The organism is Collimonas rhizosphaerae (assembly GCF_038896935.1).
GTDB classification, from domain to species: Bacteria; Pseudomonadota; Gammaproteobacteria; order Burkholderiales; family Burkholderiaceae_D; genus Collimonas; species Collimonas rhizosphaerae.
This window is the reverse complement of sequence record NZ_JBANDC010000006.1, coordinates 1-56,361: the sequence shown is the minus strand read 5'-3', so window position 1 is coordinate 56,361 and position 56,361 is coordinate 1. Positions and strand designations below refer to the sequence as shown.

General features: G+C 60.1%; 53 protein-coding genes and 1 riboswitch. Of the genes, 30 read left to right on the top strand and 23 right to left on the bottom strand.

Annotated elements, in window-relative coordinates; genetic code table 11:
- Positions 1-111 precede the first annotated feature (111 nt).
- Genes gspG through V8G57_RS10065 form a run of 12 tightly spaced genes read left to right on the top strand, consistent with a single transcriptional unit; the run spans position 112 to position 11,307 of the window.
- Entirely contained in the window at positions 112-564 is a 453-nt protein-coding gene (gspG, locus tag V8G57_RS10120) for a type II secretion system major pseudopilin GspG (RefSeq protein ID WP_092395254.1), read from the top strand.
- Positions 564-1,049 (top strand): GspH/FimT family pseudopilin, encoded by a 486-nt coding sequence (locus V8G57_RS10115; RefSeq protein ID WP_342829281.1) that lies wholly within the window; start codon positions 564-566, stop codon positions 1,047-1,049. Before gspG ends, V8G57_RS10115 begins: the two co-directional genes overlap by 1 nt.
- Positions 1,050-1,442 carry a type II secretion system minor pseudopilin GspI gene (gene gspI / locus V8G57_RS10110; RefSeq protein WP_342829280.1) on the top strand — a complete coding sequence of 131 codons (393 nt, stop codon included), beginning with the start codon at positions 1,050-1,052 and terminating at the stop codon, positions 1,440-1,442.
- Positions 1,432-2,082, top strand: coding sequence for a PulJ/GspJ family protein (locus tag V8G57_RS10105; RefSeq protein WP_342829279.1), 651 nt, complete (start codon positions 1,432-1,434; stop codon positions 2,080-2,082). The genes gspI and V8G57_RS10105 overlap by 11 nt, the downstream gene beginning before the upstream one ends.
- Positions 2,079-3,062: a type II secretion system minor pseudopilin GspK gene (gspK, locus tag V8G57_RS10100; protein ID WP_342829278.1), complete on the top strand. Its 984-nt coding sequence runs from the start codon at positions 2,079-2,081 to the stop codon at positions 3,060-3,062. The genes V8G57_RS10105 and gspK overlap by 4 nt, the downstream gene beginning before the upstream one ends.
- A 14-nt stretch (positions 3,063-3,076) precedes the next feature.
- Complete coding sequence (gspL, locus tag V8G57_RS10095) at positions 3,077-4,363, top strand: type II secretion system protein GspL (protein ID WP_342829277.1); 1,287 nt, start codon at positions 3,077-3,079, stop codon at positions 4,361-4,363.
- On the top strand, positions 4,363-4,902 hold the full coding sequence (gspM, locus tag V8G57_RS10090; protein ID WP_342829276.1) for a type II secretion system protein GspM: 540 nt from the start codon (positions 4,363-4,365) through the stop codon (positions 4,900-4,902). The genes gspL and gspM overlap by 1 nt, the downstream gene beginning before the upstream one ends.
- Before the next feature lie 54 nt (positions 4,903-4,956).
- Positions 4,957-5,736 carry a type II secretion system protein N gene (locus tag V8G57_RS10085; RefSeq protein WP_371326565.1) on the top strand — a complete coding sequence of 260 codons (780 nt, stop codon included), beginning with the start codon at positions 4,957-4,959 and terminating at the stop codon, positions 5,734-5,736.
- A complete protein-coding gene (gene gspD, locus V8G57_RS10080) occupies positions 5,733-8,024 on the top strand; it encodes a type II secretion system secretin GspD (protein WP_342829275.1) in 2,292 nt (763 codons plus the stop codon). Before V8G57_RS10085 ends, gspD begins: the two co-directional genes overlap by 4 nt.
- On the top strand, positions 8,021-9,472 hold the full coding sequence (gene gspE, locus V8G57_RS10075; RefSeq protein ID WP_342829274.1) for a type II secretion system ATPase GspE: 1,452 nt from the start codon (positions 8,021-8,023) through the stop codon (positions 9,470-9,472). The genes gspD and gspE overlap by 4 nt, the downstream gene beginning before the upstream one ends.
- Positions 9,473-9,516: 44 nt before the next feature.
- Entirely contained in the window at positions 9,517-10,737 is a 1,221-nt protein-coding gene (gspF, locus tag V8G57_RS10070) for a type II secretion system inner membrane protein GspF (protein WP_092395229.1), read from the top strand.
- Positions 10,738-10,755: 18 nt separating this feature from the next.
- Complete coding sequence (locus V8G57_RS10065) at positions 10,756-11,307, top strand: type II secretion system protein N (RefSeq protein ID WP_342829273.1); 552 nt, start codon at positions 10,756-10,758, stop codon at positions 11,305-11,307.
- A gap of 131 nt (positions 11,308-11,438) precedes the next feature.
- On the opposite strand, the gene hslU is transcribed toward V8G57_RS10065, so the two are convergent.
- From hslU to dksA, 6 genes are all read right to left on the bottom strand, one after another.
- The gene (gene hslU, locus V8G57_RS10060) at positions 11,439-12,803 is read right to left on the bottom strand and encodes an ATP-dependent protease ATPase subunit HslU (protein ID WP_092395223.1); all 1,365 of its coding nucleotides are present in this window, start codon (positions 12,801-12,803) and stop codon (positions 11,439-11,441) included.
- An 11-nt stretch (positions 12,804-12,814) separates the two neighbouring features.
- Entirely contained in the window at positions 12,815-13,351 is a 537-nt protein-coding gene (gene hslV / locus V8G57_RS10055) for an ATP-dependent protease subunit HslV (RefSeq protein ID WP_092395220.1), read from the bottom strand.
- Between the two features lie 203 nt (positions 13,352-13,554).
- Entirely contained in the window at positions 13,555-14,937 is a 1,383-nt protein-coding gene (locus tag V8G57_RS10050; protein ID WP_342829271.1) for an STAS domain-containing protein, read from the bottom strand.
- 395 nt (positions 14,938-15,332) lie between these two features.
- Entirely contained in the window at positions 15,333-17,354 is a 2,022-nt protein-coding gene (locus V8G57_RS10045) for a TonB-dependent receptor (protein WP_342829269.1), read from the bottom strand.
- Between the two features lie 152 nt (positions 17,355-17,506).
- Entirely contained in the window at positions 17,507-17,890 is a 384-nt protein-coding gene (locus V8G57_RS10040) for a hypothetical protein (RefSeq protein ID WP_139220009.1), read from the bottom strand.
- Between the two features lie 113 nt (positions 17,891-18,003).
- Positions 18,004-18,408 carry an RNA polymerase-binding protein DksA gene (dksA, locus tag V8G57_RS10035; protein ID WP_038497220.1) on the bottom strand — a complete coding sequence of 135 codons (405 nt, stop codon included), beginning with the start codon at positions 18,406-18,408 and terminating at the stop codon, positions 18,004-18,006.
- A gap of 1 nt (position 18,409) precedes the next feature.
- On the opposite strand from dksA, the gene V8G57_RS10030 reads away from it, so the two are divergent.
- Entirely contained in the window at positions 18,410-18,985 is a 576-nt protein-coding gene (locus V8G57_RS10030) for a hypothetical protein (protein ID WP_342829477.1), read from the top strand.
- Between the two features lie 25 nt (positions 18,986-19,010).
- Here the strand turns inward: V8G57_RS10030 and V8G57_RS10025 are convergent, their stop codons facing one another.
- From V8G57_RS10025 to V8G57_RS10000, 6 genes are all read right to left on the bottom strand, one after another.
- Positions 19,011-20,051, bottom strand: a complete 1,041-nt coding sequence (locus V8G57_RS10025) for a CobW family GTP-binding protein (protein ID WP_092395207.1) — start codon at positions 20,049-20,051, stop codon at positions 19,011-19,013.
- Positions 20,052-20,121: 70 nt separating this feature from the next.
- Complete coding sequence (locus V8G57_RS10020; RefSeq protein WP_342829267.1) at positions 20,122-20,715, bottom strand: Fur family transcriptional regulator; 594 nt, start codon at positions 20,713-20,715, stop codon at positions 20,122-20,124.
- Positions 20,716-20,823: 108 nt separating this feature from the next.
- Positions 20,824-21,798, bottom strand: a complete 975-nt coding sequence (gene xerC, locus V8G57_RS10015) for a tyrosine recombinase XerC (RefSeq protein ID WP_092395203.1) — start codon at positions 21,796-21,798, stop codon at positions 20,824-20,826.
- A gap of 8 nt (positions 21,799-21,806) precedes the next feature.
- The gene (locus V8G57_RS10010; RefSeq protein WP_342829266.1) at positions 21,807-22,472 is read right to left on the bottom strand and encodes a DUF484 family protein; all 666 of its coding nucleotides are present in this window, start codon (positions 22,470-22,472) and stop codon (positions 21,807-21,809) included.
- A gap of 180 nt (positions 22,473-22,652) precedes the next feature.
- Positions 22,653-23,858, bottom strand: a complete 1,206-nt coding sequence (locus V8G57_RS10005; protein WP_342829264.1) for a porin — start codon at positions 23,856-23,858, stop codon at positions 22,653-22,655.
- A 499-nt stretch (positions 23,859-24,357) separates the two neighbouring features.
- The gene (locus V8G57_RS10000) at positions 24,358-25,479 is read right to left on the bottom strand and encodes a porin (RefSeq protein ID WP_342829263.1); all 1,122 of its coding nucleotides are present in this window, start codon (positions 25,477-25,479) and stop codon (positions 24,358-24,360) included.
- A 343-nt stretch (positions 25,480-25,822) separates the two neighbouring features.
- Between V8G57_RS10000 and V8G57_RS09995 the strand changes: the two genes are divergently transcribed.
- Complete coding sequence (locus tag V8G57_RS09995; RefSeq protein WP_342829262.1) at positions 25,823-27,430, top strand: tetratricopeptide repeat protein; 1,608 nt, start codon at positions 25,823-25,825, stop codon at positions 27,428-27,430.
- A gap of 5 nt (positions 27,431-27,435) precedes the next feature.
- On the opposite strand, the gene dapF is transcribed toward V8G57_RS09995, so the two are convergent.
- Genes dapF through V8G57_RS09980 form a run of 3 tightly spaced genes read right to left on the bottom strand, consistent with a single transcriptional unit; the run spans position 27,436 to position 30,092 of the window.
- The gene (dapF, locus tag V8G57_RS09990) at positions 27,436-28,299 is read right to left on the bottom strand and encodes a diaminopimelate epimerase (RefSeq protein WP_342829261.1); all 864 of its coding nucleotides are present in this window, start codon (positions 28,297-28,299) and stop codon (positions 27,436-27,438) included.
- A gap of 45 nt (positions 28,300-28,344) precedes the next feature.
- Positions 28,345-29,232 (bottom strand): LpxL/LpxP family acyltransferase, encoded by an 888-nt coding sequence (locus V8G57_RS09985; protein ID WP_342829260.1) that lies wholly within the window; start codon positions 29,230-29,232, stop codon positions 28,345-28,347.
- Positions 29,229-30,092, bottom strand: coding sequence for a lysophospholipid acyltransferase family protein (locus tag V8G57_RS09980; protein WP_144738369.1), 864 nt, complete (start codon positions 30,090-30,092; stop codon positions 29,229-29,231). The genes V8G57_RS09985 and V8G57_RS09980 overlap by 4 nt, the downstream gene beginning before the upstream one ends.
- Positions 30,093-30,369: 277 nt before the next feature.
- Here V8G57_RS09980 and metK point away from each other — a divergent pair, with 277 nt between their 5' ends.
- The 5 genes from metK (at position 30,370) to metF (ending at position 35,633) form a co-directional block, all read left to right on the top strand.
- Positions 30,370-31,530 (top strand): methionine adenosyltransferase, encoded by a 1,161-nt coding sequence (gene metK / locus V8G57_RS09975; protein ID WP_014008004.1) that lies wholly within the window; start codon positions 30,370-30,372, stop codon positions 31,528-31,530.
- A 150-nt stretch (positions 31,531-31,680) separates the two neighbouring features.
- Positions 31,681-32,748, top strand: coding sequence for an AI-2E family transporter (locus tag V8G57_RS09970; protein WP_342829259.1), 1,068 nt, complete (start codon positions 31,681-31,683; stop codon positions 32,746-32,748).
- 79 nt (positions 32,749-32,827) lie between these two features.
- Positions 32,828-32,902: riboswitch (S-adenosyl-L-homocysteine riboswitch) on the top strand.
- A gap of 26 nt (positions 32,903-32,928) precedes the next feature.
- Positions 32,929-34,371, top strand: a complete 1,443-nt coding sequence (ahcY, locus tag V8G57_RS09965) for an adenosylhomocysteinase (protein WP_342829258.1) — start codon at positions 32,929-32,931, stop codon at positions 34,369-34,371.
- A gap of 62 nt (positions 34,372-34,433) precedes the next feature.
- A complete protein-coding gene (locus tag V8G57_RS09960; RefSeq protein ID WP_342829257.1) occupies positions 34,434-34,778 on the top strand; it encodes a phage holin family protein in 345 nt (114 codons plus the stop codon).
- Complete coding sequence (gene metF / locus V8G57_RS09955; RefSeq protein WP_342829256.1) at positions 34,779-35,633, top strand: methylenetetrahydrofolate reductase [NAD(P)H]; 855 nt, start codon at positions 34,779-34,781, stop codon at positions 35,631-35,633.
- On the opposite strand, the gene V8G57_RS09950 is transcribed toward metF, so the two are convergent.
- Positions 35,628-36,164, bottom strand: coding sequence for a 5-formyltetrahydrofolate cyclo-ligase (locus tag V8G57_RS09950; RefSeq protein WP_342829254.1), 537 nt, complete (start codon positions 36,162-36,164; stop codon positions 35,628-35,630). The genes metF and V8G57_RS09950 overlap by 6 nt on opposite strands.
- 93 nt (positions 36,165-36,257) lie before the next feature.
- On the opposite strand from V8G57_RS09950, the gene V8G57_RS09945 reads away from it, so the two are divergent.
- Genes V8G57_RS09945 through V8G57_RS09930 form a run of 4 tightly spaced genes read left to right on the top strand, consistent with a single transcriptional unit; the run spans position 36,258 to position 41,026 of the window.
- Positions 36,258-38,234, top strand: a complete 1,977-nt coding sequence (locus V8G57_RS09945; protein ID WP_342829252.1) for a lytic transglycosylase domain-containing protein — start codon at positions 36,258-36,260, stop codon at positions 38,232-38,234.
- A gap of 33 nt (positions 38,235-38,267) precedes the next feature.
- Positions 38,268-38,963, top strand: coding sequence for a glutathione S-transferase family protein (locus V8G57_RS09940; protein ID WP_342829251.1), 696 nt, complete (start codon positions 38,268-38,270; stop codon positions 38,961-38,963).
- Positions 38,964-38,981: 18 nt separating this feature from the next.
- Positions 38,982-40,292 carry a multifunctional CCA addition/repair protein gene (locus V8G57_RS09935; RefSeq protein ID WP_342829250.1) on the top strand — a complete coding sequence of 437 codons (1,311 nt, stop codon included), beginning with the start codon at positions 38,982-38,984 and terminating at the stop codon, positions 40,290-40,292.
- Between the two features lie 23 nt (positions 40,293-40,315).
- Positions 40,316-41,026, top strand: a complete 711-nt coding sequence (locus V8G57_RS09930) for a GNAT family N-acetyltransferase (RefSeq protein ID WP_342829249.1) — start codon at positions 40,316-40,318, stop codon at positions 41,024-41,026.
- Between the two features lie 25 nt (positions 41,027-41,051).
- On the opposite strand, the gene V8G57_RS09925 is transcribed toward V8G57_RS09930, so the two are convergent.
- Complete coding sequence (locus V8G57_RS09925) at positions 41,052-41,570, bottom strand: Lrp/AsnC family transcriptional regulator (protein WP_092395160.1); 519 nt, start codon at positions 41,568-41,570, stop codon at positions 41,052-41,054.
- Between the two features lie 143 nt (positions 41,571-41,713).
- On the opposite strand from V8G57_RS09925, the gene phhA reads away from it, so the two are divergent.
- Positions 41,714-42,607: a phenylalanine 4-monooxygenase gene (phhA, locus tag V8G57_RS09920; RefSeq protein ID WP_342829248.1), complete on the top strand. Its 894-nt coding sequence runs from the start codon at positions 41,714-41,716 to the stop codon at positions 42,605-42,607.
- Between the two features lie 363 nt (positions 42,608-42,970).
- The gene (locus V8G57_RS09915) at positions 42,971-46,612 is read left to right on the top strand and encodes an indolepyruvate ferredoxin oxidoreductase family protein (RefSeq protein WP_342829247.1); all 3,642 of its coding nucleotides are present in this window, start codon (positions 42,971-42,973) and stop codon (positions 46,610-46,612) included.
- A gap of 75 nt (positions 46,613-46,687) precedes the next feature.
- Here the strand turns inward: V8G57_RS09915 and queC are convergent, their stop codons facing one another.
- Genes queC through V8G57_RS09900 form a run of 3 tightly spaced genes read right to left on the bottom strand, consistent with a single transcriptional unit; the run spans position 46,688 to position 49,414 of the window.
- The gene (queC, locus tag V8G57_RS09910) at positions 46,688-47,398 is read right to left on the bottom strand and encodes a 7-cyano-7-deazaguanine synthase QueC (RefSeq protein ID WP_342829246.1); all 711 of its coding nucleotides are present in this window, start codon (positions 47,396-47,398) and stop codon (positions 46,688-46,690) included.
- A gap of 54 nt (positions 47,399-47,452) precedes the next feature.
- Entirely contained in the window at positions 47,453-48,214 is a 762-nt protein-coding gene (locus tag V8G57_RS09905; protein ID WP_342829245.1) for a DUF3108 domain-containing protein, read from the bottom strand.
- Positions 48,215-48,271: 57 nt separating this feature from the next.
- On the bottom strand, positions 48,272-49,414 hold the full coding sequence (locus V8G57_RS09900; RefSeq protein ID WP_342829243.1) for a DUF3108 domain-containing protein: 1,143 nt from the start codon (positions 49,412-49,414) through the stop codon (positions 48,272-48,274).
- A 103-nt stretch (positions 49,415-49,517) separates the two neighbouring features.
- On the opposite strand from V8G57_RS09900, the gene V8G57_RS09895 reads away from it, so the two are divergent.
- From V8G57_RS09895 to rfaE2, 4 genes are all read left to right on the top strand, one after another.
- Positions 49,518-50,840: a branched-chain amino acid ABC transporter substrate-binding protein gene (locus V8G57_RS09895; RefSeq protein WP_342829241.1), complete on the top strand. Its 1,323-nt coding sequence runs from the start codon at positions 49,518-49,520 to the stop codon at positions 50,838-50,840.
- A gap of 36 nt (positions 50,841-50,876) precedes the next feature.
- A complete protein-coding gene (locus V8G57_RS09890) occupies positions 50,877-51,557 on the top strand; it encodes a PhaM family polyhydroxyalkanoate granule multifunctional regulatory protein (protein WP_342829240.1) in 681 nt (226 codons plus the stop codon).
- A 218-nt stretch (positions 51,558-51,775) separates the two neighbouring features.
- Positions 51,776-52,633: a ferritin family protein gene (locus V8G57_RS09885; RefSeq protein ID WP_342829239.1), complete on the top strand. Its 858-nt coding sequence runs from the start codon at positions 51,776-51,778 to the stop codon at positions 52,631-52,633.
- A gap of 89 nt (positions 52,634-52,722) precedes the next feature.
- Positions 52,723-53,202 carry a D-glycero-beta-D-manno-heptose 1-phosphate adenylyltransferase gene (rfaE2, locus tag V8G57_RS09880; RefSeq protein WP_092395134.1) on the top strand — a complete coding sequence of 160 codons (480 nt, stop codon included), beginning with the start codon at positions 52,723-52,725 and terminating at the stop codon, positions 53,200-53,202.
- 76 nt (positions 53,203-53,278) lie between these two features.
- On the opposite strand, the gene V8G57_RS09875 is transcribed toward rfaE2, so the two are convergent.
- The 3 genes from V8G57_RS09875 to V8G57_RS09865 form a co-directional block, all read right to left on the bottom strand.
- Positions 53,279-53,755, bottom strand: a complete 477-nt coding sequence (locus tag V8G57_RS09875; protein ID WP_092395131.1) for a copper chaperone PCu(A)C — start codon at positions 53,753-53,755, stop codon at positions 53,279-53,281.
- Between the two features lie 137 nt (positions 53,756-53,892).
- Positions 53,893-54,375: a tRNA (uridine(34)/cytosine(34)/5-carboxymethylaminomethyluridine(34)-2'-O)-methyltransferase TrmL gene (trmL, locus tag V8G57_RS09870; RefSeq protein ID WP_092395128.1), complete on the bottom strand. Its 483-nt coding sequence runs from the start codon at positions 54,373-54,375 to the stop codon at positions 53,893-53,895.
- 53 nt (positions 54,376-54,428) lie between these two features.
- Positions 54,429-55,187 (bottom strand): phosphoribosyltransferase family protein, encoded by a 759-nt coding sequence (locus V8G57_RS09865; protein WP_342829237.1) that lies wholly within the window; start codon positions 55,185-55,187, stop codon positions 54,429-54,431.
- Positions 55,188-55,296: 109 nt separating this feature from the next.
- Here V8G57_RS09865 and V8G57_RS09860 point away from each other — a divergent pair, with 109 nt between their 5' ends.
- On the top strand, positions 55,297-56,241 hold the full coding sequence (locus tag V8G57_RS09860) for a methyltransferase domain-containing protein (RefSeq protein ID WP_342829236.1): 945 nt from the start codon (positions 55,297-55,299) through the stop codon (positions 56,239-56,241).
- The last annotated feature ends 120 nt before the right edge of the window (positions 56,242-56,361 follow it).

The following is a 56,361-nucleotide window of genomic DNA, read 5'->3' as shown; positions in this document are numbered from 1 at the left end:
TGGTCAGAATTAAGTGCCTCTCTCATGCTTATTTGCAACGATTGCAGCATATAATCGCCCTTTCCAAACATGTTCATGGTTTTTTTGATAAGGAAAGAAATGCATAGCACAATGTTTCCTGCCCTTCGGCGCCGTTCCACGCTTGCCATGCAACGCGGCTTCACGCTGATTGAAATCATGGTGGTGGTGGTGATCATGGGGATCCTGGCGGCATTGGTGGTGCCCAAGCTGATGGGACGCACCGACGATGCGCGGATCCAGGCCGCGCGCCAGGATATCGGCACCTTGATGCAGGCGCTCAAGCTGTACAAGCTGGACAACCAGCGCTACCCGACCACCGAACAAGGCTTGCAGGCGCTGGTCGCCAAGCCCACCAACGGACCGGCCGCCAACGGCTGGAAGAGCGGCGGTTATATCGACAAGCTGCCGAAGGATCCGTGGGGCACTCCTTATCAATACCTGTCGCCCGGCATCAAGGGCGAAGTCGACATATTCTCTTACGGTGCGGATGGCCAGCCGGGCGGCGAAGGTAATGATGCCGACATCGGTTCGTGGGACTTGTAATGTCCACAATGGCGCATCGCAATCTGCGCCAGGGTTTTACCCTGCTGGAACTGCTGGTGGTGGTGGTGATTGCCGGCATCACGCTGGGCGTGGTCTCGCTTAACGCCTTTCGCAGCGATCGGCAGGTCATGCAGAACGATGCGCAGCGCATCGCCTTGCTGCTGCAATTGACGCGCGAAGAAGCCATCTTGCGCAACCGTCCCACCGCTTTCGAAGCCGACGCCAACGGCTACCGTTTCCTGGTGCGCGAAGAAAGCGGCTGGCAGGCGCTGACCCAGGACGACATGCTGCGCCAGCGCGAATTCAAACGCACGCCCATGCAGCTATCGATGAATCCGGCGCCGACCGAAGCGTCGGCGCCGGATACGCTGCGCATCACCTTCGGCCGCGAACCGGTCGACAAGCCGTTTGCGCTGACCATGGCCAGCGGCGACAGCAGCGTCGTCATCCGCGCCGATGGCATCGGTCATTTTGCGGTCGAATAAATGTTTACGCCGAAACCGCCTCCCCATCGTCATCAAGCCGGTTTTACCTTGCTGGAAGTGCTGGTGGCGCTGGTCATCGTCGGCACGGCGCTGGGCGCCAGCCTGCGTGCGGTCGGCAGCCTGACGCAGAACAGCAGCGGATTGCGCGCCGCCATGATGGCGAACTGGTCGGCGGAAAACCGGCTGACCCAGATCCGTCTCGGCCATGAATGGCCCGCGATCGGCAATCGCAGCTTCGATTGCCCGCAAGGCGACTTGCCGCTGCGTTGCGAAGAAAAGGTATCCGGTACGCCGAATCCGTATTTCCGGCGGGTCGAAGTAGCGGTGTTCGCCGACGCCAGTTCTGACCGGCGCATCATCAACTTGTCGCAGGTGGTGCCGAATGCGCGTTAGCAGCAAAAACGGCTCGTCCGGCTTTACGCTGGTTGAGATGATCATTGCGATCACCATCCTGGCGATGGTGGCGATACTCGGCTGGCGCGGGCTGGACGGGATCGTGCGGTCGCGGGTTGCGCTGACCACCGAAATGGAGCAGACGCGCGGCATGCAGCTGACGTTTGCGCAGCTGCAAAGCGATTGCGCCCAGATCGCTCCGCTCAGCCTGATGTCGGCGCGGCCCACCTTGCTGGCGCAGCCGGGGCGCCTGCTGATGGTGCGGCTGGTGTTTGCCGACCAGCAGCCGACCCGTGTCCAGGTCATCGACTACCGTCTGCGCGACGGCCGCCTGACGCGCCAGGAGTCGGCGCCCACGCGCGACCTGAACCAGCTCGACAGCATGTGGCAGAGCGCCCTCAACGATGCCGGCGACAGCAGCCAGGCAGTGCTGCTGCAGTCCGATATCGCCAGCATGCAGATGCAATTGTGGGGCAGCGACGGCCAGGGCTGGCGGCCATCCGCCGCGGCCGCCGGCACTGGCAGCCAGGACAGCACCAACGTCAACGCCAACCGCTGGACCGGCCTGCAAGTCGCCCTGCAGCTGCGCGGCCATGACAACAGCACCATGGCCAAGACCTTCCTGCTGGGGGCGTCATGAGCCGGACGCAGCGGCCGCCGATGCATTACGCACAACGCGGCGTCGCGGTGGTGACCGCCTTGCTGCTGACGACGCTGGCGGTGACCATCGTCGCCAGCCTGTTCTGGCAGCAGCAGGTGCAGGTGCGCTCGATCGAGAACCAGCGCTTGCAGCTGCAGAAAGACTGGATCATGCGCGGCGCCCTGGATTGGGCCAGCATGATCTTGCGCGCCAGCGGCCGCCAATTCAACTACGACCACCTGGGACAGCCGTGGGCCGCGCCGCTGGCCGATACCCGCCTTGACCAGTACGTGGAAGACGGCCAGCCGGCCGGCGATGCCGGTGACGCCATCCTGTCCGGCAGCATTGTCGACGCCCAGTCGCGCTACAACCTGAACAACCTGAGCCAGAACGGCGTGCCGATTCCCGACGAGGTGGCGGTGTTCAAGCGCCTGCTGGGCTACCTGCACCTGCCGACCGGCCTGGCGACCGCCACTGCGCAAGCCATCGCCAAAAGCCAGCCGATCGTCAATCCCGCCGGACAGCAGACCGCAGCCAAGTCGGACAGCAGCGCTTTGCCCTTGCTGCAGGTGGACGACCTGTTGTCGGTGCCCGGCTATACCCCGGCCATGGTGAAGCAATTGCAAGACTTTGTCGTGGTGCTGCCTTTGGCCGGCGCCGCCATGCCGATCAATGCGAATACCGCGCCGGCGGAGGTGCTGGCGGCCCGTTTTGCCGATTTGTCACTGGCGGAGGCGAATACGCTGATCGCCGCACGGCGTACGGCGCCGTTTCTCGATACGGCGAATTTATCGACGCAAATGTCAAACCTGTTCGGGAAAACTTTTTCGGCGAACGCCAATGTGGCGGTCGCCAGCAACTTTTTTTTGGTGTACGGCAAGATTCGAATGGGGCGCGCGGGTCTCAATACCGTATCCTTGATACAGCGTCCTACCAATAACCGGGCCGGCAGCACTATAGTGTGGATTAGAGAACAATAAATGGAAGATGCGTTTTGAGTACCTTATATATCCGCTTACCCGCCAGGGCCACGCTCGATAGCGCGGCGGCAGTGGCCATGCCCGATTGCCGCTTCGCGCTGGTGGCCGACAGCGGCCGCATCGAACGCCAGGGCGCCGAGCAGCTGTCGGGCCTGGCCGAGGTTATTGCCGGCGCAACGCGTGTGGTGGTGCTGCTGGCCGCGGCCGACGTCAACCTGCTGCAATTGCAGGTGCCGCCGCTATCCGACGCCAAACTGAAGCTGGCGTTGCCGAACCTGGTGGAAGAACAACTGCTGGTCGATCCCTTTGACTGCGTGATCGTAGCCGGGCGCAAGCGCAGTGGCCGGGCCGCGGCGCAGGTTGAGGACAAGCAGCGCCTGATTGCCGTGGTCCAGCGAGACTGGCTGGAGCTGCTGGTCAAGACCCTGTTGGCGCTGGGCGCGCATAATCTGCAAGCCTGGCCAGCCCAGCTCTGCCTGCCCCTGCGCGAACCGGACACGGCCGCTGCAGCCATCACCGATCATGGCGGCGACATCGACGTCGCCTTGCGCACCTCGGCCGAACAGGGGTTGGGCTGGTCCTTGTCGCCCGCTTCCGGACAGTCCGTGGCGCAAGGCGTCCTGGACAGCATGGCGGCAATTGTGCCGCAGCTGCCGGTCACCTTGTATGTGCCGCAGTCCAGCCTGGCGCAGTACCAGGAACTGGCGCAGCCGCAAGTGACGGTGCTGGCCGACGACTGGTCGCACTGGATACCGGGCGCCCAGGACCTGGCGCGCACCGGCGTTGACCTGATGAGCGGCCTGACCGCGAGCGCAGCCGGCACCGAGTTCAGCTGGCGCCGCTGGCGCTGGCCGCTGGGATTGGCGGCAGCCGTGCTGCTGGTGAATGTCGTCAGCCTCAATTACGACTGGCTGCGCATGCGGCGCGAAGCCGCCAGCCTGCGCGCCGGCATGATGCAGAGTTATCGCGCGGCCTTTCCAAAAGAAACCGTGATCGTTGATCCGATTGCCCAGACCAGGCAAAAGATCGCCGCCGCGCAGCGCGACGGCGGCCAGCTGGCGCCTGACGATTTCCTGGCGCTGGCGTCCATATTCGGCGCGGCCTGGGCCGGATCGCCGCAAAGCGCGGACATCGCGGCCATCAGCAGCGTCGAATATCGCGACCATCATTTGCTGGTGCGCTTGAAAAACCCGGCCGACGCCGATGCGGCGGAAGCGCAGGTCAAGAGCGTGCTGGAGAGCAGCCAATTAACACTGAGCAAGCCGGCTAGCGGCGCATGGCAGATCGGGAGCCGCAAGTAATGTCGACACGTAACCAGCTACAGCAATCCTGGGAAAAAATCAGCACCCCTGCAAGCCAGTATTGGGCGCAAAGAAACCAGCGCGAACGCCGCCTGCTAGGTGCGGCCGGCGCGCTGATCCTGGTCGCCGTGATTTACCTGCTTTTGCTGGACCCTGCGCTGAGCGGCCGCGCCCGCTTGCAGAAAGACTTGCCTGCGTTGCGCCAGCAAGCCGCTGAATTGCAGTCGTTGACAGCCAAGGCGGCGTCCCTGTCCGGCCAGCTGGCTGAACGGCCGGCTGCGCCGCTCAGCAAGGAGGCGGTCGAGACAGCATTGAAAATCAAAGGTTTGACCCCGCAAAGCGTGACGCTCAGCGGCGACATGGCCAAGGTGCAGTTGTCGGCAGTAGCATTTGCCGGGCTGCTAGACTGGCTCGATGATGCGCAGAAGAATGCTCATTGGCAAGTGGTAGACGCCAATGTCAGTGCGGCCGGCGGTGCGAATGCGCAGCCGGGCATCGTCAATGCCACGGTCACGTTGTGGCAGCAAAAGCATGAGTAATGGCCGCATGTGGCTGGCGTTGTTATCCGGCTTCCAGGAAATTTGATGCGTGGCTTGAGTAGAGTATTGGTGTGGGCGGCGGTGGCGTTGCTGAGTACGCTGGTCACGGTGTCGGTCTTTTTACCGGCTGCCTGGCTGGCGCCGCTGCTGGAAAGCCGCACCGGAGGCAGGCTGACGCTAGGCGACGCCCAAGGTTCCTTGTGGCGCGGTTCGGCCTTCATCGGCGCCGCGCCCAGCGGCAAGGATGCCGTGACGGCGTTATTGCCGGGGCGGTTCGCGTGGCGCCTGTCGCCGCTGGTTTTGCTGGGACGGGTCGACGCGACGCTGGAGAATGCGCAAGTGTTGTCGGCCGCGGTCAGCATCCGCGGCAGCTGGAGTGCGTGGAGCATCAGCCCGGCCAGCATGGTTTTGCCGGCCGAGCGCCTGGCGGCGCTGGGCGCGCCCTTGAACACTTTGCAGCCGTCGGGCAAGATGCAGCTGGGCTGGCAACCGCTGACGCTGGCGCGCAACAGCGCCGGCGGAGTGGATATCAACGGCGTGATGACGCTGGACCTGCTGGCGATGGCGTCGCGCTTGTCGCCGGTCAAGCCGCTCGGTAGCTATCGGCTGCGCTTTGACTGGCAGGGCAGGCAGGCAAGATTGACGCTGGCGACCCTGGGCGGAGCCATGCTGTTGAACGGCAGCGGAAAACTGCAAGACGGCCGTTTTCAGTTTTCGGGCACCGCGGAAGCGGCGGCAGGACAAGAGGAAAAGTTGGCGACCTTGCTCAGTTTGCTCGGTCAGCGTCGCCAGGTGAATGGCAGAAATGTTATCGGACTAGAGTTCAAATCATGAAAGATAAAATGTATTCCGCACTACTTTCAAGTACATGCAACTGGCGCAGCGCCGCCGCCATCGCCTTGCTGACCTGCGCCACTGCCGTCGCAGCGCAGCCGGTGCTGGGCACCTCCGGAACTGCCACCGAGGGCGCGAGCGGCCAGGCTGTGATGAATTTCGTCGGCGCCGACATCGAGTCGGTAATCAAGGCGGTCGGCCAGTACACCAACACGACTTTCATTGTCGATCCGCGCGTCAAGGGCAGCATCAACCTGGTGTCGGAAAAGCCGCTGAGCAAAACCCAGGCTTTCGACCTGCTGGCCTCGACCCTGCGCTTGCAAGGCTATGCCGTGGTGCGCGGCGACGGTTTTGTGAAAGTGGTGCCGGAAGCCGACGCCAAGCTGCAAGTGGCGCCAACCCGCCCGGCCAGCGTCCGCGGCGACCAGATCGCCACCCAGATTTTTTCGCTGAACTATGAATCGGCAACCAATATCCTGCCGGTGCTGCGGCCGCTGATTTCACCCAACAACACCATCAACGCCAATCCGGGCAACAACACGCTGGTGGTGACCGATTACGCGGAAAACCTGCAGCGGCTGGGAAAAATGATCGCGGCGCTCGATGTGCCGGCGGTCAATGACCTTGATGTGATTCCGGTGCGCTACGCGGTGGCCAGCGATATCGCCGTGATGGCGAGCAAGCTGCTCGATTCGGGCTCTGCCGCGCCGGGCGCCAGCGATAGCGCGCGCACCATGATCATGGCTGACTCGCGGACCAATTCGGTGGTGGTGCGGGCGCCATCGGCAGGCCGCGCCAACCTGGCCAAGTCGCTGATCGCCAAGCTCGACCAGCCGACCGCCAACGCCGGCAACGTGCATGTGGTTTACCTGAAAAACGCCGACGCCGTGAAACTGGCCAAGACCTTGCGCGCGATTGTGTCGCAGGATACGTCGATGTCGAACATCAGCCAGGCGAAGAGTTCCAGCAGCAGTTCCGGCGGCATGTTGCAGGGGTCGAGCGGCAGCAGCGCGCTGGGCTCCAATAACAATTCGACTGCACCATCGACGCCGTCGTCGCCGTCTTCCGACAGCGCGTCCCAGTCTTCCGGCAGCGGCAGCGGCGCCGCGGGCTTTATCCAGGCCGACGACTCTACCAATACCCTGATCATCACCGCCAGCGAACCGGTCTACCGCAATATCCGCGGCGTGATCGACCAGCTCGACCAGCGGCGTGCCCAGGTATATGTGGAAGCCTTGATCGTCGAGGTCACGGATAGCGCGGCGAGCGAAATCGGCGTGCAATGGCTGGCCTTGAGCGGAGATTCGAACAGTAATTACCGGGTCGGCGGCGGCACCGGCTTTACCGGCACCAACACCGGCATCACCAGCGGCAACCTGTTCAACACAGCTATCGGCCAGGCGATCAATACCGGCACCACCACGTCGGTACCGACTGTCGGCAGCGGCTTGCAGCTCGGCATATTCCGCCAGATCGCCGGCAAGATCGGTTTGGGCGCCTTGGCCAGCGCCTTGAACTCGACCACCGGCAGCAATGTGCTGTCGATGCCGAACCTGCTGACGCTGGATAACGAGGAAGCCAAGATCATCGTCGGCCAGAACGTGCCATTTGTCACTGGTTCCACCTTGACCACGGGAGCCGGCACCAGCAGCCCGTTCACCACTATCGAGCGCAAGGACGTCGGCACGGCATTGAAGATCAAGCCGCATATTTCGGAAGGCGGAACGGTTCGCCTGGAAATTTCGCAAGAAGTATCGGCAGTCGTTGCCGGCACTGCGGGCGCTACCAATGGCCCGACGACGACCAAGCGTTCGCTGGATACGAATGTCGTGATCGACGATGGCGAGATCATCGCCTTGGGCGGCTTGATTGGCGACAACAACCAGAACGGCGTGCAAAAAGTCCCGCTGCTGGGCGATTTGCCGTTTATCGGGAATCTTTTCAAATACCAGTCCGGTTCCCGCGAAAAAACCAACCTGATGATATTTTTGCGTCCGATCATCGTGCGCGACAAAGACACCAGCAACCTGCTGGCCGTCGATCGTTACGATTACATGCGCAAGCAGCAGATCAAGGTGCAGCCGGACAAGAGCATCCTGACCGATTTCGGCTCGTCGGTGACCTCCAAGCTGGAAGACGGCGGCCCATTCATCGATCTGCGCAAGCAGGCTGTACCGGACGGACAGCACCAGCCTGCTCTCGAGCAGCCTCAGCCTCAGCCTCAGCTGCAGATGCCAAAACCGGCGACCGTTCCTGCGCCAGGCCTCTTGAATGACAGAGCGCCATGAGCGATCCCAGGATGACCGATACGCGCCTGCTGCCCTACGCTTTCGCCCGCGATTTTTCATTGCTGGCGCAGCGTATCGAGGATGCCAACGGCGCCGACAACGCGGTCGAGTTATGGATTTCCGAGGCAACCAAGCCTAGCGCGATCGCTGAGGCCAGCCGCCGCTTCGGCCGCGTCAAGTTCCGTACGCTGTCGCGCGAGGAACTCGACGAGGCGATCGCCAGGGCCTATGCCGGCGCCGGCGGCGACGCCGCCCAGGTAGTGGACGAATTCGAATCCGATCTGGACCTCGCCAAGCTGATGCAAGACATGCCGGCGATCGAGGACTTGCTGGAATCGTCCGACGATGCGCCGGTGATCCGCATGATCAATGTGTTGCTGACACAAGCACTGCGGGAAGGCGCTTCCGATATCCACATCGAACCGTTCGAGCAGATTTCGGTAGTGCGTTTCCGCATCGACGGCAGCCTGCGCGATGTGGTGCGGCCAAAGAAGGGAGTCCATGCCTCGCTGATTTCCCGTATCAAGATCATGGCGCAGCTCGACATCGCCGAAAAACGCCTGCCGCAGGATGGACGGATTACCTTGCGTGTCGGCGGCAAGCCGGTCGACGTGCGGGTGTCGACCTTGCCCACCGGCCACGGCGAACGCGCTGTGTTGCGTCTGCTGGACAAGGAAGCGGGCCGGCTTGACCTGCAGCACCTCGGCATGAGCCCCGCAGTCCTGCCCCAGTTCGACCGCCTGATCGCGCAGCCGCACGGCATCGTGCTGGTCACGGGGCCGACCGGCTCGGGCAAGACCACCACGCTGTACGCCGCGCTGTCGCGCCTGAACACCAGCAGCACCAATATCCTGACGGTGGAAGACCCGATCGAGTATGAACTGGCCGGCGTCGGCCAGACCCAGGTCAATGCGCGCATCGACATGACTTTCGCCAAGGCCCTGCGGGCTATCCTGCGGCAGGATCCCGACGTCATCATGATCGGTGAAATCCGCGACCTGGAAACCGCGCAGATTGCAGTACAGGCTTCGCTGACCGGCCATCTGGTGCTGGCGACCTTGCACACCAACGATTCTGCCGCCGCGGTGACGCGTTTGCTGGACATGGGGATCGAACCCTTCCTGCTGTCGTCTTCCCTGCTGGGAGTGGTGGCGCAGCGCCTGGTGCGGAAACTGTGCACCCATTGCCGCCGTCACGACGGCGAACTGTGGCATGCGGTCGGTTGCGAACAATGCGGCCACACCGGCTACCACGGCCGGGTCGGCGTCTACGAACTATTGCTGACCACCGATGAAATTACGGCGCAGATCCATAACCGGGCGTCGGAAGCCGAGATCCAGCAGGTAGCGCTGCGCAACGGCATGCGCACCATGCGCCAGGATGGCGAACGCTGGCTGAGCGAAGGCATCACGACCCAGGCCGAACTGCTGCGGGTCACCAAAGAATGACCGAAAAGAATGACTGAAAAACCAGCGAAGAGTAGAGGACCAGAGTGCCAGCATTTCGTTACGAAGCGGTAGACGCCGCCGGCAGCACCGCCAAGGGCGTGGTGAATGCGGACAGCGCCAAGATGGCGCGTGCCGACCTGCGCGCCCAGGGTTTGCTGCCGCTGACGGTGGAAGCCATCGCGCAGCAGGTGGACGCTGCCGGCAACCTGAAACGGCGTGGTTTCGGCGAACATCTGTCGACGGTGGAAATCGCCTTGTTTACACGCCAGCTGGCCAGCCTGCTGGAAGCCAGCCTGCCGCTGGAGCAGGCTTTGACGGCGCTGCTGGAACAGTCGGAGCGCAATTACCAGCGCGACCTGATCGCATCGATCCGGTCCGACGTCATGGGCGGCGCTTCCCTGTCCAGTGCGCTGGCCGGCCATCCGCGCGATTTCGCCGAAATCTACCGGGCGCTGGTTGCATCCGGTGAACAGATCGGCCAGCTGTCGCGCGTGCTGTCGCGGCTGGCCGATTACATCGAGCGCCGCAATTCGCTGGTGCAAAAGGTGAAGCTGGCGTTTACCTATCCGGCGATCGTGACCGTGGTGGCCTTCGTGATCGTGATTTTCCTGTTGACCTATGTGGTGCCGCAGATCGTGTCGGTGTTCGCAAATACCAAGCAGAAATTGCCGATGCTGACAGTGATGATGCTGGCCACTTCCGACTTTGTCCGCAACTATGGCTGGATCGTCCTGATCGTGGTGATTGTGCTGTTCTACAGCTGGCGCATGGCGCTGAAAAACCCGGCGACCAAGATGCGCTGGCATACCTGGCTGCTGAATGCGCCGCTGTACGGGAAATTCGAGCGCAGCTTGAATACCGCCCGTTTTGCCAGTACGCTGGCAATTACCACCGGCTCGGGCGTGCCGATCCTGAAAGCGCTGCAAACCAGCCGCGATACGCTGTCCAACGTCGCCATGCGGCAGCAGGTCGACACTGCCGCCACCAGCGTGCGCGAAGGGGTGGGCCTGGCGCGTGCGCTGGCGGCACACAAACATTTTCCGCCGATGCTGATCCACATGATCCGGGCCGGCGAAGTGACCGGTGAATTGCCCGCCATGCTGGAGCGCGCCGCCAGCGCCCAGGAACAGGATTTGGAACGGCGCGCCATGACCATCGCCGGCTTGCTGGAGCCGGCCCTGATCCTGGCGATGGGGGTAGTGGTGCTGTTGATCGTGCTGGCGGTGCTGATGCCGATTATTGAAATCAACCAGTTGGTGCGTTAGGACAAAGTCAGGAAAAGCGTGAAACTGCAAATAACAAAAAAACTCGGCCGCCAAAGCAAGCGCCTGCCGGAATTCCTCAGCCTGCTGCTGTTCATGCTGCTGTGCGCCTGCACGGCATACTGGGTGATGCAACTGATCAAACCGCAGCTGCGCGCGGTGACCGCGCCGCCGCAGGCGGAACGGGCGCAGATCGATGTTTCGCTCGCGGCGGGACTGTTCGGCGGCCGCGGCACGGTGACGGTTGCCAGCAACTACCAGCTGCTGGGCGTGGTCGCGGCGAAACAAGACGGCGAAAGCGTGGCGATCCTGAGCGCCGACGGCAAGCCGGCGCAGGCGGTGCGGCAGGGCAAGGAGCTGCTGCCGGGAACCAGCGTCAAGGAAGTGCACGCAAGCTATGTCTTGTTATCCGAGGGCGGGGTCCTGAAGCGTGTGATGCTGCCGGAAGATGCGCGCACCAAGTCGGGACTGGGCGGCGCTTCGCCAGTGCCGGCGCCGGCCCAGATGATGCAGCAGGCGCCTAACCAGGATCTGCCGCCGGAACAGCCGGCGGTGCCGGTGCAGGATAAATAGGGCCGTAATTGATAAAAGCTGAAGACCATCAAAAACATTCCCGTTTTAGACTGCTCAAGCAATAAATAACGGGCCTGTTCCATCGGCTAGCGGCTTACCGCCGGGGACCAGCCCGGCGGCAATGCTACCGCTTACAGCACATAACGCGACAAGTCTTCGTTCACCACCAGGGCGCCCAGGCGCTCATCGACATAAGCCGCATCGATCACCATGGTTTTTTCGGTAGCGTTGGTCGCCGAAAACGAGATTTCTTCCAGCAGTTTTTCCATTACCGTGTACAGCCGGCGCGCGCCGATATTCTCGGTTTTTTCATTGACCGAGAAAGCGATTTCCGCCAGCCGCTGCACACCTTCCTTGGCAAACTCCAGCGTGACGCCTTCGGTGGCTAGCAATGCTTCGTACTGCTTGGTCAGGCAAGCGTCGGTGCCGGTCATGATCCTTTCGAAATCGCTGATCGACAAGGAATCGAGCTCGACCCGGATCGGGAAACGGCCTTGCAGTTCCGGGATCAGATCCGACGGTTTGGCCAGGTGGAAAGCGCCGGATGCGATGAACAGGATGTGATCGGTCTTGATCATGCCGTACTTGGTGTTGACGGTAGTGCCTTCCACCAGCGGCAGCAAGTCGCGCTGCACGCCGGCGCGCGAGACATCGGCGCCTCCGCTGTTTTGCGAGCGAGTAGCGATCTTGTCGATCTCGTCCAGGAACACGATGCCGTTTTGCTCAACGTTGCTGATGGCTTTCTGCTTCAGTTCGTCTTCGTTGACCAGCTTGGCGGCTTCTTCCTCGATCAGGACTTTCATCGCATCCTTGATCTTGATCTTGCGGTTTTTCTTGCGGTTGCTGCCGATGCCGGAAAACATGGATTTGATCTGCTCGGTCATTTCCTCCATGCCGGGCGGCGCCATGATTTCCATCTGCGACGCAGCTTCCGACAGTTCTATCTCGATTTCCTTGTCGTCGAGTGCGCCTTCGCGCAGCCGCTTGCGGAAAGTCTGGCGGGTATTCCCATCCTTGCCGCCTTTGTCGCCATTGCCTTCGTTGTTGCCTGGATCCTGTTCGGGATGAAAGCCGAAATCGCGCGCCGGCGGCACCAGGATGTCGATCACCCGGTCTTCGGCGGCGTCTTCCGCACGGGTGCGGACCTTGCGCATCTCAGCTTCGCGGGTTTGCTTGATGCCGATGTCGATCAGGTCGCGGATGATGGTATCGACATCGCGTCCGACGTAGCCCACTTCGGTAAACTTGGTGGCTTCGATCTTGATGAAGGGAGCATCGGCCAGCTTGGCCAGGCGCCGCGCGATCTCGGTCTTGCCGACGCCGGTAGGCCCGATCATGAGGATATTCTTCGGCGTGATTTCATGACGCAGCGGTTCCGCGATCTGCTGCCGGCGCCAGCGGTTACGCAATGCGATCGCCACAGCGCGCTTGGCGCGATCCTGGCCGACTACGTGTTTGTCCAGTTCTGAAACGATTTCTTGGGGAGTCATGTTCATGGTGTTGGGTCTTAATCGAGAGTTTCGATGATGTGCGACTGGTTGGTGTAGATGCAGAGCTCGCCGGCAATCACCAGCGATTTCTTGACGATATCGGCCGGCGGCAATTCGGTGTTTTCCTGCAGCGCCTTGGCGGCCGACTGGGCAAAAGTGCCGCCCGAGCCGATCGCACCAATGCCGTCGGTAGGCTCCAGCACATCGCCGTTGCCGGTGATTACCAGCGTGGTTTCGCGGTCGGCGGTCAGCAGCATCGCTTCCAGCCGGCGCAGCATGCGGTCGGTGCGCCATTCCTTGGCGAGGTCGACCGATGCCCGCATCAGGTTGCCTTGGTGTTTTTCCAGTTTTGCCTCGAACAGGTCGAGCAGGGTGAAGGCATCCGCGGTGCCGCCGGCGAAACCGACCAGTACCTTGCCTTGATATAACTTGCGGACTTTGCGGGCCGTGCCCTTCATGACGACGTTGCCGAGAGTGACCTGGCCATCCCCGCCTAATGCAACGCTGTTGCCGCGCCGTACCGAAAGGATGGTGGTGCCGTGAAATTGTTCCATTTTTGCTAGCCTCAGAAAGTGCGGCCCGGGATAGTCTGGCCGCGCATGCGGGGCGCGGGGCGCCTGCTCGCATGTATTTCGCTATCGAATGACAAATCGATACTGTCCCAAAAAAATGGGGACGGCCGGTCTGATTACAAGCGCTGAATTAGGTGGATTTGGCGTTGTTTTTTTGACTGCAGAGGGTGGTTTTTGTTAAAAACTTAATTTTTGCGCGGTACCACGCGGACAATTTCCTGAATGCCGACTACCTTGAACAGGGCAGTCACCAAGTGGTTGACGTTGTGAAACTCGATCGCATTGCCGTTGCTGGCGAGTAATGACAGCCCGTTGAGCAGTTCGCCGGCGGCGCTGAAGTCGACCCTGACCAGGCGCGAGCAATCGATGATTGCAGGACTGTGGGCGTTGGCGTGGGTCTGGATCTTGGTCAGCAGCTCTTCGGTCCGGCCTTCGATCAGCACCGGCATGAGCAGGCTGTTGTTGCCGTTGAGGCTTACGCCTTGGGTATTGTTGTCTTCGGCCGCCGTGATGATCTTGGAGTGGGGGGCGACAAACGGCGGCGGCGAGACTTCAAACGTGATCGAATAATCTATGCTGGCGTCTTCGTAGGCCTGTTCCTGGTTGAGCAGATGCAGGATTTCCAGCAGCAGCAGCCAGGGCGCGGCGGTTTCGTCGCGCCGTCCGACCAGCAGGATCTCGCGGATCTTGTCGGCCAGTTCGTCGGCGCCGACCAGTATCAGGTCCAGCCCGGATTTTTGCAGTTTTTTCAGCATGCGCAGCAGCAGGCCGCAGCCGATCGGGTCGACTGAGCTGACCCGGGTAAACTCGAGACGCACGGCAGGATGGGTGACGCTCAGTTTTTGCGCGCGCTCCAGCTGCTTGCTGATGTTGGCGTCGAGCTTGCCGGAGAAGGCCACGGCTGGCGGCGCACCTGCCTTTTCCTGGGTTTTGGCTTGTGGATCGAGGGTCATGATATCGATCCAGGTCGGCGGCGAGGTTTCAAACTTGTTGGCGAAGTCGACCGACAGGTTGTCGAATTCCTGCTGCTTGCCGGTGATCTGGTACAGGTCCAGCAGCATCCACCAGACAATGTGGGTGGACGAGCCGAGATTGTTTTCGGCGATGGCGCTTAACAGGAGCGCTTCGGCGATGTCGTTCTGGTCGCTGGCGAACAGCACTGCGGCCTCTTCAATCACTTCCGGGGTATCGGATACCGACACTTCGATGCTGCCGCTGCGCGACTGGTCATCCAGGTATTCCGTGGTCCTGCTCATCACGGGCAGCGTCAACTGGGTGGTGTTGCCCTGGGTAAGCGTGACCGGCGCCACGCTGTCCGGACCGGCCGGCTTGGCAGAGGGCGGCAGATGCACGAACTCGGACGACATTTCCGATTCGATCGCATCGATCTTCATGGTCGTGGTGCTGCGTGCGGCACCATCGCGCAGCGTGATCGAGTTGTTCAGCCGCTCATGGTTTTCACCAAACAGAACCGGCGCTTGATTGTCTGCTGCGGCTGGTACTTTGTCATCCGCCGGCGGTGCGCCGTTTGGACGATTATTTTTGCCGAAGAGCGAGAAAATCCCCACGTGTTAATCCCGAAAGTAAGTTGCTATCAAAGCTGCGATTTTATATGTACTGGAATGGTGCGCCTGTTCCGGCACCGGTTCCGCGCATTGCGTTTTTATCATCGCATTTGCCATGGCGCCTGCTATGTTCATGGCTACATTTTTGTTTTGAGACTGCTCCCGCTTTTGCTCATTATTACGCTAAAAAAGCACGATCAATCGACACCTCTAAAGGTAACACAAAGCAACTCAGGAAGTATGTCCAGACCCCCTAAGTTGCGACATAAATATGTCATGTTTTTTGACTATCGAGTGATGAGAACGATCATTCTATCTACGGCTTCCGGCGCCGACCGGGACCGCGCGGCAGCTTGTTGCCTGGCGTTTCGCTGGCCTCGCAATCCCGTTTTTCCGGCTTAGAACTTGGTGCGTACGCCAAGGATGAAGCTGCGTCCCGGCTGCGGTGCGACATCTTTCAATACCGAGGTCGCCAGGCGGATATCCTGGTTCAACAGGTTTTTGGCCAAGGCAAACCAGGTGAGCTGCAGCGAACCGACTTGCTGGGTGTAAGAAAGGTTGGCGTCGATCTTGGTGTAGCCCGGCGTCACGCTGTTCTCAAAGGTCGCCAGCCGATCCTGCTGCTGCGCGCGCAGGATAGTGAGGCCGCTGCGCCACGCGCCCTGCGCATAACCGAGATCAACGCCATAGCGGCTAGCCGGCTGCAAGGGCAGGTTGCCCATGTTATCCAGCCGGCCGCGCGAGGTATCGGCGAAGCCGCGTATCGAAAAGCCCTCGCCGCGCAGGTTGTAGCTGAGTTCAGCCTCGGCGCCGCGGATGGTAGCGTCTGCCTGCGACCAGAAACGCTCGGTGAATTCTCCGGCCGGATCAGGTGCGCCGCTGCCGTCAACCGTGCCGGCGTTGCGGCCAAACACATAGTTGCTGACGTGGTTCTGGAACAGGTTGGCTTTCCAGCGGATCAGTCCGCTGGTTTTTTGCAAGGTCAGTTCGATATTGCGCGAAATCTCCTTTTTCAAAGCCGGATCGCCGATATCGAACGTGGCGGTGGATTCGTGCGGACCGTTTGAATACAGTTCTTCGGCCGCGGGTGCCCGCTGCGCGATCGACACCGTAGGGCCGAAGCCATATCCTGGCAGGAAGCTCCACAGGGCGCCGGCCGAATAGGACGCCAGGTTGAACTTGCGGTCGGCGAAGCCGGATTCCGCTTCGGGGCGGCGCTTCACCGATTCAAGGCGCAAACCGGCGCTGGCCAGCACCGGGCCGAAGTTGCGCTCTTCCACCAGGAATGCCGCGATCGAAGTCGATTTGGTGCGCGGCACGGTATCCGGCAAGCCGCTCTCGGCTGCCAGGGCGGAGAAGCGCGTGTCTTCGGTCTGCATGCCGAAGGTGCCGTGCCAGCCGGCTAACGGCTTGTGCGCGAGTTCCCAGCGGCTCTCAGTCGACTTGTTGGAGAAGATCGTATTCGGCTTGCCGTTTTCCTGTTTCTCGGTGTGGGTGTAGTCGGTGTGTCCGAGCTTGAACGTCAGCTTTTCGAAACCGGCCAGCGGGTTGTCGATCTGGCCGGCAATGTCGTAGCGGGTTTGATGCAGGTCGATAAAGGATTTTTCCGCGGTGGGGATGCCGTAGTGGTCATCCAGGGTTGCCACGGAGGCGCCGATATAGCCCCAGGACGCAATATAGGACGCGCCGGCCCCGACTCCGGTTTCGTGGGTGAAGGAATTTGGCAGGCGGCCCGACGCGGAACCGGCGTCGTTGCGGTTGGCGTGTTCCGGGATCTTGTAGTTGCCGGTGTCGCGCCAGTTGCCGTCCAGGTGCATGCCTATCGGGCCGGTAGAACCGTCCAGCACCAGCGACGTGCTTCTGCCGTTGTCGCCGCTGCCATAGCGGGCCTCAGCCTCGCCGCTGATTCCTTTTTGCAGTTCGGTAGGGATGCGGTCATTGACGACGTTGACCAGGCCGCCGATGGCGCCGGAACCATACAGCAACGCGGCCGGGCCGCGCAGGATTTCAATCTGGCGTGCAATCGCCGCTTCAGTGGCTACCGCGTGGTCGTTGGACAGGCTGGAGACATCGGCCACCGACATGCCGTTTTGCAGGATCTTGACGCGTGGACCTTCCATGCCGCGGATGATCGGACGGGAGGCGCCGGCGCCGAAGCCGGATGCCGACACGCCGAGTTCCTGCGACAAGGTGTCGCCCAGCGAAGCGCCGGTCTTGTTGCGTAATTCTTCGCCGAACAATACCTTGGCCGGAGCCAGGATCTGGGTGTCGACATTGGCATTGAGCGGGCTGGCGCTGACCACGATGGGCGGCAAGGCCTTGGCCTGCTCGGCAGTGTCGGCCTGGGCCGATGCGGTAGACGATAGAACGGCCAGCGCGGACAGAACCGCGCTGGATAACAGCGTACGTTGGGCAAGCATGATGATTCCTAGACAGGTAATGGCCGTCGGCTTCCGGATCGATGCGGAATACGCGCGTCAGAACGCGATCGATCCCGCGTGGTCTGGCATCCGGGCGACGGCGATAAATGGTGTGATGCTTCGGGATAAGCGAAGCGGTTGGCTGCGTCCTGTCAGGAACGAGGTGGTGCGCGCGGTGAAAAGTGGCAGGTGAACGGGGCGTGCCAGGAAGCGAACGCCTGCCACAAGGCCAACAGGTGTTTGCCAGGCAGGGGCGGCAGGTTCAGGGGGACCGAGTAGATCGCCGCCGCCAGGGTGGCGTCGTCGAACGCTGCGCAAGAGTGATGCGCTTTGCCGCCGCCTTCGATGACGCGTTCGATTACCGACGTGATGTGCGTCAGGCTGGTCGACTGCTTGTTTTCCCAGGCCGCATGGACAATGCTATGCGTCAGTCCCAGCCATTGCGAGAACAGGATCGTGCATATCAGCACAAGCGCCAGCACTGGCGCCGGGGCAGCGTGCTGGAAGCGTCTCGAACGGAGGGCTTGGGCTGGCATCAAGGAATCTGGATAAGCGGGACACGACAGCAGGAAAAGCGACAGCGGTCAGGCAGGGGAAGCAAGGCCGTTGCTCTGGCTAGTGTTTTCCCGCAGCCGGACCGCTCCGGGAATCAATCGCCGTAAAGCTTTTGTTTCAGTTCGCGGCGTTGTTGCGCTTCCAGCGACAGGGTGGCGGTCGGGCGCGCCAGCAAACGTGGAATGCCGATCGGTTCGCCGGTTTCTTCGCACCAGCCGTATTCGCCGGCGTCGATCGATGCGATCGATTGCTGCACTTTCTTCAGCAGCTTGCGCTCGCGGTCACGGGTACGCAGTTCCAGCGCATGTTCTTCTTCGATGGTGGCGCGGTCCGCGGGATCCGGCACCAGGACGGTTTCGCGCAAGTGTTCCGTGGTTTCTCCGGCGTTCTTGAGCAGGTCGATTTCTAGCTGCTGCAAACGCGCCTTGAAGAAAGCCAGTTGCGCTTCATTCATGTAGTCCTTTTCGCTCATCTTGAGGATTTGCTCTTCGGTCAACAGAATGGAATCAGATGTTGGTTTGGTTGTTTTAGTAGCCACTTCGCTTGCTTTCGATACGACGTTTTTTTCAATTTTATCCGTTAATCCGGCGCTTGCGGGCTTGTTGCTGGTGCTGCTAGCGACGGATCTGGCCGTTGGGGAACTCAGTTTCTTTGTTACAGAACTACTGGCCTGGGTATTGCGCGCTGCCTTGTCTGCCGCCGCAGCGGAGGATGACTTGGCAATCGCCGTTTTCTTGGCTAGGGATTTTACAACAGGTTTGGGACTGGGTTTGGCAACTTTGGGAACCGCCTTGCTTGCGGTGGCAACGGGAGGCTCGGTCTTCCGCGGCGCCTTGGCGGAAAGTTTTGCCGGTTTTTCAGCGACTTTTACGCTGCTGGCCGCGCTTTTTGCAGTGCTCTTCACTGCGCTCTTAACCTTACTGCTGGCGGGAGCAGCAGCCTGCCGGGCTTTCGGCGTCGATTTGCCTAGCGAGGCCGGTGCCTTCTTGGCAACGGTCTTTTTAACGGTCAGGTTCATGGTCCTCTCCCTTAAATCAGCGGCCAAGCAATGGTGTGATTGGCCCGCTATCCAGTGATTTCCCAGCGCAAAACTGCCATAGTTTATACCAAACATTGCTCCAAACCGCGAATAAAGATGTCTTTCGGCAGATTCTTGCCAATGAAGACCATTTTGCTGCCGCGTGTCTCATTTGCGTCCCATTTGCCGCCGACATCGCTGCCCATGATCTGGTGCACGCCTTGAAACACCACCTTGCGGTCGGCCCCATCCATCAACAATACGCCTTTGTAGCGCAACATGCGCGGTCCGTAGACCTGCACCAGGCCGCCCAGGAATTCATCCAGGCGCGCGGTATCGAACGGCCTTTCACTTTTGAAAACAAAAGCGGCGATCTCATCGTCGTGATGCGCGTGGTGGTGGTCATGGTGGTGGTGGGACGGATGGTCGCAGTCGTCGCCGCTATGCTCGTGGGCGTGCGCTTCCTCGGTTGCCAAAAAGTCAGGATCGATTTCCAGCTTGGCGTTGAGGTTGAAGCCGCGGATGTCCAGGATTTCTTCTATCGGCGTATGTTGCGGATCAAGGGTAATGACAGGCGCACGCGGATTGATGCGCTTCAGGCGGCTGGTCAGGGCGGCCACTTCTTCCGGTGTCACCAGGTCGGTCTTGGAGAGCAGCAGCTTGTCGGCGAAACCGACCTGGCGTTGCGCTTCTTCCTGCTGGTCGAGCTGCATCATCGCGTGTTTTGCGTCCACCACGGTGACGATGGCGTCGAGCATGAAGTGCATCGCTACTTCGTCGTCGACAAAGAAGGTTTGCGCCACCGGTCCTGGATTGGCCATGCCGGTGGTCTCGATGATCACCCGGTCGAAATTCAGTTCGCCTGCGGTGCGGCGGCGCGCCAGCGTGGTCAAGGCGACGATCAGGTCGCCGCGCACCGTGCAGCAGATGCAGCCGTTGTTCATTTCAACGATTTGTTCGGTGCTGTCTTGCACCAGGATTTCATTGTCGATATTTTCCTGGCCAAACTCGTTTTCAATCACGGCGATTTTATGGCCGTGCTGCTGCTGCAGGATGCGGTTGAGCAAAGTGGTTTTCCCGGCGCCGAGAAAACCGGTCAGGATGGTGGTTGGTATAAGTGCCATGGTGGGATCCGGAAAAGTAAAAAACGATATGAAGCCGGGAGGGATGGGACGGGCAAGCCGCTACGGCAGATTAATGCGCGCAGTCGGCGCACCAGCCCTTGATGGTCAGTTCTATCTCATGACCCTGGAAACCTTTGCCCAGCGTGTCCTGCAAAGCTTGCTGCAGCTGCTTGCGCAGCTTGGTCGGAGTGGTGCTGTTGCCGGCATGGCTGTCGCCGAGCGCCAGTATGCTGTCGAGGAAACCGGCATCGCCGCTGCCGTCCAGGCAGAATACCTTGGCGCAGCGGGTGCATTTGAAATGACCGTGCTGGTGCTGGGCGTGATGTGCCGCGTGGCCGGAGTGGCTGGACTCGCTGTGTTCGGTGCCGGCGCTATAGCGGAATACACGGTCGTCGCCGGCAATCTTGTGCGCCAGGCCGGCGTCTGTCAGGCAGTCGAGGGCGCGATACAAGGTCACCCGGTCCATCTCGACAAACTGGTCTTGCATGTCCTGATGCGAAAAAGCGCAGCGCGCTTCCAGCAGGGTAGCGAGTACCTTGATGCGGGCAGGGGTGATGCGCAGCGCAGCCTCGCGCAGCTGCGCCTCGGCCAATGCTGCCGCATGCGGACGAGAGCTGGCGGCGGCAGCGGTCGCTGCAGATTTGGATTTTGGGCCTGGGTTCATATGGCAATGTCGATAGCTAAGGCTTCAATTATGCCTGAAATGCAATTCAGTTGCATATTTGATGTGGTTTATGTTCCAAACGGCCGTCGTTCGCGGCTTGCCTGCTGTCTATTTCTCGGTGATTTTTTTTGCTCGCGGATGGGCAGCGTCATATACCTGCGCCAGGCGCTGGAAATCCAGCGAGGTGTAAACCTGGGTGGCGGCAATCGACGCATGGCCCAGCAGTTCTTGCACTGCGCGCAAGTCGCCCGAACCCTGCAGCATGTGCGAGGCGAACGAATGGCGCAGTACGTGGGGATGGACGTTGCTGGCGATGCCAAGCGACTGCGCATGGTGCTTCAAGCGCAGCTGGACCACGCGCGGCGAGACGCGGGTGCCGCGTTCGGTCAGGAATAAGGCTGCTGCATGTTTGCCTTGGCCGCTCTTGAGCAATGCCGCACGTTGCGGCAGCCAGGCAGCAATGGCTTGTATTGCCGGTTTTCCTACCGGTACGCTGCGCATCTTGCCACCTTTCCCAGTGACCGTCACTTCGGCGGCGTCGAGGTCGATCCAGCCGGCCGATTCATGGTCTGCCTGGCGGCTGTAGCGCAGGTCCAGCCCCGCCAGTTCCGAGACTCGCAGGCCGCTGGAATACAGCAATTCAAACATCGCCTGGTTGCATAACGCCATGCTGGAGCCGGCATCGGCCAGCGGGTTGCCGCTGGCGACCAGGTGTATCGCGTCATCCGCAGCCATCGCTTTCGGCAGCGGTTTGGCGCGTTTGGGCGCTTTGACGCCTTCGACAGGATTGCTGGCGAGCGTGGTCTGCTCCGCCAGCCATTCGAAAAATCCGCGCCAGGCCGAAAGTTTACGTGCGATCGAACTGGGATTCAAACCGCGGGAATGCAGTTGCGCGGCAAATTTACGGATGTGGAAATGGGTGACGGCGGCGAACTCCCAGTTATCCCCCAATGCTTGGGTCAGGCTTGCCAGCTCTTTCAGGTCGCGGCCATAGTTGCTGATGGTATGCGCTGACAGCTGGCGCTGGCCGGCCAGGCTATCCAGGTAGCCGCTGAGATAAGACTGGTTGGCGCCGGCGCTCACGATCGAAGTTATTCGAGCAGGCAGGCCAGCGCCGCGCTTGCAGTCTCGCCAATCTGCACCAGGAAATCGGTCGCCATGTCGGCGCTGAAGCGTTGCGGATCGGGGGAGCCCAGCACGAGCAGGCCGAAGGTTGCCGGGGTGGCGGCGCTGCTGCGCAGCGGCAGCATGGCGACGGACTGGATATCCTGTTCTAGCCAGGAGGCTGCTTCGAAATCGTTGTTGCTGCCGCAAAACGGCAGGTTCAGGCCATTCGCGAAAATCTTGGCGTCTTCGGATGCTTCCGCCGCAAACCATGTATGAGAATAATCCTCCGCCACGCCCCACAGGCGCAGGGTGGCTTGTGGCACCGCAAAACCGGTGCGCAGGCCGTCGACCAGCGTGTGCGGCAGATCAACATCGTTGCGGGCCAGCAGCAAGCTGCGGGTCCAGGCATGCAGCTTGTGCGAGCTTGTATCGTTTTCCTGGGCATTGCGCATCATGTCGGCCAGGCGCAGATCCTGTACCTTGATTTTCTCGCGCAGCACTTCCATTTGCCGCTCTTGCAGCGATACGGCCCGGCCCAGCAGCGGACTGCTGAGGCGGATCTTGGCAAGCAGTTCGGCATGTTCTTCAAAAAAATGGGGAGAGTCGATCAGATATTGGGCGACAGTATCGGGATCAGGTTGGAAGCTCATGTGTGTATCGGTGATGAAAAAAGAGAATGATCAAGGGTACACCGCTATGCCGGTGCGTGACAACCTGACGCCCAGACCGGCGGGCAATAAAAAAGGCCCACATGGCAAGCCATGTGGGCCTTTTACATCTCTAGTCAAGCAACCTGGCCCGCTTGCTGCTGCGGGTTCGGCCAGCTTAAATTAGAACTTGTGGCGGATACCAACAGCAACTGCTGTTTGGTTTTGCTTGTCGGTGTTGCTGCCGATGCCGTCACCGAAGACGCCCGGATTGGCAGCATCTTTAGCGCGCAGGTTCGAAACGAATGCATACAGGTCAGTACGCTTCGACAGGAAGTAGTCAGTACCCAGGTTGATTTGGGTCAGCTTACCCTTAGGGGAGTTTGCATCAGCAAATGTCAGCTTGTTGTACTGAACGCTAGCCAACAGGTGCAGAGGAGCTGTAACAGCGTAGTTCACACCCAGTTCGAAGATGTCAGCTTTGCTGTTGTTGGTGCCGCCAATACCAAAGGCGTTGATTGCCGTCAGACCCAGAGTAGTCGAGCTGACTGCCAGAGGTTGCTTAACGCGCGACCAGTTACCGTACAGACGTGCTGGGCCAACTTGGTAGCTAGCACCCAGGCTGAATGTCTTCAGAGCTGTATCGCCAGCGGCGCCATAGCTATTGTTGAATGTTGGCGAGCTGTTATTCAGCAGGGAAGCATCGCTGGCATTGCTAGTGCCGGTAGCCGAAACAGTGCCCAATTTCGATTGATAGTAAGCTGCGAACAGACCCAGTGGACCGTTTGCATACTGACCGCCCAGACCGAACGATTGGCCGCTCGAAGTTTTGCCAGCTGCTTCGCCGAAACCATAGATTGCGCTACCTGTGAAGCCCGCGAAATCTGGTGTGTTGTAACGGATCGAGTTGTTGGTACGTGTACCTTCCAAACGGTCCAGGTTGTGACCGACGGAACCAGTTACGCCGCCGAAGTCTTGAACCGAAGTCCATTGGCTGACGTCGTCCAGGATGTCAGTTTGACGACCCAGCAGAACGGAACCGAAGTTGCCGCCCAGACCGACCACCGACTTACGACGGAACAGAGTTGTCGAGGACTTGCTGTCTTGACCGTTCAAGGCGCCGTTGTCATTGTTGAAGCCAGCTTCCAATTGGAACAGAGCCTTCAGACCGCCGCCCAGATCTTCAACGCCTTTGAAACCCAGACGCGAACCTTGGATAACGCCGGAGTTAACGCTGAACTTGCTACCAGTAGTGCCGGCGCCAGCCGCAGCCTTGCTTGTGTAAACGATGCCAGTATCAACGATACCGTAGATGGTTACGGAGCTTTGAGCTTGTGCTGCACCTGCGATTGCGCCGAGTACGGCCAGTGCGATTAGTGATTTCTTCATTTGACGTCCTTTATTTAGAAAACTGTCTTAAGGATCCGTACATCTTGCCGGATGGATGAACATTAAGGTGTCTCGCTGGCTATGCTGGCGGTTTGGTTTCCTGTGATGCTATAAATTGGTCGAAATTGGAGAAGATTGTTAATTCTGTTGTATTTTTGTGACACGAGGCAGCGCAAGCCCGCGCTCTGGGCTGGTTGTCCTTTTCGAAACGGCTTGCTGGGGAGGCAAAAAAACGGAGGGGATATTATTTGCTATCTGGCATGCCAAAGATGCATGAGGCGCCAGTGCATCTGAAAATTGCTATTTTCAATTTGCTTAAAGCAGGTTTTGGCGACAATGTACGTCAAAATCTTCTATTTTCAAATAATATCGGGCTACGTACAGGTGACTCTTCTTCCCGGTCGTAGCGATTGATGCGTCGAACCAGGAGGAGAGGGGGCATGCAAGCCCCCTCGATGCAATCGACTTTATTGTCAAGCGACAATAAAATCAAAGTTCATTAGAACTTGTGGCGGATGCCGACAGCAATCGCGGTCTGGCTGCTGTTGCCATTGTCGCCCTGTACTGCTGGAGCGGAAATGTCGCCAACCAGCGCGCCATTGCGGCCCTTTGCGTAGGAAGCCAGGGTGTACAGGTCGGTACGCTTGGACAGGTAATAGTCCAGGCCCAGGTTGAACTGGGTCACCGATGGCTTGGATCCTTGGCTGCCGTCGATCGATGTTTTTGTGTGCTGAACCGCTGCCAGCAGGTGCATCGGTGCTGTCACGGCATAGTCTGCGCCCAGTTCGAAAACATTTTGCTTGAGCAAGTCTGGCACGTTGACGCGCGACCAGTTGCCATACAGGCGTGCTGGACCGGCTTGATAGCTGGCGCCCAGGCTGAATGTCTTGTTAACTGTAGTGCCGTCAAGGTTGGCGGCGGACAGCTGGGCTGGCGTCAGGCCAGTCAGGGCGGCGACGCTGGAAATCAGCGTGTCGCTAGGAGTGGCGCCAAACTTCGATTGGTAGTAGCCAGCGTACAGTCCCAGCGGGCCGTTAGCGTAAGTGCCGCCGGCGCCGAAGGATTGGCCTGCTGTCGTATGGCCGGCTTGTTCGCCGAAGCCGTAAATCAGGCTGCCGGTGAAGCCGCTCAGGTTCATGCTGTCGTAGCGGATCGAATTTTGGGTGCGGATGCCTTCAAGGCGATCCAGGGCGTGCGGGCTGCCAACGAAATTGCCGAAGTCTTTGACAGACGTGAATGCATGGCCAGCATCGTCCAGGATATCGGACTGGCGACCCAGCGTCACTGTACCGAAGTTGCCGGCCAGGCCAACCACCGATTTGCGCGCAAAACCTTGGCCGTCGAACGCGCCGGTATCGTTTTTGAAGCCGGTTTCCAGTTGGAACAAAGCTTTCAGGCCGCCGCCCAGGTCTTCGGTGCCCTTGAAGCCGAGGCGCGAAGTGTCGATGTTGCCCGAGCCAACGCCGAACTTGTTGCCGTTGCTGGCGGTGCCGGTTCTGGCGTTGTGGTTCGAGAAAGTAATGCCGGTATCGACGGTGCCGTAGATGGTGACCGAGCTTTGCGCTTGTGCGGCGCTGGCGATCGTGCCGAGTGCGGCCAATGCGATGAGTGATTTTTTCATTTAACGTCCTTGATTTGATGATCGGCAACTGAGCTTTTTGCCGGAGCCGCGAACATTAAACGGAGTTGACATAAAAGAATGCTGTTTTGTCAGTTGGTTATTTGTTATTTTGTGGAAATTAGTGTTAAGAATGAAATTCGTTGTATTTTCACAACTATTGTGTGTTTTCCATGTTCCTTCCCCGAAAGACTCCTGGGCCTGGGCTTCCAATAGCGCCTGTAGTCAGATATGGTTGATTTGCAAATCTATGTAGCGTAAAAGACGCGTAGATTGCAAAAAACGGCCAAAAATAAAACTTAATTGATTTATCGAGCATAATTTAGGTTTTTATAATGAATACTTTATGGCTAAACGTGAGGACCTAGCGATTATCCGCGCCGCTCGCGCAGGGCAAGGCGCAGCACAGCTGGCTTTAGGTACCCGTTATCTGTTTGGCGGCAATGGCTTGCCGCAAAGCTTCTCGACCGCGCTGCACTGGCTCGATCGTGCCGCGCAACAACAGGAGTCCGAAGCCTGGATGCTGATCGGCAGCCATATTCCATTGGAAGTGGCGCGTGCCGCTGCGGATCCTTTGGCTATCTGCGTCTGGTATGAACGGGCTTTTGATGCCGGCGTGATGCAGGCGGGCCTGGTGCTGGCGCAACTGGTATTGACCGGCAACGGCCAGCTTGGCGGTGAGCAGGTACTGCCGGGACTGCGCGCCAAGGTGATCAAGGTATTGGAAACCGCTGCCAACGCAGGCGTTGCCGAGGCCCAGTGGCTGTTGGCGCAGCATGCCGACAGCGCACCGGCGGTCACGGTCGGCCGGCAGTCGCCGGCGGTGCCTGTCAGCGATACGAAGGCTGAAAACAAGACGGAGCAGGACGCTACGCTGAAGTGGACTGCGCGCGCCGCAGATGCCGGCGTGATGCAGGCTCAGCAATCGCTGGCGCAACTGGCTTGGGAAAAAGCCGATTGGCCGGTCTTCCTGGAAAGAGCATTGCCGCTGGCCAGAGCGCTGTCGGAGCAATATGTCGACATCCTGGCGCAATTGAATGTGCCGTCGGAAACCCTGGCGCGCCAGCTTGGCGAGGAAAACCTGTCTCTGCTGCTGCGTTGCGCCCAGATATTGCAGACCAGCGATGCCTTCGATGCAGCCGAGGTGCAGCAGTTTCTTGAACTGGCGGCGTATGGCGACGACAAGGCTGCACAACTGGCGCTGGGCTTGTGGTATGCCCGCATGAACAGCGATGGCCAGCGGTTGCTGGTGGGGAGCGGTTCCGCGAATTACAAAAAAGCAATCCGCTGGCTGACGCTGGCCGGCGAAGCCGGATTGGCGGATGCCTGGTATGCCTTGTCGCGGATTTATCTGAAGTCCGAATTTTCCCAGCGCAATCTGGTGGATATGCAGCGTCACCTGGAGCACGCCGCTGAAATGGGCCATTGCGCGGCGCAGCTGGAGTGCGGCCTGAGCGCCTGGCGCAATCGCCGCGAGCAACTCGCCAACGATGTGCGCGCGGTGTATTGGCTGCAAAAGGCAGCTGCCCAGGGCAGTCGCGAGGCAGCCGACTTATTGGACAAGATTGCCGACGGCGCGCGGCCGGCGCCATGGGCCGAGGCCGCCAGGCAGCAGCTGACACGCGAGCAGGTCAAGGCGCATCCGTTCCTGGCGGCGCGCATCGAATTGGCCACCCTGTTCGGCCTGAGCCGGCCGGAAGCGCTGTTGCTGGATCTGAACCAGGCTGATTGCGGCCACTGCCTGGTGGTCGACATCCGTACCCTGTACGCGCGCAGCAAGCGGCGCTTGATCCAGATCCAGACCGGCGACGAGCGCCAGGCCCTGAGCCGGATTGCACGTTTGTTTGAAGATGTGGACTGCGGCCCGAACGGGCCCGAAGGAAATTACCGGCAACGCCTTTACCGTTTCAAGACGGCGCTGCCGGCGGCGGAGTTAGAGGCCGACGCCGACTGACAAGCTCAGCCGGCGTCGCCGATTTCAATTTCGCCCTCGAATACCGATACTGCCGGACCGGTCATCAATACCGGCTGCCGGTCGCCGGCCCAGGCAATCGACAATTCGCCGCCGTGGGTTTGCACCTTGACCGGCGAATCCAGCAAACCGCGGCGTATTCCTGCCACCACTGAGGCGCAAGCGCCAGTGCCGCAAGCCAGCGTTTCGCCGGCGCCGCGTTCAAATACGCGCAGCTTGGCATGGTGGCGATCGACAACCTGCAGGAAACCGGCGTTGACGCGATTTGGAAAACGCGGGTGGTGTTCGATCAGGGGGCCGTCGGTCAGGACCGGCGCCGCTTCGCTGTCTTCGACCACTTGCACCGCATGCGGATTGCCCATGGAAACCACCGAGATCCAGACCTGCCTGCCCTGGATGTCCAGCGGCCACAGGGCATCGTCGCCCATCGGGCGGCTGTCCAGGTTGCTGGCGTCAAACGGCACCGCAGCGGGCGCCAGGATAGGCGCGCCCATATCTACCGTGATGCGGCCGTCGTCTTCCAGCTTTGGTTCAATGATGCCGGACATGGTTTCAACCCGGATCGCACGCTTGTCGGTCAAACCCTTGTCGGTGACAAACTTGACGAATGCACGAGCGCCGTTGCCGCATTGCTCAACCTCGCCGCCGTCGGCGTTGTATATCCGATAGCGGAAATCGACGCCGTCCGCCTGCGATTTTTCCACCACCAGCATCTGGTCGGCGCCCACGCCAAAACGGCGGTCGCCCAACTGCTGCCATTGCGCTGGAGTGAAATCGACATGCTGGTGAATGGCGTCGATGACAATGAAATCATTGCCTGCGCCATGCATTTTCGTGAATTTGAGTTTCATGCGTACATTATGGTGGAAACGGCGCCGGCGCGCAGCAATGTTGAATTACGACTCAGCCGGCGGCGAATAAACATCGGGATCGCCAGGCGGGCGCGTCTTGAAGCGCTTGTGAGCCCAGAAATACTCGGCCGGCGCTTCCAGGATGCGGGCTTCGATGAATGCGTTCATGCGGCGGGTAGCCTCTGTCATATCGTCGCCCGGATAGTTTTCCCATGCCGGATAAAAGGTCACTTTCCAGCCTTTGTAGCCGGGCAGGAAAGTCGCGATCATCGGCACCACGCTGGCCTTGGTGGCGGCGGCAATGCGGGCGGTGGCGGTCAGCGTCGCCGTCGGGATGCCGAAAAACGGCACGAACTCGGCGTCCTTCAAGCCGAAGTCCATGTCAGGCAGCATGATGAATGGAAAACCTTCGCGCATGGCGCGGATAATCGGTTTGACTCCTTGCTCGCGGGTAAACAGCTTGACCGGGCGGAAACGCGAGCGGCCCTTCAGCAGCGCGGCATCGGTCACTGCATCTTGCTGGCGCGTATAGATGGTGCAGATCGACAGCGAGGAATTCAGCACCAGGGCGATGCCGGGGATTTCCAGGCAAACGAAATGCGGGCACAGCAGGATGGTCGGGCCGGCCTGCAGCGTGCTGAGCGGCAGGTCCGATTCGATCTTGATCAGCCGCCGCAAGCGGCTCTCCGAAGCCCACCACAGCACGCTGCGCTCCAGCACGCTGCGCGAATAAGCCTGGAAGTGCCGGCGCGCCAGCACCACGCGTTCGGCTTCCGTCATGTCAGGAAAACACAGCCGGAGATTGGTCAGCGTGATATGCCGCCGCGGTTTCATGATGATAAACAGCAGCGAGCCGAGGGCTTCGCCGACCGGGCCCAGGATCCACAGCGGCAGGAAATGCGCCAGCCACAGCAAGCCGAGCAGGGCCCTCATGCCTGCGGCTCCTGTGCGGCGGATGCCGGCGGCGCCTCGACTCCAGGCGGCGTCTTGTAGCGGTTGTAGCTCCAGATGTATTGTGCCGGGCAGCGCGCGATCAGTTTCTCCATGGCCAGGTTGATGGCCAGCGTGCGCTGCTCCGGGGTGTGGCCAGGGGTTTCATCGAAAGGCACGAAGCGGATCACGTAACCGCGGCCGAACGGTAGGCGCTCAGCATAAGACAGGATGATCGGCGCGCCGCTCATCTGCTGCAGCTTGGCCGGCAAGGTCATGGTGTAGGCCGGCCGGCCGAAAAAATCAGCCCATATGCCTTCGCCGTTTTGCGGTACCTGGTCCGGCAGCAAGCCGATCGCCTGACCCTTCTTGAGCGCCTTGAACAAAGTGCGCACGCCGGCCAGGTTGGCCGGAGCCAGCAACAGGTTGTGCCGCCCGCGCGCGCCTTCGATCAAGGGTTTGAGCGCGGCTTTGCGCGGCGGCCGGTACAGCGCGGTAAGCGGGGTCTTGGTGGCGATCGCCTGGGCGATGATTTCAAAGCAGCCCAGGTGCGGGGTCAGGAAGATCACGCCGGTCTTGGCGTCCAGCGCTGCTTGCGCCAGTTCCCAGTTCTCGATGGTGGCGGTGCGCAGCACCCGCTGCGGCTCGGCGCACCAGATGAACGGCAGCTCGAACATGCTCTTGCCGGATTCGCTGATCGCCTGCGGCAAAGCCGCTTGATAACCGGCCCGGAACAGGTTGTCCTTCAATTTGCTGCGATACGAAGCCGAGGCCAGGTATACTAGCCAGCCGCCCAGCGTCCCTATTGCATGCAAGAAAAATAAAGGGAGCGTCGACAGCAGGCGGAAGAGTGTTACAAGCATTGGCGGAGCTCATCAAGAGCTAAAAGAGGGTGGATTTTGCCGATTTTTTTCAAGAGGCGTAAAATAGCACAATAGTTTGAAAACCGAATATCGTTGCAAGGTGATTTTGGAAAGTGGATAGGTTGCTTGCCAGAATTATCTTAATATATAGTAATTAGCATTATCCGCCGAGTTAATAGACAACTTGCGAGGCGGCATACAAATTTCGCTAAAGCGTCGCAGGCTCAACAGGTTTGACTGCGACATGGTCACCACTGTTTTTTTGTAGGAGCCTGTTATGGCACATGAATACCTCTTTACTTCCGAATCCGTTTCCGAGGGTCATCCCGACAAAGTCGCGGACCAGATTTCCGACGCGATCCTCGACGCCATCTTTACCCAAGACCCGCAAGCCCGGGTCGCCGCCGAAACCCTGTGCAATACCGGCCTGGTCGTGCTGGCGGGTGAAGTCACCACTTTCGCCAACGTCGATTACATCGCCGTCGCACGCGAAACCATCAAGCGTATCGGTTACGACAACGCCGACTATGGCATCGACTACAAGAGTTGCTCGGTGCTGGTCGGCTACGACAAGCAATCGCCAGATATCGCCCAGGGCGTGGATGAAGGCAAGGGCATCGATCTCGACCAGGGCGCCGGCGACCAGGGCCTGATGTTCGGTTATGCCTGCGATGAAACGCCGGAACTGATGCCGGCCGCGATCTATTACGCGCACCGGATCGTCGAACGCCAGTCGCAGCTGCGCAAGGACGGCCGCCTGCCTTGGCTGCGCCCGGACGCCAAGTCGCAAGTCACGCTGAAATACGTCGATGGCGTGCCGGTGGCGATCGACACCGTGGTGCTGTCGACCCAGCACGCGCCTGAGATGCAGCACAAGGCGATCGAAGAAGCGGCGATCGAAGAAATCATCAAGCCGGTGGTGCCGAAGGAATGGCTGCAAAACACCCGCTACCTGATCAACCCGACCGGCCGTTTTGTCATCGGCGGTCCGCAAGGCGATTGCGGCCTGACCGGACGCAAGATCATTGTCGATACCTACGGCGGCGCCGCGCCTCACGGCGGTGGCGCATTCTCCGGCAAGGACCCGTCCAAGGTCGACCGTTCGGCAGCCTACGCCGGCCGTTATGTAGCCAAGAACATCGTGGCCGCCGGACTGGCGACCCGCTGCCAGATCCAGGTGTCGTACGCCATCGGCATCGCCAAACCGACCTCGGTGATGGTGACCACCTTCGGCACCGGCAAGATCAGCGACGAGAAACTGGCGCAGCTGGTGCTGGAACATTTCGACCTGCGTCCTAAAGGCATCGTGCAGATGCTGGACCTGCTGCGCCCTATCTACCAGAAGACCGCAGCCTACGGCCATTTCGGCCGCGAAGAGCCGGAATTCACCTGGGAACGCACCGACAAGGCCGCTGCCTTGAAAGCCGCCGCCCTGTAATTGCCGCCCGCCGGCATGGCGGGGATGGATGTGCCATTTCCCCGCCATGCCGGACCAAACATCGGCGATGCCAGAATCGTGCTTTGCACGATGGTAGCGACTTGCTACACTGACCACCTCAGTGACTACGATAAAAGAAACAAGTCCGCCATGGCCTCTGCCCCCCAATCCGTTTCCGATTCATCCGCCGATGGTCCGCTTCTGCGTCCCGTGGTGACCACCTTGCCGCGTTTCCGCCTGGCCGCCTGGCTGGTCGCGCTCACGGCGCTGTTCCTGGTGATGACCTTGCACATGCTGACGGCACTGCTGGCCGGCCTGCTGGTCTACGAGCTGGTGCGCACGCTGACACCCCTGGTGCAGCGCCGCCTGACCAGCCAGCGCGCCCACCTGATTTCGGTAGTGTTTCTGTCGGCCATCATCATCGGCGTGCTGACGCTGGCGATTGTCGGCCTGGTGGCCTTTTTCCACGGCGGCCCGGATCGTATCCAGGTGCTGCAAGGGAAGCTGATGGTGGTGGTGGACCAGGCCCGCACCCAGCTGCCGGCCTGGCTGCAGCAGTACCTGCCGGACGATATCGACGACATTCGCGACATCATCAGCGACTGGCTGCAATCGCATCGCGGCGAGGTGCAGCTGGCCGGCAAGGAAGCGGTGCAGGTATTTGTCCACGTGCTGGTCGGCATGGTGCTGGGCGCCATGGTGGCCCTGAATGCTGCGCATCCGATGCCGCTGCTGCAGCCGCTGGCCGCCGAGCTGCTGGGACGGGCCCACTTGCTGGCAGACGCATTTCACCGCGTGGTGTTCGCCCAGGTCAAGATTTCCCTGTTGAACACTGCGCTGACGGCGATTTTCCTGCTGGTGGTGTTGCGGCTCGGCGGCATCCACCTGCCGTTGACCAAGACCATGATCGTCGTCACGTTCCTGGCGGGTTTGCTGCCGGTGATTGGCAACCTGATTTCGAATACGCTGATCGTGCTGGTAGCGTTGTCGGTGTCTATCTATGTGGCGGCGGCGGCGCTGGTGTTCCTGATCGTGATCCACAAGCTGGAATATTTCCTGAACGCGCGCATTGTAGGATCGCAGATCAACGCGCGCAGCTGGGAATTGCTGCTGGTGATGGTTCTGACCGAAGCCGCGTTCGGCTTGCCAGGGCTGGTGGCGGCGCCGATTTACTATGCTTATATCAAGAGCGAGTTGCACGAAATGGGCTGGGTCTGAGGCTTATTCGCCAAGCCGGATAGCCGGAATAAGCGCTTCATCTAGCCGAAAGCTTGCCGTTTGCTTTAAAATGGCGGCTCGTATCCAAGGAGCGTTGCGACAGACACGGTCTGCCAGGCTTGGTACAGTCATTTTGCAACTGCGCTCACGTTACTTTTTTTCTAACGAAAGGAGGGCGTGATGAACGCCGCAGTCATGAACGCATCTACACATTCCTCGACAACTTCCACCGCCAACGATTACGTGGTTGCCGATATCAGCTTGTCCGCCTGGGGCGACAAGGAAATCAAGATCGCCGAAACCGAAATGCCGGGCCTGATGGCGATCCGCGAAGAATTCGCCGCTGCCCAACCGCTCAAGGGCGCACGCATCACCGGTTCGATCCACATGACGATCCAGACCGCGGTGCTGATCCAGACCCTGGAAGCATTGGGCGCCAAGGTGCGCTGGGCATCCTGCAATATCTATTCGACCCAGGACCACGCCGCCGCCGCGATTGCCGCAGCCGGCACGCCTGTGTTCGCCTTCAAGGGCGAATCGCTGGACGACTACTGGGATTTCACACACCGCATCTTTGAATGGCCGGGTGAACAGCAAGCCAACATGATCCTGGATGACGGCGGTGACGCAACACTGCTGCTGCACCTTGGCACCCGTGCAGAAAAAGACATTTCGGTCTTGAACAATCCAGGCTCCGAAGAGGAAATCTGCCTGTTCAACGCGATCAAGAAAAAGCTGGCGACGGCGCCAGACTGGTATTCGACGCGCCTGGCCCAGATCAAGGGCGTGACGGAAGAAACCACTACCGGCGTGCACCGCCTGTACCAGATGCACAAGGAAGGCAAGCTGGCCTTCCCGGCGATCAACGTCAACGATTCGGTCACCAAGTCCAAGTTCGACAACCTGTACGGCTGCCGCGAATCGCTGGTCGACGGCATCAAGCGCGCCACCGACGTCATGATCGCCGGCAAGGTCGCCGTCATCGCCGGTTACGGCGACGTCGGCAAGGGTTCGGCGCAAGCCATGCGCGCCCTGTCGGCGCAAGTCTGGGTGACAGAAGTCGATCCGATCTGCGCCCTGCAGGCAGCGATGGAAGGCTATCGCGTCGTGACCATGGAATACGCGGCCGAGCACGGCGACATCTTCGTCACCTGCACCGGCAACTACCATGTGATCACCCATGACCACATGCAAAAGATGAAGGACCAGGCGATTGTCTGCAACATCGGCCACTTCGACAATGAAATCGAAGTCGCCGCGCTGAAGCAATACACCTGGGAAAACATCAAGCCGCAGGTCGACCACATCATTTTCCCGGACGGCAAGCGCATCATCTTGCTGGCCGAGGGCCGCCTGGTGAACCTGGGTTGCGGTACCGGCCACCCGTCGTATGTGATGAGCTCGTCGTTCGCTAACCAGACCATCGCCCAGATTGAATTGTTCGTCAATGCCAAGGCCTATCCGGTCGGCGTATACACCTTGCCAAAACACCTGGATGAAAAAGTCGCGCGCCTGCAGCTGAAAAAACTGAATGCGCAGCTGTCGGTCTTGACCGAAGAGCAGGCTGCTTACATCGGCGTCAAGCAAACCGGTCCTTACAAGCCGGAACATTACCGCTACTAACCGCCGGCTGCGCACCGGCGAGCGCCGGTGCGCAGGTCCTGCAACGCCAAGAGGAACACACGATGCGCTTACTGATTACCTGGCTGATTAATACCCTGGCCTTGCTGGCGGTGCCGTATCTGATGCATTCGGTGCAGTTCGCCAGCTTCGGCGCGGCGCTGATCGCGGCGCTGGTGCTGGGCTTCGTCAACACCCTGATCCGTCCGATCCTGCTGGTGCTGACCTTGCCTGCGACCCTGCTGACGCTGGGCTTGTTCATCTTCATCATCAACGGCCTGATGTTCTGGCTGGTGTCGCACCTGGTGAGCGGGTTTTACGTGGCGAGTTTCTGGTCGGCGGTCGGTGGCGCCATCTTGTACAGCATCGTTTCGTGGGCACTTTCCACATTGCTACTGAAGAAGAATTAGATGTCACAAAAAAACGCTCAAAAGAATTTCAGCATTGAGTTTTTCCCGCCCAAGACACCCGAAGGCGCCGAAAAACTGCGGGTGACGCGCGCCAAGCTGGCCGAGCTGCACCCACGGTATTTTTCGGTCACTTTCGGCGCCGGCGGTTCGACCCAGAAGGGAACGCTGGATACGGTGCTCGACATCCGCAGCGAGGGCCATGAGGCTGCGCCGCACCTGTCCTGCCTGGGCAGCTCGCGCGAATCGCTGCGCGCGATCCTGGCGCAATACAAGGACCATGGCATCAAGCGCCTGGTGGCACTACGCGGCGATTTGCCCAGCGGTTACGGTGCGATGGATATTTCTTCCGGCGAGTTCCGCTACGCCAACGAGCTGGTGGAATTCATCCGCGCGGAAACCGGCGACTGGTTCCATATCGAAGTCGCCGCCTATCCTGAAATGCATCCGCAAGCGAAGTCGCCGCAAGACGACGTGCAGCGTTTTGTCAGCAAGGTCAAGGCAGGCGCCAACGGCGCCATCACGCAATATTTCTACAACGCCGATGCGTATTTCCGTTTTGTCGACGAAGCGCAGAAACTGGGTGCGGCAGTACCCGTAATCGCCGGCATCATGCCGATCACCAACTACTCGCAGCTGATGCGTTTTTCCGACATGTGCGGCACCGAGATCCCGCGCTGGATCCGCCTCAAGCTCGCCAGCTACGGCGACGATACGGATTCGATCCGGGCCTTCGGCCTGGATGTCGTGACCCAGCTGTGCGAACGCTTGCTGGCGGGCGGCGCTCCCGGCTTGCATTTCTACACGCTGAACCAGTCGCCGGCGACTATCGCCATCTGGCAGCGCCTCAAGTTATAAGTCGGCCGTTTCAGTGATGACGGCGTCCAGCGCGATATCGTGCGCTGCGCCGTCAAATTCCGCCAGCCCGCAGGAGTAGGCGATGCCGACTGTCCGCGGCCGCGAAAGCGGCGCCAGCGTCCGGTCGTAAAATCCGCCGCCATAACCTAGCCGTATCTTGTTCCGGTTAAAACCTACGCAGGGAATCAGCAGGGCCTGCGGCATGACGGTCGCATAGCTGGCCGGTATGGCGACGCCGAATCCATCCTTGACCATGGCTTCTCCCGGGGTCCAGCTGACAAAGCGCAGCGGGCTGTCGACGCCTGTCACCACCGGCAACGCCAGGCGCATGCCGCGCGCCGCCAGTTCGTCATAGGCAGGGCGCAGATCCGGCTCGCCGCGGATCGGCCAGTAGACACCCAGCGTGCCGTCCGGATGCGTCTGGCTCCAGCCGCTAGCCCAGGCGATTACCCGTTTTCCAAGTTCAGCATCCCAATCGCGGCGGTGCGCCGGGTCGATGGCCTGGCGCGTTGCCAGCAAGGTACGCCGCAACTGCGCTTTGTCCGGTCCAGGTGTTGCATCACTGGCATCACATGCTATGCTAGGCGTCATCGTTCGCACTCGTAAAATAAGGTTGGCAGTTATATGTTCAAAAAGAAATGGCTTGCTGTTATCGCCGTCGCCGTGGCTTCTTCCGCTGTGATGGCAAGCGCTGCATATGCCCAGAAACGTTCCGCAAATGGCGCCACCGCAGCCAGCTACGCCGGCCAGGACGACAGTTTCCTGGCCCTGCGCGACGCCGCTCGCGCCAACAATGCGGATAAAGCGGAGCTGCTGGCTTCTACTTTAAGTGATTATGACATTCCTTCCTATGTCGATTATTACCGCCTGAAACCGCTGATCAAGGACCTGGTCGCGCCGCAATCGGATATCCGCGACTACCTGGCGCGCTACGATGGCAGCGCGATCGCCGACCGTCTGCGCAACGACTGGCTGCTGGAGCTGGGCAAGGCCGGCGACTGGAACACCTTCGACGAGCAATATCCGAAATTCGTACTCGACGACGACACCCAGCTGAAATGCTATGCGCTGATGTCGGCCGCCTTGAAAGGCGTGAACGTCGCCAATGAAGCGCGCGCCTTGCTGACCACGCCTAAGGATTACGGGCAGGGCTGCACCGGCCTGATCGGCATATTGGCGCAGAACGGCCAGTTCAGCGCCGATGACGTGTGGTTCCAGATCCGGCAAGCGGTAGAGGCCGGCTTTGCCGGCGTTGCGCGCCGCATGACGCCGTATATCGACGCTGACGATTCTCAGGTGGCGCAAGCCATCGACAAGTCGGCGCTGGTGCTTGCGCGCGGTCCCGGCGCCGGCCGCAGCAACCACGAATTATTCATACTGGCTTTAGGGCGGGTGGCCAAGAACGATAGCGGCCGCGCAGCCGCGGCCCTGAGCGCAGGGTCCGACCAGCTGACTTCGTCCGAGCGTTCACTGGCATGGGCGCAGGTAGCGCTGCAATCGGCGCTCAAGCTGGAGCCGCAAGCCATCGATTACTGGCGCCAGGTGAAGAACAATGCGGTATTGTCGGGCGATGCTTATCAATGGCGCGTCCGCTCCGCCTTGCGCGCCAGCGACTGGAAACTGGTGCGTAGCGGTATCGAGGCAATGCCGGAGGCTTTGCGCAGCGATCCGGCCTGGATCTACTGGCAAGCCCGGGCCGACCAGGTCCAGGGTAAAACCGAGCAAGCGCAGCAACAGTTCGAGTCGATCGCCGACCAGACCAATTTCTACGGCCAGCTGGCGCTGGAAGAACTGGGCCAGAAAATCATCGCGGTGCCTTCCACCCAAGCCTTCAGCCCGGCCGAAATGGCGCCGATGACAAATAACCAAGGCTTCCGCCGTGCGCTGCGCTTTTTTGACATGAACCTGCGTTTCGAAGGCGTGCGCGAGTGGAACTGGGAGCTGCGCAAGATGACGGACCGCCAATTGCTGACCGCCGCCGAATTCGCCCGCCAGAACAATGTCCTGGACCGCATGGTGAATACTTCCGACCGCACCAAGGTTGAAATCGATTTCAGCCAGCGTTTCCCGTCGCCCCATCGGGACGTGATGACGACCAATACCCAGAACCTGGGGCTCGACATGGCCTGGGTCTATGGCGTGATCCGGCAAGAATCGCGTTTTATCAGGAGCGCCCGCTCGAATGTCGGCGCCAGCGGCCTGATGCAGGTGATGCCGGCGACGGCGCGCTGGGTTGCTAAAAAAATCGGCTTGAGCGGTTTTACCAACGACCAGATTGCCGACGTCAACACCAACATCCTGCTGGGCACCAATTACCTGAGCATGGTGCTGGCCGACCTGGACGGTTCGCAAGCGCTGGCGTCGGCGGCCTACAATGCCGGTCCCGGCCGGCCGCGCGCCTGGCGTTCGACCTTGCCGGGCACTGTCGAAGGCGCGGTTTTTGCGGAATCGATCCCGTTCGGCGAAACCCGCGGCTATGTCAAGAATGTGCTGTCCAACGCGACTTATTATGCTGCCCTGTTCGATGGCAAGCCGCAATCCCTGAAAGCGCGCCTGGGCACCGTCGCGCCCAAGGGATTTGTCGAATCGGCCTTGCCTTGAGACGGCATAGAATGTCGAAATCTGGAGTCGCTTATGCAAACCACCGAGCTTGATCCCAGCCTTTCCGCCGCTTTGCAAAAAGCCGGCGCGGACGGCTTGCTGCTGGTGATCGCCAACAAGAATTATTCTTCATGGTCGATGCGGCCATGGGTGGCGATGACTGCCTTCGGGATCCCGTTCAAAGAGCTCAAGATCCTGCTGCGCCAGGCCGATACCGCGAACCAGATCGGCCGCTATTCGGCCAGCGGCCGGGTGCCGATCCTGATGGTGGGCGAGACGCCGATCTGGGATTCGCTGGCGATCTGCGAATACCTGGCCGAGCAGTTTCCCGATCTCGGCATGTGGCCGCAAGACATGCTGGCGCGCGCTACCGCGCGTTCGATATGCGCGGAAATGCACTCCGGCTTCGCGGCGTTGCGCTCGGACATGCCGATGGATATCCGCACGCACAAGCCCGGATTCGGCCGTACCGCCGGCGCCCAGGCCGATATTGCGCGGGTAGTCGAAATCTGGGAAACCTGCCTGTCCGAATTTGGCCACCATCAATTCCTGTTTGGCGCTTTTTCGATTGCCGACGCCTATTTCGCGCCGGTGGTGATGCGCTTCCGCAGCTACGGCGTTTCGCTGGCGCCGGCCCTGCAGGCATACGCCGACCGGGTGCAAGCGCATCCCGCCGTGGCGCGCTGGATGCTGGAAGCGCTGGCGGAAACCGAAATACTGCCGGATTAACGGGATTCAATAACAGCCATGAAAGTTTTTGCAGTCGGCGGCGCGGTACGCGACGAGTTGCTCGGACACCCGGTGAAAGACCGCGACTACGTGGTGGTCGGCGCTACGCCGGAAGACATGCTGGCGCAAGGGTTCCGCCCGGTCGGCAAGGATTTCCCGGTGTTCCTGCATCCCCGCACGCACGAGGAATATGCGCTGGCGCGCACCGAGCGCAAGACTGCGCCCGGCTACAAGGGGTTTGTGTTCCATACCGATCCCGACGTCACGCTGGAGCAGGACCTGGTGCGCCGCGACCTGACCATCAACGCCATTGCACGAGCCGAAGACGGCACGGTAGCGGATCCATTCAACGGCCGCCAGGATTTGCAGGACAAGATATTCCGCCATGTATCCGATGCTTTCGCCGAGGACCCGGTGCGCATCCTGCGCGTGGCCAGGTTCGCCGCGCGCTTTACCGATTTCACCGTGGCGCCTGAAACCAATGTGCTGATGCAGCGCATGGTGGCCGCCGGCGAAGTCGATGCGCTGGTGCCGGAGCGGGTGTGGCAGGAACTGGCGCGCGGCTTGATGGAAACGCAGCCGTCGCGCATGTTCGAGGTCTTGCGCGCATGCGGCGCCTTGGCGCGCATCTTGCCGGAACTGGATGTCCTGTGGGGCATACCGCAGCCGGAAAAATATCATCCGGAAATCGATACCGGCGTGCACGTGATGATGGTGGTGGACACCGCTGCCCGCGAAAACTATGCGTTGCCGGTACGCTTTGCCGCGCTGGCGCATGATCTCGGCAAAGGCGCGACGCCAGCCGCCGGCTGGCCTAGCCATCACGGTCACGAGGGGCTTGGCGTGGGGCTGGTGGAGCGGGTATGCCAGCGCCTCAAGGTGCCGGGCGAGGTGCGCGACCTGGCGCTGATGACGACGCGTGAGCACGGCAATGTCGGCCGCGCGTTCGAGCTGCGCGCGAACACCATCGTCAATCTTTTGGGGCGCTGCGACGCCTTTCGCAAGCCGCAGCGCTTCGTCGACATGCTGCGCGCCACTGAATGCGATTACCGCGGCAGGACCGGTTACGCCGGCAAGCCGTTTCCGCAATTCGCTTATCTGCAGGCCGTCCTGAAGGCGGCGCAGTCGGTCAATGCCGGGGTGATCGCCGGCATGTTCCAGCAACAGCCGCAACGGATACCCGACGCCATCCATGCGGCGCGTGTCGAAATGGTTGAGCAGGTAGTGCAAGCACGACGGCCCCATCCAGGTGGCCCTGACCCGGGCGGCCCTGACCCGGGCGGCCCTAACCCGGGCGGCCCTAACCCGGGTGGCCCTGATCCGGAGTAAGCTTATCCAACAGGAGAGCCAGGATGACCACTACAGATGCCAGGGCAGGTTCGGCCAGCGAGGCACCGGGAAAAGCCGGCGGCGCCGGCGCGGACACAACCAGGGCATCGCGCTCCACGATATTCGTCAAGGAATTGTCGCGCCGCGCTCGCTGGCGTTTGCTGCGCCATTTCCTGGCGTTGAATAGCGGCGATCGCCTGTTGCGCTTCGGTTCGGTATTGTCGGACGAACTGGTCAGCCGCTATGTTGAAAATATCGATTTTTCACGCGACACGGTGTTTGGCGTCTACGACCGCAAATTGCGCCTGCTCGGCGTCGGCCACCTGGCGTTTGCGCCGCGCGAAGCGATGCCCTCGGTGAGCGCTTCCACCACCAAGGAGCGGGTGGCCGAGTTCGGTGTCTCGGTCGCTGCTTCTGCGCGCGGCATGGGAGTCGGCAGCCGTTTGTTCGAGCGGGCCGCCATCCGTTGCCGCAACGTCGATATCGACACCTTGTACATGCACTGCCTGTCGTCAAACAAAGTGATGATGCACATCGCGAAAAAAGCCGGCATGGCCATCCATCGCGACTACGGCGAGGCTGACGCCTATCTGAAGCTGCCGCCGGCCAACCCGGCCAGCGTATTGCAGGAAGCGGTCCAGGAACAGGTGGCGACGCTCGACTACACACTCAAGGCGAACTTGCGTGCCGCGCTGAAATGGCTGGGCAGCTTGCCCGGCATCAAGCGCGACTGAAGCGGCCTCGCCGCTCAAAGTCCTTTCAAAGCAAGGGCAGTGCAGTGGTGTCCTTGATGCGCTGCAGGGCAAAGCTCGATTTGACGTCCAGCACCGCCGGATGGCGTAGCAGCGTCTCCATCATGAAGCGCGAAAAATGGGTCATGTCTTCCACATGCACCCGCAGCAGGAAATCCATTTCGCCGGTCATCGCGTAGCACACGACGACTTCCGGCCATTGTTCCACCGCGGCTGAAAAAGAGGCGCGCGGCGACATGGCCTGGTGCTGCGCCGCGGCCTTGGTGCCGCTCAGGTACTGCGGGTCGCTATGTTTTTCCAGGCGCACGTTGATGTAGGCCAGCAGGCCCAGGCCGATCTTGTCCGGCTCCAGCAGCGCCACGTATTGCCGTATCACGCCGGCCTGTTCCAGCTGCTTGATGCGGCGCAGGCATGGCGACGGCGACAGGTTGACCCTTTCGGCCACTTCCTGGTTGCTCAGGCGGCCATCCTCCTGCAAGATCGCCAGAATTTTACGGTCTGTTGCATCCATTGCAATCGTTGGCATAAATGACCCTAAAGAGAATGATTTTCATGTGATTATTGCGCAAATTTTTTCATACAGGGCGAATTTTGCAATTAACTGCCATCAACTCAGCCCTATACTGTAGGTATTCAAGCGCTCGGCGCGTTTAGCTCAGGAAAACGAAAATGGATGCAAAGGTAAAGAGTGCAGGTGTCAATACCGACGATTTTTTTGCCACGGTCGCTGAAAAATCGGACGGCGCGGCATTGCGCGGCGATTACAGCAAGATCGATGCGCAATACGTCGTCAAGCAGGACTGGGATGCTTACACGCCGGAGCAGCACGCGCTGTGGCGCCGCCTGTACCAGCGGCAAGCCAAGCTGATTCCGGGACGGGCTTGCGATGTATTCATCGAAAGCCTGGAAATGCTGAACATCGGCGACGGCATTCCGCGCTTTGAAGACAGCTCGGCCCTGCTGTTCAAGGCTACCGACTGGACCCTGGTGGCGGTGCCGGGCCTGGTGCCGGACCATACTTTCTTCGAGCACCTGGCCAACCGCCGTTTTCCGGTCACGGTCTGGTTGCGCAATCCTGAAGAGTTCGACTACATCGTCGAACCGGACGTATTCCATGATTTTTTCGGCCATGTGCCGCTGCTGTTCAACCCGATTTTTGCCGATCACCTGCAGGAATACGGCAAGGGCGCCCTGAAGGCGATGAAGCTGGACGGTCTGTCGATGCTGGCGCGCCTGTACTGGTACACCGTCGAATTCGGCTTGATCCAGAGCCCCGAGGGCTTGCGCGTGTACGGCGCCGGGATCCTGTCCTCGGGCGGCGAAATCGAGCATTGCCTGACCAGCCCGGCGTCGCTGCGCCTGCCGTTCGATGTCGAACGCGTGATGCGGACCTTGTACAAGATCGATTCCTATCAGGAAACGTATTTCGTGATTGACGATTTCCAGCAGCTGTTCAACGATACCGCGCCGGATTTCACGCCGATGTACCAGCGGCTGAAGGCGCTGGAACCGTTGCCGGCGAACACTTTGTTGCCTGGCGAAGCAAACCTGGCGCTGAAATAAAAAAGCGGATTCTGCCGGGGAGGGCAGAATCCGCAAACTAGTGATAATGGGAACACTAGAGGGAGGAATGCCCGACATGACTGGCCCTGGGGGAGGTATTCAGCCATATCAGACAAGGTGCCATTACACGCCCAGTTGATTCCCATTCCTATTTGATTTACCAGTTGTTACAGTTGTTACGCCCGTTTTTCCGGGGCTATTTGCTGCGGCGTGCATTGAGAGAAGTACCCGCTTGTGATAATGTGCGAGCGCAATGAGCAGTAAAAAAACAGGACGGTTTGCCCACAAGGCGAAGACGTTTTACCGCGTAGGATAACCTCCACGCAGTGCAATCAAAAACATAATTTTTGGCACGGAGACTGAATGAACGCACCACTCAAATCGGCGCAAGCCTTGCTGCCTACACAATCGGCGCAAGCGTCTGAAGCTGACGGCATTTCCCTGGATGACAAATTTACACTGGAGCGTGGCCGTGCTTTCATGACGGGCACACAGGCCATCATCCGCTTGCCGATGCTGCAACGGCAACGCGATGTCTTGGCAGGCTTGAACACCGCCGGCTTTGTTACCGGCTATCGCGGTTCGCCGCTGGGCAGCGTCGACATGACCGCCGCCAAGGCAAAAAAATACCTCGACGCGCACCACGTCAAGTTCCATCCCGGCATGAACGAAGACCTGGCAGCAACCAGTGTCTGGGGCACGCAGCAGGTGAACCTGTTTCCGGGCGCCCAATACGACGGCGTATTCGGCATGTGGTACGGCAAAGGGCCCGGCGTTGACCGCTGCGGCGACGTCTTCAAGCATGCAAACATGGCCGGCACTTCCCAGCATGGCGGCGTGCTGGTGCTGGCCGGCGATGACCATGCTGCAAAATCCTCGACCACCGCCCATCAAAGCGAACATATCCTGAAAGCATGCGGCATCCCGGTGCTGTACCCGTCCTCGGTGCAGGAATACCTCGATTACGGCATGCATGGCTGGGCCATGAGCCGTTATACCGGCCTGTGGGTATCGATGAAATGCGTGACCGACCTGGTCGAGTCCGGCGCTTCGGTCGATCTCGATCCGGACCGCGTCAAGATCGTCCTGCCGACCGCTGCCGATCTTGAACTGCCGCCGGACGGCTTGAACATCCGCCTGCCGGACACCGTGCTGGGACAGGAAGCGCGGATGAACAACTACAAATGGTATGCCGCGCTGACCTATGCGCGCGTCAACAAGCTCAACCAGATCATCTGGGACAGCCCGGTTGCCAAGATCGGCATCATCACCGCCGGCAAATCCTACCTGGATACACGCCAGGCGCTGGCCGACCTCGGCATCGATGAAAGCGTGGCGCGCGACATCGGCATCCGCCTGTACAAGATCGGCATGACCTGGCCGCTGGAAGCGGAAGGCGTGCGCGAATTTGCGCAAGGACTGGAAGAAATCCTGGTGGTGGAAGAAAAACGCCAGATCCTGGAATACCAGGTCAAGGAAGAACTGTACAACTGGCGCGACGATGTCCGGCCACGCGTAGTCGGCAAGTTCGACGATACCGGCGAATGGAGCAACCGCAGCGGCGAAGGCCATGGCGACTGGCTGCTGCCGGCGACCTACGAATTGAATCCGGCGCAGATCGCCAGGGCGATTGCGACGCGCATTTCGAAGTACTTCGCCGGCCATCCGGTGGCGCAGCGGGTGCAGCAGCGGGTCGCATACCTGGAAGCCAAGGAAGCGTTGCTCAATATCAGCAGCAAGCCCGATCCGAACAAGGACCGCATCCCGCATTTCTGTTCCGGCTGCCCGCACAATACCTCTACCAAGCTGCCGGACGGCAGTCGTGGCCTGGCAGGTATCGGCTGCCACTACATGGTGTTGTGGATGGACCGGGAATCGTCGACGTTTACCCATATGGGCGGCGAAGGCGTGACCTGGGTCGGCCAGGCGCCATTTACATCTGAAAAACACGTCTTCGCCAACCTGGGCGACGGCACCTATTTCCACTCCGGCCTGCTGGCGATCCGCGCCTCGGTCGCAGCCAAGGTCAACATCACCTACAAGATCTTGTTCAACGATGCGGTCGCCATGACCGGCGGCCAGGCTTTCGATGGCCCGCTCGACCCAGCCATGATTTCGCGCCAGATCGCCGCCGAAGGCGTGACGCCGATTATCGTGGTGACCGACGAGCCGGACAAATACGCCGCCGGCACCGACTGGGCGCCAGGCGTCACCATCCGCCATCGCAGCGAACTCGACGCCGTGCAGCGTGAACTGCGCGAGATCAGCGGCACGTCGGCGATGATTTACGACCAGACCTGCGCTTCGGAAAAACGCCGCCGCCGGAAACGCAATGAATATCCGGACCCGGCCAAACGCGCCGTGATCAATGAAGCGGTATGCGAAGGCTGCGGCGATTGCAGCGTGCAATCGAATTGCCTGTCGGTGGAACCGCTGGAGACCGAATTCGGCCGCAAGCGGCAGATCAACCAGTCTTCATGCAACAAGGATTTTTCCTGCGTCACCGGTTTTTGCCCGAGTTTCGTCACGGTCGAAGGCGGCAGCTTGAAGAAGCCGGCCAAAATTGCCGCGACGCCGGCGACAGCTGCGGCCCCTGTGGCCAGCCTGCCGTCGCCGGTCCTGCCGAATACGGTAAAACCTTTCGGCATCCTGGTGACCGGCATCGGCGGCACCGGCGTGGTGACCATCGGCCAGATCCTGGCCATGGCTGCCCACGTCGAAGGCAAAGGCTGTTCGGTGCTGGACATGAGCGGCCTGGCGCAAAAGGGCGGGCCGGTGATGTCGCATGTGCGGCTGGCCGATCATCCCGACGATATCTACTCGACCCGTGTCGGCACCGGCGATGCCGACCTGGTGATCGGCTGCGACTCGATTGTCAGCGCCAGCCGCGATGCCTTGTCGCGCATGGGCGAGGGACGCACCTTCGCTGCGATCAATGCAACCCGCACGCCTACCGCCGCTTTCGTCAAGAATCCGGACTGGCAGTTCCCCGATGCCGCCGCAGAGCAGGATATACGCGCAGCGTGCGGCAGCGACCGCGTGGAATTCATCGACGCCGGCCGCATTGCCACCGCCTTGATGGGCGACGCCATCGCCACCAACATGTTCATGCTCGGTTATGCATGGCAAAAAGGCTGGGTGCCGTTGCTAGAGGCATCGCTGATGCGGGCGATTGAATTGAACGCCTTGCAGGTCGCCTTCAACAAGCAAGCCTTCGTCTGGGGCCGTACCGCGGCTTGCGACCTGGCTGGGCTGGAAAAACGTACCCGCCTCAGCGATACGCCGGCGCAGGTGATTGAATTCAAGCGCGCACCGAACCTGGATGAACTGGTCAAGCGTCGCGTCGCTATCCTGACGTCTTACCAGGATGCGGCATATGCGGAGCAGTATCGCGTCTTCGTCGAGCAGGTGCAGGCAGCCGAAGCGCAGCTGCCTCACGCCGAAAGCGGACGTGGCGCACAGCGCTTGAGCCTGGCGGTTGCTACCTACCTGTTCAAGCTGATGGCCTACAAAGATGAATACGAGGTAGCGCGTTTATATACCGACGGTGCTTTCAAGGCCAAGATCGCCGGCATGTTTGAAGGCGATTACAAGCTCAAGTTCCACCTGGCGCCGCCGCTGCTGGCCAAGCACGATGTGCACGGCCATCTGATCAAGCAGGAATTCGGCCCGTGGATGATGCGTGCTTTTGGCCTGCTGGCCAAATTGAAATTCCTGCGCGGCGGCGCCCTGGACATTTTCGGGTATACGGCTGAGCGCAAGGAGGAGCGCGGCCTGATCGTGCACTACAAGGAAATCGTTGCTTCCTTGTTGCCGCAATTGACTGCAGATAACCTGGCTGCTGCCGTGGCAATCGCCAGCGTCCCGGAGGAAATCCGCGGTTACGGCCACGTCAAGGAACGGCACCTGGCCGCAGCACGCATCAAGGAAACGCAGCTGCTCAATCAGTTCGGTCATCCCACGCCGGAACATAAGGCGGAGTTGTCGCGCTCGATCGCAGCTTGATCGAACACGATAAAAAACGGCCGGCAGATGAATATCTGCCGGCCGTTTTTATTTGTGCGCCGGTGCGCGGATGGATCAGGCGCCGGCGGCTTGCCTGAATTGCTGATATCCCCGCGCACGCAAGGCGCAAGCCGGGCAGGTGCCGCAGCCATAACCCCAGTCATGCAGCGCACCGCGCTGGCCCAGGTAGCAGGTATGGGTGTCGGCCCGGATCAGGTCGACCAGGGCGTCGCCGCCGAGGTCCTGCGCAAGTTTCCAGGTCTCCGACTTGTCGATCCACATCAATGGTGTTTCCAGCTTGAGCTGGGTCGCCATGCCAAGGTTCAGCGCCACCTGCAAGGCTTTCATGGTGTCGTCGCGGCAATCGGGATAGCCGGAAAAATCGGTTTCGCACATGCCGCCCACCAGCACATTCAAGCCGCGCCGATAGGCAACCGTGGCCGCTACCGTCATGAACAGCAGGTTGCGGCCTGGCACGAAGGTATTCGGCAGGCCGTTTTCCTGCATCACGATTTCAACGTCTTCGGTCATCGCGGTCGATGAAATTTTCGAAATCAGCGACAGGTCGATCAAGTGGTCTTCGCCCAGCTTGCCGGCCCATTGCGGAAACTGGGCGCGGATTTTCTGCAGCAGGACCGGGCGCACGGTCAGTTCGACCGCATGCCGCTGGCCGTAGTCGAAGCCGATCGTCTCGACCCGCTCATAGCGTGACAAAGCCCAAGCCAGGCAAGTAGTGGAGTCCTGGCCGCCGCTAAACAGGACGATGGCGCCGTTTGGTGTAGTCATGTGATTTACTGTTCAAAGAGATTCAAGTAGGGATTGCATGCCTTGATTCCAGGCTTATTTGCCGGCCTTGTTGCTGACCTGCTGCAGGGTTTGTTCGACAAAGTCCTTGTTCGGATCGGTAAACCGCAAGCGCACCGGATACCATTCCAGGGACGGCGCCAGCCAGATGTCCAGCTGCTGGTCCTTGGCGTCCGGCGGCGGCGCCTTGAAAATGTGGACTGTATCCAGGTCACCCAGCGGCGTCTTGATTTTTTCAGTGCTGATGACCTTGAACGTCCACGGCTCTGCATCGCGCATGCCGGCTACAAAGAAGGTCCAGTCGGAACCTGGCTTGAACTGCTGCGGCGCTGCCCGCGCCACCGAAATCAGTTGCCAGATGATGCTGGTGCGATCCTGTTCGCCGCCTTTTATCGGATAACTCTCGCTGGATTCGGAAAAGCCGATGGTGCCGCTATCGCGATGGAAGGTGGTGGTGGTCGCTTCCTTGCGAAAACGCTTGTTGACGAATTGGGTCGGCGCCAGGCCAAAGCTGTCGATGGCGCCTTCGCTGGAAGCTTCGAGGATTTTTCCAAACAGCATGGCGCGGGTTTCCGACTTGACGCTGAAACGCTTGTCGTCCACCTGCCATTTGACGCTGCCTTCGCCGCCCAGCGTAATGCCGCTCTGCTTGGCCTGGATCGCGTAAGTCAGGTCAGCCGACGGCGGCAGGTCTATCTTGTACTTGCTCGCCGAGTGATCGGTGGCCGCTGCGGAAGCTGTCAGCATGCTGCAGCACAGTGCGGCGGCCAGGGATAGGCGGAGTAAGGATGGTTTCATGGTTTTCCAAAAAAATGATGCCGTTTTCAAAATACTTGATCCGATGCCTCAGGCAGATCAATTTGCCGATGCCGTATCCAGCCGTTTCATCTTGGACAGCGACATGTCCAGATAGTCGCCGTTGGTTTCGGTAAAGCGCAGTTTGACCGGATACCATTCCTGTTGCGGCGCCAGCCAGATATCTAGGCGTTGCTCATGCGAGCCCGCCTGTGGAATGCGAATTACATGCCAGGCGTCGAAATCGTCGCCGCCGACCGTAATCTTTTCCTGGCCGATGATCTGCATGCGCCAGGTTTCCGCATCCACCGGACCGGCAACGAATATGTCGATCACCGCACCTGCAGCGAATTGCGCGCTGTCGCCGCGGCCGATGCTGGCCAGTTGCCAGACCACGCTGGCGCGGTCCTGTTCGCCGCCGCTGCGTGGATAGCTGTTCTGCGACGATGAAAAAATGATGTTGTTCAGTTCACGATGAAAAATGGTCTGGGTAGCAGGTTTGCGGAAGCGTTTTTGCGTATAAGTCACCGGCGCTATGCCAAAACCGTTGATTTCGCCTTCGCTTTTGAAATCAAGGACGGTAATGAACAGGGCGCCGGCCTCGCCGTTGATGGTGTAGCCCCCGCCATCGGTTTGCCAGGTGATTTTGCCGCTGCCGTGATAATTCTGGCCCTTCTGCAAGGCTTCTACATTGTATTTCAGCTCTGCCGACGGCGGTGGACTGGTCTGGTAGTGCTTGCCGGCCGCGGGCGCCGCCTCGGCTTGCGCCACTGGTTCGGTTGCCGGCGGAGTGGCGGCGCTAGCCGCAGCCGTGCCAACCGCCGGATCGGTTGATGCCGGAGCGGCCGGCTCGGCGCTGACGATCGGCGTCACGGTTTCCCTGATGGGCGTGTCCGGCACTTCCACTGCCGGTTCGGGGGCCGGCCGCGGTTTTGGCGCTGCCTTGGGGGCTGGCTTGGTGCTGGGCTTGGGCTTCGGCTCCTGGGGCAACAGCACCGGTTTTTCGACTGCTGGCAAAGGCGTCAGGTTGGCCATTATCACGGGTTCGGGGCGGTTGACCGGCACCGGCACGCCGAATTGGCGGTTGCCCCAGGCGATCAGGAGTATGTGCAGCAACAAGGTGAGCAATAGCACCCATAGCCAGCGGCTACGGCTGGCAAAGGGATAGCTCGGCGTTGTGGATGGTGCAGAAGAAGACGACATCCGCATAGTGTAAACGTATCCGCCGGGATTAAGCTTGGCAACAGTGAGGCGGGCGATAAACCACGTAAAATATTGTATTTACATCAAACAAGAATGATCGCCGATGCCTTACCGTTTCCCCCATGCTGCCAGCGTCGCCCTGGCATTCGCGCTGGCCACGGGCGCCCAGGCGCCGGCCGCATCCGCCGCGCCGGCCGGTTTGCCGCCGATCCGGCTTGGCATGATCGAAGGCATGTCGGGGCCTTTCGCCAATGCGGGCGAAGCGGTAGAGCGCAATATCCGGTTTGCGGTGGAGCAGGTGAATGCGCGAGGCGGCGTGCGCTTGCCAGATGGCAAACATTTGTTGAGCCTGACCGTGTTTGACAGCAAGCAAGGCGTGGAGGACGCGTTATTGCAGCTGAAGCAACTGACCGACCAGAAAATCCCGTTCGTGCTGGAGGGCAACAGCTCCGCGGTTGCCGGCGCGCTGGTGGATGCGATCAACAAGCATAACCTCCGCAGCCCGGATAATCGGGTGCTGTTCCTGAACTACTCGGCGGTCGATCCGGTCTTGACCGGCGAAAAATGCAGCTTCTGGCATTTTCGTTTTGACGCCAATGCCGACATGCGCATGCAGGCGCTGGTGGATGTCATCAAAACCGACAGCAAGGCAAAAAGCGTTTACCTGATCGGCCAGGACTACAGTTTCGGCCAGCAGGTCGCCAAGGCTGCGCGCCGGCAGCTGCAGGCGGCGCGGCCGGATATCAGGATAGTCGGCGATGAGTTGCACCCGATCGGCAAGGTCAAGGATTTTGCGCCCTATATCGCCAAGATCCGCGCCAGCGGCGCCGATACGGTTATCACCGGCAACTGGGGTAACGACCTGACCTTGCTGGTGAAAGCCGCGAAAGAGGCGGGGCTGCATCTCAAGTTCTACACTTTCTATGCCAATAGCCTGGGAGCGCCGGCAGCCATCGGCGATGCCGGCGTGGGCACGGTGCGCGCTGTGGCGGAATGGCACCCCAACGCGGTCGATGGCAATGCCGCCAGCGATGCGTTTTACCGCAGTTTCCGGCAGCGTTATCCGCAGCCAAAAGATGACTATCTGTTTTTGCGTATGGATGTCATGATCGACATGCTGGCAACCGCCATCGAAAAAGCCCGGACCATTGACGCGATCGCCGTGGCGCGAGCCCTGGAAGGAGCGCAGTACAAGAGCCGATTCCATGAAGCCAGCATGCGCGCCAGCGATCATCAGCTGATACAGCCTTTGTACGTGGCCGTGATGCAAAGGCTTGCCGACGGCGGTATCCGGTTTGATAATGAAGGCAGCGGCTACGGCTTCAAGACCGAACGTTACCTGGCGCCGGCGGCAACGGCGACGCCCAGTACTTGCCAGATGCGGCGTCCGCAGGATGAGGCTTCGACCCCGGGCGCAAGTCGATAGCTGTTGTAGATAAATGATCTCTGAAGGAGATAAGTGATGAGCCGTTCTAGTATTCCAGGAGCCGACGCAATGCAGGATAGTCTCGAATTCATCAAGAAAATGTGGGGCGGCATGGGCGTGCCGGGCATGGTTGTTCCTACCTTGTCGGTGGAAGAAATCAACAAGAAGATCGGCGACCTGAAAGCCGTGGAGTCGTGGCTGAATCTCAACCTGAACATGTTGCGCACCACGATACAGGCGCTTGAAGTGCAGAGCGGGACCATTTCCGCGCTGCAGGCAATGGCGGCAGTCAATCAGGCCAGCGCGGATCGGCAAGACAGCGGCGATGCCGAACCCGGTCCAAGCGCATGGGCGGCTGCGGCAGGCTTTCCGTTTTCATTCATGAACCCGGTGCAGGAACCAGTTGCTCCGCCAGCGCAAGCTGCGCCGGCGGCTGAAGCTGAAAGCCCGCCCGCGGCAAGCGGCATGGCGGAACCTGCGCTGGGCAATTCCAACGCCTGGTGGGATTTGCTGCAGAACCAGTTCAAGCAAGCCGTCAATAGCGTAGCCGCGGCGGAAAAAATGGCCATGCCGGCGAAAACCGAGGCGAAGCCGGCAGCCAAGCCGCGCAGCAAAGCAAGCAATGCGGCATCCAAGCCCGCCGGCAAGAAAAACGGTACGGCTGCCGGCGACAAGGCAGTTCCGCGCTCAGGCAAGGCCAAGGTTGTTTCGAAATAATGTAATGACAAGCCTGGTTTTTGGATAGCTTGACTCGCGTCGGATACGTGCGATGATTAAAGATCGGTGCTTGGATGGAAAACTCTAAGTGATACCTTGACTTTGTTGTGATTTGAGCAGGATTTTCAGGAAAAACTCGGCCGTCAGCCGGTTTATAAACGGTCTTGTAACAAATTCTTGGTAAAATCGAACAGTTAACTCACTTGCTTAAGGTATGTATGCTGTATCCAGAACTGTTTAAATCGCTGGAACAAGTCCGTTGGAACATGGAGACCGATATTCCATGGGACAAGTTTGACGCCTCCCAGCTGTCCGACGAACAAGCTCAAACTATTCGTATGAATGCGATTACGGAATGGTCGGCGCTGCCTGCAACCGAGATGTTCTTGCGCGATAACCACGGCGACAGCGATTTTTGCGCTTTCATGTCGGTCTGGTTTTTTGAAGAGCAGAAGCATTCCCTGGTGCTGATGGAATACCTGCGCCGTTTCCGCCCTGAACTGGTGCCTACCGAAGCCGAGCTGGACAAAGTGCGTTTCGAATTCGATCCGGCGCCGCCGCTGGAAACCCTGATGATGCATTTCTGCGGCGAGATCCGCCTCAACCACTGGTACCGTTGCGCCTCCGACTGGCACACCGAGCCTGTCATCAAGCAGATCTACAAGATCATCAGCCAGGACGAAGCGCGCCATGGCGGCGCTTACCTGCGTTACATGAAGAAGGCTTTGTCTGAAGTGGGCGACAGCGCTTCTGCCGCTTTCGCCAAGATCGGCGTGTTGATGGCGTCGGCCCGCCGTACCGAAAAACCGCTGCACCCGACCAACCTGCACGTGAACCAGTCGCTGTTCCCGAACGACACGGTGCAGAGCCGCCTGCCGGACCCGGAGTGGCTGGAGCGCTGGCTGGACGATCAGATCAAGTTCGACGGCGTGTGGGAAAAGAAGGTGGTCGACCGCATCCTGCACAATATGTCTTTGCTGTTTGAACGCACTTTCGATACGGTGCAGGAACTGAACCGCTATCGCAAGGAAGTCGTGGCCCGCCTTGCTGCCTTGACGCCTGCTCCGGCAGCCTGATGTGACGGCGCCAGGCTTTGGCGCCGCCGCGACCGCAGACAATCTGTTTGATTCCAAGCCGCAGCTGTTGCGGCTTTTTCATATTCGCCATGCCTAAATTTGAAACCAAGCTTTGCACCCGCGCTGAATTGACATCCCGTGTGGCCGCCTTGCCGCAGCCGGTGGTGCTGACCAACGGCGTATTCGATATCCTGCACCGTGGCCATGTCACATACCTGGCGCAGGCGCGCGAGCAGGGCGCTGCACTGGTGGTGGCGGTGAATACCGACGCCTCGGTCAAGCGCCTGGGCAAGGGCGACGACCGGCCGATCAATGCCTGTGCCGACCGCATGGCCGTATTGGCAGCGCTGGAAGCCGTCAGCCTGGTGGTTGAGTTTGATGAAGATACTGCCTTGGAAGTCGTGCAGGAAGCGCGGCCCGGGGTATATGTCAAAGGCGGCGATTACCAGATGGACGCCATTCCAGAGGGACAGGCGGTGCTGGCATATGGCGGGCAGGTGGTGGCGATCCCATTTGCGCATGACCGCTCGACCAGCAAGTTGCTGGACAAAGTGCGCCAAGGCTCCTGATCGTCAATCGTCGGCATCGGCAAGATGAAAAAAAAGCGCGGATTCCGCGCTTTTTTTATGCGTACATCGTTTGTCTTCAGTGCTGGTGCGGCGCGTCGGCTGCCTTGCCGCTCAGGTCGGTGACGTATACCGATACTTCAACTTTGCCGGCTTTTTGGAAGGTCAGCGTCAGCGGAAATTTGTCGCCAGCCTTCAACGGCTGCGCCAGGCCCATCAGCATGATGTGATAGCCGTGGCCCGGCGTCATGTCGACGGTGCTCGCCGGCGGTAGTGCAATCTCGCCGACTTCACGCATTTTCATGACATTGCCATCCATCGCCATGGTGTGGATCTCGGCGCTTTTGGCGGCCGGTGAGCTGACGCCTATCAATTTGTCCGCCTCCTTGCCCTTGTTTTCGATACTCAGGAAGGCGCCGCCACTTGGCTGGCCTGGCACCGTGGCGCGTGCATAGGGATGGCCGATGTGCAGGCTGCCGAGTTCGTATTCATGCGCATGGGCGGAGACACCGAGGGCGAGGGCGCAGAAAAGCAGGGAAACGGAACGTAAAGACATGATGGACCTCTGATTAATTTGGGAAATACCAACGGCAAATCGAAGAAAATGCGGTGACTGGAAACATCATGCTTATTTGCAAGATGATGGATTATAACAATCGCAGCGCGGTTGTCTCTTTATCAAGTGAAATCGATTCAGGCTCCGCCGCTATAGCCGTTCTGGCGCCATGCCTCATACACCACGACCGCCACGGTATTGGACAGGTTCAGGCTGCGGTTATCGGGCCGCATCGGCAGGCGGATGCGCTGCGAGGGGGCAAATGATTCGCGCAATGCCGGGTCCAGCCCGCGCGTTTCCGAGCCGAATACAAAGACATCGCCTGGCTGGAAGCTGAGATCGGCAAACGGCGTCGAGCCGTGGGTGGTCATGGCGAACATGCGGCTAGGATCGTAGGCGCCGGCGGCGCGCATGCTGGTTACGAAGGCATCCCAGCCGGCATGCACCTGCATGGTGGCGTAATCGTGATAATCCAGGCCGGCCCTGCGCATCTTGCTGTCATCCAGGGGAAAGCCAAGTGGTTCAATCAGATGCAATTGCGCACCGGTGTTGGCGCACAGGCGGATGATGTTGCCGGTATTCGGCGGTATTTCCGGTTCAACCAGTACGACGTGGAACAACGTGATTCTCCTAACGTATGTAATCAATGGTAATCAATGGATCGCAAGAATGGTCATGGCGTCCTTGCAAACACAAAATTGGTAATGCGGCGGGCGCCATGCCGGCGTAGCGTTTGCGCCAGCGCATGCAGTGTTTCGCCGGTAGTCATGACATCATCGACTACGCCTATGTGGCGGCCGCGTATCTGCGCGATGGCGGCCGGCGGCACGATAAACGCCTGGCGCAGGTTGCGGCGCCTTTGTTCCAGGTCCGGCGCCAGCGACTGCGGCAAGGTATCGCGTTGCCGCAACAGCAAGCCGTGCTGCAAGCCTAGCCCAAGCAGGCGCGCCAGGGGTTTGGCTATTTCCAGCGCCTGGTTGAAACCGCGCTGCTGCAGGCGCTGGGCGCTGAGCGGCACGGCCGTCATGATATCCGGCAAATCCGCCGGCAGGCCCTGATGATCGCTGATGCGGCTGGCGTCGCACAACATGTGTGCAAATACGGGCGCCAGCGCCAGTCGGCCGCCGAATTTCAGCGCCAGGACCAGTTGGTCCGCCGGCGCGCCATAGTCGCAGGCTGCGATGGTGGCGTCGAAGGCGCGCGGCTGTTTCAGGCAATTGCCGCATGACACCGGGCCATGGCCATCGTACCGGGGCAGCGGATTTGCGCATTGGTTACAGCGCGGCTGGCCGCTGGAAAAATAGCGCCCGCTGCAGCCATCGCAAATGATGCGCTTGCCGTTGCGCCCGCATAGTGCGCAGCAGGACGGCATGGCCGCCAGGATGCGGGCTAGTTGCTGTCGCGGCCAATGGCGTAATTGGGGAAATAACACTGGGCGGATCCCGTTCTGGTCGGATGGATGTCGGTACGCTCAGCCTACAGGCTATCAAGCGTGTAAACTACTGGCGATTATCGCATTTCATCTCACCTGCCGGATTCCGATGTCTACCTCACTCCCTCCTTTTGAAGCCAGTCAAAGTGCGCCGATCGACCTGCGCCGGGTACGCCGGCTGTTTGCCCAGCCTGCGCTGGTGCGCGAATCCGAATTCATGCGCCGTGAAATTTCAAGCCGCATGCATGAGCGTCTTGCCCTGGTGAAACTTGCCCCGCAGCGCGTGCTGGATGCCGGTTGCGGCGCCGGCCCGGATATCTATACGTTGCAGCAGCGCTTCAGCGAAGCCGCCATTATCGGACTGGATGCGTCTGCCGCCATGCTATCGATGGCAAAAGAGCAGCGCCAGACGGCGCAGCTGTCGGTCAATCGCCTGTTAAAGAAGTGGCTGCCGTTTACCGGCAACAGCGATGAACTGGCGTCCGACCTTGTGTGCGGCGATTTTGCGCAGCTGCCGCTGGCGCCAAATACGGTCGACCTGGTCTGGTCCAACCTGGCCCTGCACTGGCATCCGCAGCCAGACCGGGTGTTCGCCGAGTGGCGCCGCGTATTGCGGGTGGATGGCTTGCTGATGTTCTCCTGCTTCGGCCCCGACACATTCAAAGAATTGCGTAATGCTTTTGCCGGCGTCGATGACGGCGCGCACGTACTGCCTTTCGTCGACATGCATGATTTTGGCGACATGCTGGTCAATGCCGGTTTCTCGACGCCGGTCATGGACATGGAAAGCATCACGGTTACTTATGACACAGTGGAGAAATTGCTGGCCGATGTCCGCGCCTGGGGCGGCAATCCGCTGGCGACGCGAGGCCGCGGCTTGTTGGGGCGCGCCGCCGGGGCCCGTATCAAAGCCGCGCTGGAAGCAGGGCGCCGGCCGGACGGCAAATTGCCGCTCACTTTTGAAATCGTCTACGGCCATGCGTTCCGGCCAGTACCCAAAACCACCAGTGGCGGCGAGTCGATCGTGCAGTGGAACCTGGGTAAAAGCAGGTAAATGAAAATATATTTAACAAAGGGCTTGCGGGGAAGAAGGAGGGTTGCTATAGTTCGCCTCCCGTTGAGAACGACGCGAAATGAACGAAGCAGCTGAGGTAGGAAAGAGGCTGATTTGTGA

What these genes read in the sequence shown, in the direction of transcription:
- gspG (WP_092395254.1), top strand. Translation starts at nt 112, where the DNA reads ATGTTTCCTGCCCTTCGGCGCCGTTCCACGCTTGCCATGCAACGCGGC.
- V8G57_RS10115 (WP_342829281.1), top strand. Translation starts at nt 564, where the DNA reads ATGTCCACAATGGCGCATCGCAATCTGCGCCAGGGTTTTACCCTGCTG.
- gspI (WP_342829280.1), top strand. Translation starts at nt 1,050, where the DNA reads ATGTTTACGCCGAAACCGCCTCCCCATCGTCATCAAGCCGGTTTTACC.
- V8G57_RS10105 (WP_342829279.1), top strand. Translation starts at nt 1,432, where the DNA reads ATGCGCGTTAGCAGCAAAAACGGCTCGTCCGGCTTTACGCTGGTTGAG.
- gspK (WP_342829278.1), top strand. Translation starts at nt 2,079, where the DNA reads ATGAGCCGGACGCAGCGGCCGCCGATGCATTACGCACAACGCGGCGTC.
- gspM (WP_342829276.1), top strand. Translation starts at nt 4,363, where the DNA reads ATGTCGACACGTAACCAGCTACAGCAATCCTGGGAAAAAATCAGCACC.
- gspD (WP_342829275.1), top strand. Translation starts at nt 5,733, where the DNA reads ATGAAAGATAAAATGTATTCCGCACTACTTTCAAGTACATGCAACTGG.
- gspE (WP_342829274.1), top strand. Translation starts at nt 8,021, where the DNA reads ATGAGCGATCCCAGGATGACCGATACGCGCCTGCTGCCCTACGCTTTC.
- hslU (WP_092395223.1), bottom strand. Translation starts at nt 12,803, where the DNA reads ATGAACATGACTCCCCAAGAAATCGTTTCAGAACTGGACAAACACGTA.
- hslV (WP_092395220.1), bottom strand. Translation starts at nt 13,351, where the DNA reads ATGGAACAATTTCACGGCACCACCATCCTTTCGGTACGGCGCGGCAAC.
- V8G57_RS10045 (WP_342829269.1), bottom strand. Translation starts at nt 17,354, where the DNA reads ATGCTTGCCCAACGTACGCTGTTATCCAGCGCGGTTCTGTCCGCGCTG.
- V8G57_RS10040 (WP_139220009.1), bottom strand. Translation starts at nt 17,890, where the DNA reads ATGCCAGCCCAAGCCCTCCGTTCGAGACGCTTCCAGCACGCTGCCCCG.
- V8G57_RS10030 (WP_342829477.1), top strand. Translation starts at nt 18,410, where the DNA reads ATGGAATCAGATGTTGGTTTGGTTGTTTTAGTAGCCACTTCGCTTGCT.
- V8G57_RS10025 (WP_092395207.1), bottom strand. Translation starts at nt 20,051, where the DNA reads ATGGCACTTATACCAACCACCATCCTGACCGGTTTTCTCGGCGCCGGG.
- V8G57_RS10020 (WP_342829267.1), bottom strand. Translation starts at nt 20,715, where the DNA reads ATGAACCCAGGCCCAAAATCCAAATCTGCAGCGACCGCTGCCGCCGCC.
- V8G57_RS10010 (WP_342829266.1), bottom strand. Translation starts at nt 22,472, where the DNA reads ATGAGCTTCCAACCTGATCCCGATACTGTCGCCCAATATCTGATCGAC.
- V8G57_RS10005 (WP_342829264.1), bottom strand. Translation starts at nt 23,858, where the DNA reads ATGAAGAAATCACTAATCGCACTGGCCGTACTCGGCGCAATCGCAGGT.
- V8G57_RS10000 (WP_342829263.1), bottom strand. Translation starts at nt 25,479, where the DNA reads ATGAAAAAATCACTCATCGCATTGGCCGCACTCGGCACGATCGCCAGC.
- V8G57_RS09995 (WP_342829262.1), top strand. Translation starts at nt 25,823, where the DNA reads ATGGCTAAACGTGAGGACCTAGCGATTATCCGCGCCGCTCGCGCAGGG.
- dapF (WP_342829261.1), bottom strand. Translation starts at nt 28,299, where the DNA reads ATGAAACTCAAATTCACGAAAATGCATGGCGCAGGCAATGATTTCATT.
- V8G57_RS09985 (WP_342829260.1), bottom strand. Translation starts at nt 29,232, where the DNA reads ATGAGGGCCCTGCTCGGCTTGCTGTGGCTGGCGCATTTCCTGCCGCTG.
- V8G57_RS09980 (WP_144738369.1), bottom strand. Translation starts at nt 30,092, where the DNA reads ATGCTTGTAACACTCTTCCGCCTGCTGTCGACGCTCCCTTTATTTTTC.
- metK (WP_014008004.1), top strand. Translation starts at nt 30,370, where the DNA reads ATGGCACATGAATACCTCTTTACTTCCGAATCCGTTTCCGAGGGTCAT.
- V8G57_RS09970 (WP_342829259.1), top strand. Translation starts at nt 31,681, where the DNA reads ATGGCCTCTGCCCCCCAATCCGTTTCCGATTCATCCGCCGATGGTCCG.
- ahcY (WP_342829258.1), top strand. Translation starts at nt 32,929, where the DNA reads ATGAACGCCGCAGTCATGAACGCATCTACACATTCCTCGACAACTTCC.
- V8G57_RS09960 (WP_342829257.1), top strand. Translation starts at nt 34,434, where the DNA reads ATGCGCTTACTGATTACCTGGCTGATTAATACCCTGGCCTTGCTGGCG.
- metF (WP_342829256.1), top strand. Translation starts at nt 34,779, where the DNA reads ATGTCACAAAAAAACGCTCAAAAGAATTTCAGCATTGAGTTTTTCCCG.
- V8G57_RS09945 (WP_342829252.1), top strand. Translation starts at nt 36,258, where the DNA reads ATGTTCAAAAAGAAATGGCTTGCTGTTATCGCCGTCGCCGTGGCTTCT.
- V8G57_RS09940 (WP_342829251.1), top strand. Translation starts at nt 38,268, where the DNA reads ATGCAAACCACCGAGCTTGATCCCAGCCTTTCCGCCGCTTTGCAAAAA.
- V8G57_RS09935 (WP_342829250.1), top strand. Translation starts at nt 38,982, where the DNA reads ATGAAAGTTTTTGCAGTCGGCGGCGCGGTACGCGACGAGTTGCTCGGA.
- V8G57_RS09930 (WP_342829249.1), top strand. Translation starts at nt 40,316, where the DNA reads ATGACCACTACAGATGCCAGGGCAGGTTCGGCCAGCGAGGCACCGGGA.
- V8G57_RS09925 (WP_092395160.1), bottom strand. Translation starts at nt 41,570, where the DNA reads ATGCCAACGATTGCAATGGATGCAACAGACCGTAAAATTCTGGCGATC.
- phhA (WP_342829248.1), top strand. Translation starts at nt 41,714, where the DNA reads ATGGATGCAAAGGTAAAGAGTGCAGGTGTCAATACCGACGATTTTTTT.
- V8G57_RS09915 (WP_342829247.1), top strand. Translation starts at nt 42,971, where the DNA reads ATGAACGCACCACTCAAATCGGCGCAAGCCTTGCTGCCTACACAATCG.
- queC (WP_342829246.1), bottom strand. Translation starts at nt 47,398, where the DNA reads ATGACTACACCAAACGGCGCCATCGTCCTGTTTAGCGGCGGCCAGGAC.
- V8G57_RS09905 (WP_342829245.1), bottom strand. Translation starts at nt 48,214, where the DNA reads ATGAAACCATCCTTACTCCGCCTATCCCTGGCCGCCGCACTGTGCTGC.
- V8G57_RS09900 (WP_342829243.1), bottom strand. Translation starts at nt 49,414, where the DNA reads ATGTCGTCTTCTTCTGCACCATCCACAACGCCGAGCTATCCCTTTGCC.
- V8G57_RS09895 (WP_342829241.1), top strand. Translation starts at nt 49,518, where the DNA reads ATGCCTTACCGTTTCCCCCATGCTGCCAGCGTCGCCCTGGCATTCGCG.
- V8G57_RS09890 (WP_342829240.1), top strand. Translation starts at nt 50,877, where the DNA reads ATGAGCCGTTCTAGTATTCCAGGAGCCGACGCAATGCAGGATAGTCTC.
- V8G57_RS09885 (WP_342829239.1), top strand. Translation starts at nt 51,776, where the DNA reads ATGCTGTATCCAGAACTGTTTAAATCGCTGGAACAAGTCCGTTGGAAC.
- rfaE2 (WP_092395134.1), top strand. Translation starts at nt 52,723, where the DNA reads ATGCCTAAATTTGAAACCAAGCTTTGCACCCGCGCTGAATTGACATCC.
- V8G57_RS09875 (WP_092395131.1), bottom strand. Translation starts at nt 53,755, where the DNA reads ATGTCTTTACGTTCCGTTTCCCTGCTTTTCTGCGCCCTCGCCCTCGGT.
- V8G57_RS09860 (WP_342829236.1), top strand. Translation starts at nt 55,297, where the DNA reads ATGTCTACCTCACTCCCTCCTTTTGAAGCCAGTCAAAGTGCGCCGATC.